This window comes from Thiomicrorhabdus sp. Milos-T2, assembly GCF_000702325.1.
In the GTDB taxonomy this organism is placed as follows: domain Bacteria; phylum Pseudomonadota; class Gammaproteobacteria; order Thiomicrospirales; family Thiomicrospiraceae; genus Thiomicrorhabdus.
The window spans coordinates 1,919,662-1,977,332 of record NZ_KL370891.1 but is presented as its reverse complement, the minus strand read 5'-3'; the positions used below and the strand labels follow the sequence as shown (position 1 = coordinate 1,977,332).

The 57,671-nt window shown below is 38.1% G+C and carries 52 protein-coding genes and 1 pseudogene (2 of these 53 only partly in view); 44 read left to right on the top strand and 9 right to left on the bottom strand.

Annotation, left to right across the window (positions count from 1 at the left end; genetic code table 11):
* Positions 1-647: the 5' portion of a GMP/IMP nucleotidase gene (gene yrfG / locus BS34_RS0108975; RefSeq protein WP_029408186.1), read on the bottom strand. It extends 31 nt beyond the left edge of the window; 647 of the gene's 678 nt are visible here — the first part of the coding sequence; it begins with the start codon at positions 645-647; its stop codon lies off the left edge, out of view.
* Between the two features lie 108 nt (positions 648-755).
* Between yrfG and nudE the strand changes: the two genes are divergently transcribed.
* The gene (gene nudE, locus BS34_RS0108970; protein WP_029408185.1) at positions 756-1,304 is read left to right on the top strand and encodes an ADP compounds hydrolase NudE; all 549 of its coding nucleotides are present in this window, start codon (positions 756-758) and stop codon (positions 1,302-1,304) included.
* Positions 1,305-1,340: 36 nt separating this feature from the next.
* Positions 1,341-2,300 carry a 3'(2'),5'-bisphosphate nucleotidase CysQ family protein gene (locus tag BS34_RS0108965; RefSeq protein WP_029408184.1) on the top strand — a complete coding sequence of 320 codons (960 nt, stop codon included), beginning with the start codon at positions 1,341-1,343 and terminating at the stop codon, positions 2,298-2,300.
* Between the two features lie 498 nt (positions 2,301-2,798).
* On the opposite strand, the gene nrdA is transcribed toward BS34_RS0108965, so the two are convergent.
* The 4 genes from nrdA to BS34_RS0108945 form a co-directional block, all read right to left on the bottom strand.
* A complete protein-coding gene (nrdA, locus tag BS34_RS0108960) occupies positions 2,799-5,066 on the bottom strand; it encodes a class 1a ribonucleoside-diphosphate reductase subunit alpha (protein WP_029408183.1) in 2,268 nt (755 codons plus the stop codon).
* A gap of 511 nt (positions 5,067-5,577) precedes the next feature.
* Positions 5,578-6,648: a CobW family GTP-binding protein gene (locus BS34_RS12645; RefSeq protein ID WP_051640768.1), complete on the bottom strand. Its 1,071-nt coding sequence runs from the start codon at positions 6,646-6,648 to the stop codon at positions 5,578-5,580.
* Between the two features lie 155 nt (positions 6,649-6,803).
* Positions 6,804-7,856, bottom strand: coding sequence for a GGDEF domain-containing protein (locus BS34_RS0108950; RefSeq protein ID WP_029408181.1), 1,053 nt, complete (start codon positions 7,854-7,856; stop codon positions 6,804-6,806).
* Between the two features lie 224 nt (positions 7,857-8,080).
* Positions 8,081-8,281, bottom strand: coding sequence for a YgaP family membrane protein (locus tag BS34_RS0108945; RefSeq protein WP_029408180.1), 201 nt, complete (start codon positions 8,279-8,281; stop codon positions 8,081-8,083).
* 285 nt (positions 8,282-8,566) lie between these two features.
* Here BS34_RS0108945 and BS34_RS0108940 point away from each other — a divergent pair, with 285 nt between their 5' ends.
* The 4 genes from BS34_RS0108940 to rpsI all read left to right on the top strand — a co-directional run bounded on the left by BS34_RS0108940 (position 8,567) and on the right by rpsI (position 10,951).
* Entirely contained in the window at positions 8,567-8,935 is a 369-nt protein-coding gene (locus BS34_RS0108940; protein ID WP_029408179.1) for a winged helix-turn-helix domain-containing protein, read from the top strand.
* Positions 8,936-9,107: 172 nt separating this feature from the next.
* On the top strand, positions 9,108-9,785 hold the full coding sequence (locus tag BS34_RS0108935; protein ID WP_029408178.1) for a TorF family putative porin: 678 nt from the start codon (positions 9,108-9,110) through the stop codon (positions 9,783-9,785).
* Positions 9,786-10,114: 329 nt separating this feature from the next.
* Entirely contained in the window at positions 10,115-10,543 is a 429-nt protein-coding gene (gene rplM, locus BS34_RS0108930; RefSeq protein ID WP_029408177.1) for a 50S ribosomal protein L13, read from the top strand.
* A gap of 15 nt (positions 10,544-10,558) precedes the next feature.
* A complete protein-coding gene (rpsI, locus tag BS34_RS0108925; protein ID WP_029408176.1) occupies positions 10,559-10,951 on the top strand; it encodes a 30S ribosomal protein S9 in 393 nt (130 codons plus the stop codon).
* A 382-nt stretch (positions 10,952-11,333) separates the two neighbouring features.
* Here rpsI and BS34_RS0108920 read toward each other — a convergent pair whose 3' ends face one another.
* Positions 11,334-12,488, bottom strand: a complete 1,155-nt coding sequence (locus tag BS34_RS0108920) for an IS4 family transposase (RefSeq protein ID WP_051640592.1) — start codon at positions 12,486-12,488, stop codon at positions 11,334-11,336.
* 206 nt (positions 12,489-12,694) lie between these two features.
* Positions 12,695-13,852 (bottom strand): IS4 family transposase, encoded by a 1,158-nt coding sequence (locus tag BS34_RS0108915; protein WP_029408175.1) that lies wholly within the window; start codon positions 13,850-13,852, stop codon positions 12,695-12,697.
* Positions 13,853-14,336: 484 nt separating this feature from the next.
* Between BS34_RS0108915 and BS34_RS0108910 the strand changes: the two genes are divergently transcribed.
* Both BS34_RS0108910 and BS34_RS0108905 read left to right on the top strand, forming a co-directional pair.
* Positions 14,337-15,413 carry a porin gene (locus BS34_RS0108910; RefSeq protein WP_051640767.1) on the top strand — a complete coding sequence of 359 codons (1,077 nt, stop codon included), beginning with the start codon at positions 14,337-14,339 and terminating at the stop codon, positions 15,411-15,413.
* Positions 15,414-15,605: 192 nt separating this feature from the next.
* Positions 15,606-16,289: a transposase gene (locus tag BS34_RS0108905; RefSeq protein ID WP_158660997.1), complete on the top strand. Its 684-nt coding sequence runs from the start codon at positions 15,606-15,608 to the stop codon at positions 16,287-16,289.
* A 195-nt stretch (positions 16,290-16,484) separates the two neighbouring features.
* On the opposite strand, the gene BS34_RS12320 is transcribed toward BS34_RS0108905, so the two are convergent.
* Positions 16,485-17,489 carry an IS4 family transposase gene (locus tag BS34_RS12320; RefSeq protein ID WP_051640615.1) on the bottom strand — a complete coding sequence of 335 codons (1,005 nt, stop codon included), beginning with the start codon at positions 17,487-17,489 and terminating at the stop codon, positions 16,485-16,487.
* A 125-nt stretch (positions 17,490-17,614) separates the two neighbouring features.
* Between BS34_RS12320 and BS34_RS0108895 the strand changes: the two genes are divergently transcribed.
* The 16 genes and pseudogenes from BS34_RS0108895 to lnt all read left to right on the top strand — a co-directional run bounded on the left by BS34_RS0108895 (position 17,615) and on the right by lnt (position 35,392).
* Positions 17,615-18,097, top strand: a complete 483-nt coding sequence (locus BS34_RS0108895; RefSeq protein ID WP_038126334.1) for a hypothetical protein — start codon at positions 17,615-17,617, stop codon at positions 18,095-18,097.
* 376 nt (positions 18,098-18,473) lie between these two features.
* Positions 18,474-19,445: a hypothetical protein gene (locus BS34_RS0108890; protein WP_029408171.1), complete on the top strand. Its 972-nt coding sequence runs from the start codon at positions 18,474-18,476 to the stop codon at positions 19,443-19,445.
* Between the two features lie 21 nt (positions 19,446-19,466).
* Positions 19,467-19,550 (top strand): annotated as a pseudogene (locus BS34_RS13230) (type II secretion system protein); the annotation flags it as partial.
* Between the two features lie 96 nt (positions 19,551-19,646).
* Positions 19,647-20,270: a hypothetical protein gene (locus BS34_RS0108885; RefSeq protein ID WP_233993179.1), complete on the top strand. Its 624-nt coding sequence runs from the start codon at positions 19,647-19,649 to the stop codon at positions 20,268-20,270.
* Positions 20,271-20,282: 12 nt separating this feature from the next.
* Positions 20,283-21,803, top strand: a complete 1,521-nt coding sequence (locus BS34_RS12315) for a type II secretion system protein (RefSeq protein WP_038126332.1) — start codon at positions 20,283-20,285, stop codon at positions 21,801-21,803.
* Positions 21,803-23,263 (top strand): type II secretion system protein, encoded by a 1,461-nt coding sequence (locus tag BS34_RS12310; RefSeq protein WP_038126330.1) that lies wholly within the window; start codon positions 21,803-21,805, stop codon positions 23,261-23,263. Before BS34_RS12315 ends, BS34_RS12310 begins: the two co-directional genes overlap by 1 nt.
* A gap of 20 nt (positions 23,264-23,283) precedes the next feature.
* Positions 23,284-23,892 carry a response regulator gene (locus tag BS34_RS0108870; protein WP_029408169.1) on the top strand — a complete coding sequence of 203 codons (609 nt, stop codon included), beginning with the start codon at positions 23,284-23,286 and terminating at the stop codon, positions 23,890-23,892.
* The gene (locus BS34_RS0108865) at positions 23,893-25,038 is read left to right on the top strand and encodes a sensor histidine kinase (RefSeq protein ID WP_029408168.1); all 1,146 of its coding nucleotides are present in this window, start codon (positions 23,893-23,895) and stop codon (positions 25,036-25,038) included. It begins immediately after the preceding gene.
* 894 nt (positions 25,039-25,932) lie between these two features.
* Positions 25,933-26,451, top strand: coding sequence for a prepilin-type N-terminal cleavage/methylation domain-containing protein (locus tag BS34_RS0108860; protein WP_051640766.1), 519 nt, complete (start codon positions 25,933-25,935; stop codon positions 26,449-26,451).
* A gap of 453 nt (positions 26,452-26,904) precedes the next feature.
* Complete coding sequence (locus tag BS34_RS0108855; protein ID WP_158660996.1) at positions 26,905-28,206, top strand: O-antigen ligase family protein; 1,302 nt, start codon at positions 26,905-26,907, stop codon at positions 28,204-28,206.
* Positions 28,190-28,756, top strand: coding sequence for a type II secretion system protein (locus tag BS34_RS12640; protein WP_029408165.1), 567 nt, complete (start codon positions 28,190-28,192; stop codon positions 28,754-28,756). Before BS34_RS0108855 ends, BS34_RS12640 begins: the two co-directional genes overlap by 17 nt.
* A gap of 485 nt (positions 28,757-29,241) precedes the next feature.
* Positions 29,242-30,657 carry a tRNA (N6-isopentenyl adenosine(37)-C2)-methylthiotransferase MiaB gene (gene miaB, locus BS34_RS0108845; RefSeq protein ID WP_029408164.1) on the top strand — a complete coding sequence of 472 codons (1,416 nt, stop codon included), beginning with the start codon at positions 29,242-29,244 and terminating at the stop codon, positions 30,655-30,657.
* 120 nt (positions 30,658-30,777) lie between these two features.
* The gene (locus BS34_RS0108840) at positions 30,778-31,767 is read left to right on the top strand and encodes a PhoH family protein (RefSeq protein ID WP_029408163.1); all 990 of its coding nucleotides are present in this window, start codon (positions 30,778-30,780) and stop codon (positions 31,765-31,767) included.
* A 21-nt stretch (positions 31,768-31,788) separates the two neighbouring features.
* Positions 31,789-32,262: an rRNA maturation RNase YbeY gene (gene ybeY / locus BS34_RS0108835; RefSeq protein WP_029408162.1), complete on the top strand. Its 474-nt coding sequence runs from the start codon at positions 31,789-31,791 to the stop codon at positions 32,260-32,262.
* Between the two features lie 563 nt (positions 32,263-32,825).
* Positions 32,826-33,716, top strand: a complete 891-nt coding sequence (locus BS34_RS0108830) for an HlyC/CorC family transporter (protein ID WP_051640765.1) — start codon at positions 32,826-32,828, stop codon at positions 33,714-33,716.
* Positions 33,717-33,862: 146 nt separating this feature from the next.
* Entirely contained in the window at positions 33,863-35,392 is a 1,530-nt protein-coding gene (gene lnt / locus BS34_RS0108825; protein WP_029408160.1) for an apolipoprotein N-acyltransferase, read from the top strand.
* A gap of 106 nt (positions 35,393-35,498) precedes the next feature.
* Here the strand turns inward: lnt and BS34_RS0108820 are convergent, their stop codons facing one another.
* Complete coding sequence (locus tag BS34_RS0108820) at positions 35,499-35,888, bottom strand: zinc ribbon-containing protein (RefSeq protein WP_029408159.1); 390 nt, start codon at positions 35,886-35,888, stop codon at positions 35,499-35,501.
* 113 nt (positions 35,889-36,001) lie between these two features.
* Between BS34_RS0108820 and leuS the strand changes: the two genes are divergently transcribed.
* The 20 genes from leuS to BS34_RS0108715 all read left to right on the top strand — a co-directional run.
* The gene (gene leuS / locus BS34_RS0108815; RefSeq protein ID WP_029408158.1) at positions 36,002-38,482 is read left to right on the top strand and encodes a leucine--tRNA ligase; all 2,481 of its coding nucleotides are present in this window, start codon (positions 36,002-36,004) and stop codon (positions 38,480-38,482) included.
* 16 nt (positions 38,483-38,498) lie between these two features.
* A complete protein-coding gene (gene lptE, locus BS34_RS0108810) occupies positions 38,499-39,047 on the top strand; it encodes an LPS-assembly lipoprotein LptE (RefSeq protein ID WP_029408157.1) in 549 nt (182 codons plus the stop codon).
* Positions 39,048-39,050: 3 nt separating this feature from the next.
* A complete protein-coding gene (gene holA / locus BS34_RS0108805) occupies positions 39,051-40,079 on the top strand; it encodes a DNA polymerase III subunit delta (RefSeq protein WP_029408156.1) in 1,029 nt (342 codons plus the stop codon).
* Between the two features lie 625 nt (positions 40,080-40,704).
* On the top strand, positions 40,705-41,958 hold the full coding sequence (locus BS34_RS0108800) for a glutamate-5-semialdehyde dehydrogenase (RefSeq protein WP_029408155.1): 1,254 nt from the start codon (positions 40,705-40,707) through the stop codon (positions 41,956-41,958).
* Positions 41,959-41,988: 30 nt separating this feature from the next.
* Complete coding sequence (gene nadD, locus BS34_RS0108795; RefSeq protein WP_199774084.1) at positions 41,989-42,615, top strand: nicotinate-nucleotide adenylyltransferase; 627 nt, start codon at positions 41,989-41,991, stop codon at positions 42,613-42,615.
* Positions 42,616-42,699: 84 nt separating this feature from the next.
* A complete protein-coding gene (gene rsfS, locus BS34_RS0108790; RefSeq protein ID WP_369699484.1) occupies positions 42,700-43,068 on the top strand; it encodes a ribosome silencing factor in 369 nt (122 codons plus the stop codon).
* Positions 43,069-43,073: 5 nt separating this feature from the next.
* Positions 43,074-43,544 carry a 23S rRNA (pseudouridine(1915)-N(3))-methyltransferase RlmH gene (gene rlmH, locus BS34_RS0108785; protein ID WP_029408152.1) on the top strand — a complete coding sequence of 157 codons (471 nt, stop codon included), beginning with the start codon at positions 43,074-43,076 and terminating at the stop codon, positions 43,542-43,544.
* Between the two features lie 809 nt (positions 43,545-44,353).
* Positions 44,354-45,496 carry an efflux RND transporter periplasmic adaptor subunit gene (locus BS34_RS0108780; RefSeq protein WP_029408151.1) on the top strand — a complete coding sequence of 381 codons (1,143 nt, stop codon included), beginning with the start codon at positions 44,354-44,356 and terminating at the stop codon, positions 45,494-45,496.
* Entirely contained in the window at positions 45,493-46,638 is a 1,146-nt protein-coding gene (locus BS34_RS0108775) for an ABC transporter permease (protein WP_029408150.1), read from the top strand. Before BS34_RS0108780 ends, BS34_RS0108775 begins: the two co-directional genes overlap by 4 nt.
* A gap of 2 nt (positions 46,639-46,640) precedes the next feature.
* Positions 46,641-47,342 (top strand): ABC transporter ATP-binding protein, encoded by a 702-nt coding sequence (locus BS34_RS0108770; RefSeq protein ID WP_029408149.1) that lies wholly within the window; start codon positions 46,641-46,643, stop codon positions 47,340-47,342.
* A 481-nt stretch (positions 47,343-47,823) separates the two neighbouring features.
* The gene (rpsT, locus tag BS34_RS0108765) at positions 47,824-48,087 is read left to right on the top strand and encodes a 30S ribosomal protein S20 (RefSeq protein WP_029408148.1); all 264 of its coding nucleotides are present in this window, start codon (positions 47,824-47,826) and stop codon (positions 48,085-48,087) included.
* A gap of 183 nt (positions 48,088-48,270) precedes the next feature.
* Positions 48,271-48,549, top strand: coding sequence for a DUF3817 domain-containing protein (locus BS34_RS0108760; RefSeq protein WP_029408147.1), 279 nt, complete (start codon positions 48,271-48,273; stop codon positions 48,547-48,549).
* An 80-nt stretch (positions 48,550-48,629) separates the two neighbouring features.
* A complete protein-coding gene (murJ, locus tag BS34_RS0108755) occupies positions 48,630-50,165 on the top strand; it encodes a murein biosynthesis integral membrane protein MurJ (RefSeq protein WP_038126327.1) in 1,536 nt (511 codons plus the stop codon).
* 393 nt (positions 50,166-50,558) lie between these two features.
* Positions 50,559-51,512: a bifunctional riboflavin kinase/FAD synthetase gene (gene ribF, locus BS34_RS0108745; RefSeq protein ID WP_029408145.1), complete on the top strand. Its 954-nt coding sequence runs from the start codon at positions 50,559-50,561 to the stop codon at positions 51,510-51,512.
* Between the two features lie 112 nt (positions 51,513-51,624).
* On the top strand, positions 51,625-54,453 hold the full coding sequence (gene ileS, locus BS34_RS0108740; RefSeq protein ID WP_029408144.1) for an isoleucine--tRNA ligase: 2,829 nt from the start codon (positions 51,625-51,627) through the stop codon (positions 54,451-54,453).
* Positions 54,454-54,563: 110 nt separating this feature from the next.
* Entirely contained in the window at positions 54,564-55,067 is a 504-nt protein-coding gene (gene lspA, locus BS34_RS0108735) for a signal peptidase II (protein WP_029408143.1), read from the top strand.
* Between the two features lie 433 nt (positions 55,068-55,500).
* Complete coding sequence (locus BS34_RS0108730) at positions 55,501-55,899, top strand: hypothetical protein (protein WP_029408142.1); 399 nt, start codon at positions 55,501-55,503, stop codon at positions 55,897-55,899.
* 120 nt (positions 55,900-56,019) lie between these two features.
* The gene (locus tag BS34_RS0108725) at positions 56,020-56,502 is read left to right on the top strand and encodes a hypothetical protein (protein WP_029408141.1); all 483 of its coding nucleotides are present in this window, start codon (positions 56,020-56,022) and stop codon (positions 56,500-56,502) included.
* A 190-nt stretch (positions 56,503-56,692) separates the two neighbouring features.
* Complete coding sequence (locus tag BS34_RS0108720) at positions 56,693-57,172, top strand: hypothetical protein (protein ID WP_029408140.1); 480 nt, start codon at positions 56,693-56,695, stop codon at positions 57,170-57,172.
* Between the two features lie 214 nt (positions 57,173-57,386).
* On the top strand, positions 57,387-57,671 hold the 5' portion of the coding sequence (locus tag BS34_RS0108715) for a YkvA family protein (protein ID WP_029408139.1). The gene runs 108 nt beyond the window's last position; only the first 285 of its 393 coding nucleotides appear in the window; the start codon lies at positions 57,387-57,389; the stop codon falls past the right edge of the window.

Genomic DNA, 57,671 nt, shown 5'->3' with positions numbered 1-57,671 from the left:
AAACTAGGGAAATCTTTAGGATCTATTCTGTCTAATTTAGGGCTAACGAAGGTTGCACAAAGTAAATGTTTAATGCCATATTTTTTTGCGGTTGTTAAGGCGTGAACATTATCATCAATTAGTAAGGTTTTTTGTGGATTGTAAGAAATAATATTTTGAATCTCTGACCAGATAGCAATATCTTCTTTAGGCATCCCAAAATCATGTGCGGAAACCATTTTGTCAAAATAGGGCTCTATTTCTGTCATTTCAAGTTTAATCACCAAGCTGTCTCTGTGAGCATTAGTTACCATGACTACGGTTTTGTTTTGTGCTTTTAGAAAAGCTAAAAAGGTCATGACTTGAGGGTGTACTTTTATTTGATTGCGAAGTTCATGCTTGAGTTCTGCAATTGGTAGGTTTAACGTTTCAGTCCAATAATCTAAGCAATACCAATTTAACGTACCCGTTTGAGAGTGAATTTTAGTATGTATCAGTGCTTTAGCATCTTCTAATGAGAGATTGTTTTTGTCTGCATAGGCTTGAGGAATGACGTGCATCCAAAAGTTCCAGTCAAAGTGCAAATCAAGCAAAGTCCCATCCATATCGAGTAATACGGTATCAATTTCAGACCAATTTATTAACGGATTTGTCACAGAGTGAGTCATTGGCAATTTTTATCCTGTAGCGTATGATGAGTTTAATAAAACTAAAAGACCTTGAGCAAGGGTCTCATTAATGTATAAACGCAAATAATCTAAAACGAGTAAGCTTATATGTCAAAAAAGATGCCCTCCATTTTAGCTGAAAATATTGCCGCTAAGTCGCGGATTTTTACTGTGCAATCACAAGAGATTGAATTCTCAAATGGCATGCAAGTCACGTATGAGCGGTTATTGGGCAGTGAAGCGGGTGCGGTGTTGATTATACCGCTGTTAGAGGACAATCATATTTTACTCATTCGTGAATATGGAGCCGGGGTAGGGCGGTATGAATTAGGGTTTCCAAAAGGTAAAATTGACCCTGGCGAAACTTGGAAAGAAGCCAGTATTCGGGAAAGCCAAGAAGAAATAAGTTTTTTGCCTGCTAACGTAAAACTGTTAGATTCAGTCAGTTTAGCGGCAGGTTATATGACACATCTTACTCATATTGTCTTAGCAACAGACTTAACGGTGCAAGAGGCCGAAGGGGATGAGCCTGAACCGCTTGAGGTGGTAAAATGGCATCTTTCAGATTGGCCTAAGTTGCTTGAAGACCCCGATTTTAGTGAAGGCAGAGCTTATGCGGCGTTAATGCTTTTATTAAAAGAACGTAATTACATCTAACTAGGTGTTATTCAGCTTAATACATGTAGGCATATCATGACAGACACGTCTTTAGAGTTAGAAGAGTGGTTACCCCAAGTTTGTGAGATTGCTTATAACGCTGGGTTACTCATTTCTAAATACTACCATCAAAATGTTGCGCTTGATATAGAACGAAAAGCCGACGGCACTCCTGTTACAGTGGCTGATAAAGTAGCCGATGATTTAATTTGTTTGGCCCTCAAAGAGCTCACTCCAGATATTCCCCTTATTACCGAAGAAAGTGTTGAACACGTGCCTTTTGAAAAACGCCAGGCCTGGTCAACCTATTGGTTAGTAGATCCTTTAGACGGCACCAAAGAATTTATTGCCAATACTGGAGAATATAGTGTAAATATTGCTCTAATTCATAATCATCGCCCCGTTTTAGGCGTAGTTTATGGAACTGAATTGGGGAATATGTATTTTGCTTATAAACACCAAAAGCATAAAAATCCAAAGTATAAACACCAAAAGCATAAAAACAAAGAAACTGCAGAAAACAGCCTTATAGATTCTGATAGAGCGGCAAAAATCAGCAATTTGCTGCCGATTAAGACTGAAGCAGAACTAGATTGGCAAAACTTAGTTGAACAAGCCGTAAATATTCAGGTAGCAACATTACCTGATGGTCAATCAAGCGAAGCATCTTATAAAGTGGCAGTAAGCCGAAGGCATGGAGGAGAGTTGCAACGCTTTATGGCGCAGCTGGGTTACTGTTCTAAAATTAAAATGGGGTCGGCTTTAAAAACCTGTTTAGTCGCAGAAGGTAAGGCCGATATTTACCCACGCTTTGGCCCCACCTCTTTATGGGATACGGCAGCAGCACAATGTATTTTAGAAGTCGCAGGTGGAGCGGTTTTAAATGCCGCCGGACATCCTCTTGAATACATTCAAACCGAATCACTGCTAAACCCGTTTTTTATTGCTGTAAGCCATAAAGACCATAATTGGCCAGCATTTGCGGAAGTGATGTGAGTTTATTGAGTTTTTAATTAGTTCTATTAATTAACTATATTAATTAGATATTTTAATTAACTATATTAACCAGCTCTGCACCAAACTCGTTATCAACCAACCCTATCGTCATTGCGAACGAAGTGAAGCAATCCAGGGTTATCGGCAAAATAAAGAATTAGAGGTTAGCCATAGATTGCTTCGCTCTGCTCGCAATGACTTATCTAATAGATGTGTGATGGGTCTTGTTGCTGGGTTCTTTATTGAGTGATTAAAATTACTTTTTACCAAGTTACCAGGCCTGGTAACTCCTGTGGGCAATATTGTAATAGTGGGCTTCGGATAGCCTTAAATTATCAATAAAAAAGCGATTGAATAACTAAATTCAATCGCTTTAATATTCAAAAAGTACATCTCTTTAAACAGAGTATTTTTGCCTAAAATCAAGGCGGATAATTGCGAAGTTTACATCTGTAAACGAGCGGTTATCCAACGCAGAGTTTGGGCAAAAAGACCTGTTTAAAGTTTGCAAGCCCCGCCAGCGCAGCCATCATCCTCTTGGTTGTCATCCGCCCCGTCACGCGTATTATGGTAATACAGCGTTTTAAGCCCCATTTTATAGGCGTAAAGCAAATCTTGAAGAACCAGTTTAATAGGAACTTTTTCTTCATTAAATCTGGCTGGGTCGTAGTTTGTATTGGATGAAATCGCTTGGTCAACAAACTTCTGCATAATACCGACAAGCTGTAAATAACCTTTATTATCGGGGATCTGCCATAGTAGTTCATAATCATCACGGTGTTCTTTAAAACCTGGAACAACTTGCTTTAATATGCCGTCTTTAGAAGCTTTAACAGAGACATAGCCTCGGGGTGGTTCAATACCATTGGTCGAGTTAGTAATCTGTGAAGAAGTTTCACAAGGCATTAATGCCGTTAAGGTTGAGTTACGTAAACCGTGTTCTTTGATATCAGAGCGTAATGTTTCCCAGTCAAGATGTAGCGGTTCACTGCAAACTTCATCAAGCTCTTTTTTGTAGGTATCAATCGGTAAAATACCTTGTGCATAATTTGTGTCTGCAAAATAGCTACAAGCCCCTTGTTCTTGAGCTAAATTATTAGAGGCTTTTAACAAGTTGTATTGAATGGCTTCAAAGGTACGGTGTATTAGGCCATTTGCGGAACCATCAGAATATTTAGTTTTATTTTTAGCTAAGTAGTAAGCCATATTGGTAACACCTACACCTAAAGTACGGCGTCCCATACTTGCTCGGCGTGCGGCTTCTACTGGGTAGTCTTGATAATCTAATAGGCTGTCTAAGGCTCGAACGACTAAATCTGAAAGTGATTCTAATTCTTCTAGGTTTTCTAGTGCACCCAAGTTGAATGCTGAAAGTGTGCATAATGCAATTTCACCATTTGGGTCTTCTACCGAATTCAGAGGGGCTGTAGGCAAGGCTATTTCTAAACACAAGTTAGATTGATGAACAGGCGCTTTACTTGGATCAAATGGGCTGTGAGTATTGCAGTGATCGACGTTTTGAATATAAATACGTCCGGTTTGAGCGCGCTCTTGAGCCATTTGAGTGAACAAGTCGATGGCTTTGACTTTTTTCTTACGAATATTTTCATCGGCTTCATAGATTTTATAAAGACGTTCAAACTCATCTTGGTCTTCAAAAAACGCATCATATAGACCCGGAGCATCCGATGGACTGAATAGGCTAATATCTCCACCTTCAATCATTCGGGTGTACATCATTTTATTGATTTGTACACCGTAATCTAAGTGACGTGCACGGTTCTCTTCAACACCACGGTTATTTTTAAGTACCAGTAAAGATTCTACTTCTAAATGCCAGATAGGATAGAAAAGCGTTGCTGCACCACCACGTACGCCACCTTGCGAACAAGATTTTACGGCTGTTTGAAAGTGCTTAATAAATGGAATCATTCCAGTGTGATACGCTTCGCCACCGCGAATTTCACTTCCTAATGCACGAATTCGCCCAACGTTGACTCCAATCCCCGCACGCTGTGAAACATACTTAACGATGGATGATGAAGTGGCGTTAATGGAGTCTAAAGAGTCACCACACTCAATTAATACACAAGAACTAAATTGACGCGTTGGGGTACGCACACCAGACATAATTGGCGTTGGTAATGACAATTTGAACTGTGAAGAGGCATCGTAAAAATCTTTAATATATTGTAAGCGAGTTTCTGCAGGGTAATGAGCAAATAAGCACATTGGAATCAGCATATAAATAAACTGCGGACTTTCGTAAATTTTACCCGTTACACGGTTTTGAACTAGATATTTACCCTCTAATTGTTTAACCGCGGCATAACTGAAGGTTAAATCACGCGCATGGTCAATGTAAGCATCAAGTTCATCAATATCCGCTTTAGAATAATCTTCTAATATCTGGCTGTCATAATGCCCACTACGAACCATTTTGTTGGTGTGTTCAAATAATGCAGGTGGCGTAAAACGATCAAATGCTTTTTTTCTTAGGTGAAAAATGGCTAAACGTGCTGATAAATGTTGGTAATCAGGTGCGTTTTCAGAAATTAAATCGGCAGCTGACTTAACAATAGTTTCGTGAATATCAGAGGTTGTAATTCCATCATAAAACTGAATATGAGAACGCAATTCTACTTCAGAAACAGAGACATTTTCGAGCCCTTCCGCAGCCCATGTAATTACTCTATGAATTTTTTCCAAATCGATGGATTCTTGTATTCCATTACGTTTGGTAACTTGAATATTTTTGTTAGTCATGGGTGCTTTTTTCAACCTGTGTATAAAAAAGATGAACTAAAAAATCATTTAAAAACGAATCCGTAGTAAATTCATCATCTTAGCGTAACATTAGAAAATCAATTGTAAATAAGGGTATTAATTGTGTTGTATATTTTTAACTCAATTACACAACATCTAGTTTTAGCGTAAAAACGATAACGCAAAATATAGTAGATTTTGCAAATGTGTGCAAGTGTTAAAAAAACCACAATATTGGCAAACTGTTGGATGAAAATCTGTGGAAAAAATGGCTAAAAGCCCAAAAAACTTGCCTATGAGCCTGTGGATAAGTCTGTGACTACCTGAAAAAAATTAGGTTAAAAAAAATCTATTAGGTTAAAAAAAACTCTATGGAAAAAAGAGCAGAAAATACTTGATTTTTTAAAAAAGTAGTTAATGTCAATTGTGCGTCATTTTACGAGTTTTCTATGCGTCAAAAAGGGGTGGGTTTCGCACTAAAATGTTTAAAGGGATATTAAGAAGCTAAAGCTTATTTCTGAGCTTTTTTAAGCATCTCTTCAAACTGGCTAAAGTCAAATTCTGTCGTATTGGGTAGAAGTAGTTCAATTCTTGAATCGCGACGGTAGGCAATAATCTCTCTAGACGTTTGGTTATTAACCCATTGAAACAACATCCAAGGTTTACCTACTTTAAAAATACCTTTAGCACGCAAAGGCTCTTGATTTTTAGGCAGAGTGCTTAAATGACTAAATTGCTCCTGAATTAATGTCCAGTCAAACTCAATGCTGTCATTAAAAATCCAACCAACCGAAAGGGTATCGAGTTGATTTTGAGTTTTACGGGCTACCAGGCCTGGTAATTCAACATGAGAGGGGATTGTAAAATCCTCAGTTTGGCTAAATTCGCTAGAGGATTGATGGTGTTTAGACGGCTGACTTTGGTTAATATTAGCGTTTAATTGACGGGTATTGGCTTGATGGCTTTGTTGACGGCCTAAATTTAAATAGTTGTGCTCGATTTTAGCGTGATTAGTGCTGATTACAGAGGTTTTAGCGGGGAAAAGGTTGTTTGCATAATTCTCAAGCTCTTGTACTTGCTCTGGTGAGGTTTGGTCTGTTTTGTTGAGAATGACGACATCAGCCATATTGAGTAAATTTTGGTAAATAGTGTATTGCTCAATCTCTTTTATGCCTGTGCTAAAGGCATCAAGAACGGCAAAAACCGTCTGTACATTAAAGCGTTCTTGAAAAAAGGGGCTTTGTAATAGGTCAACCAAGACATCAGGCTCACCTAAACCGGTCGGTTCAATTAATAATCGGTCTAAATTTTGGCTTTTAAGTAAGGTTTCAATAGCATCTTTAAGCTCACCTTGAGCACTACAACAAATGCAACCTCCCGGTATTTGTGCAATAGTGATATCTAAATTTTGTTCTAAAATGGCACCGTCTAAGCCAATGGCGCCAAACTCATTAACCAAAATAGCCCAGTTTTCATCTTTAGGTTTAAATTTAATTAAATTCTTTAAAAGTGTTGTTTTACCTGCGCCGAGTGAGCCAGTAATAAGGTTAACAGCCGTTTGTTTTTTAATGGATTGAAACATAAGAATGATGGGCAACTTTTTAGGGTGTTTTATTAGATTTAGATAGGTTTAGACAGGTTTAAAAATATGCGTGAATATGCGAAAATTTGCACGAGAAACGTTTATCTAGGTATGATTAATAAACGAAATGTCTCGATTAATTTTGCGCTAAAAATTTATTCCGCACCGCAGACTTTATTACGCCCACTGTTTTTGGCTTTATACAAGGCTTGATCGGCTCGATTCAACAACTCATCACTGGATTCGTTAAAATCATAGGTAGCTACCCCCGCTGAAACAGTTAGTTTTAACTTTGCATTTTGGTTTTTAACTTTTAGGCGATTATCTTCTATTTTTTGGCGTAAATTATTAGCGACATTAATCGCATTCTCATAGTTAGTATTAGGCAATAAAACCACAAACTCTTCACCACCAATCCTAGCAACCGCATCTTTCCCTTTTGTTTCTTCATTGAGTTGTTTGGCTAAATAGCGCAAAACACTATCCCCAATCAAATGACCAAATTCATCGTTAATAAATTTAAAGAAATCAATATCCAAAATAATAATTGAAAAAGGGGTGTTTTTTAAATCCGCTTCATTCATCATGCAAGCAATAATTTCATTAAAGCCACGTCGGTTTGGAATATTAGTTAATGCATCTGTCTTAGCCTCATTACGAGCATGTTGCAATTCATTTTTAAGTTGAGTAATTTCAAGAGAAGAGTCTTCAACTTGTTTTTTTAAGCTGTCATTGGCGTTAAAGAAATTCTGTAAAGTAGGTAAAATCTTGTTGTTAACTTGTTCAGCAACATGAGTTGGAAGCTTTTCTTGGCTAAGGAGTGTTATTTCCGAAGTCAAAATCTTTTCATTAATTTTGCTTTGATGAAGCCAAGAGGATATTTCTTCTAAAAGGGTGTTTAGAATGCTTTCAACTTCTTCTGGTGGTAGTCCGTTATAGATATATTGAGTTAAAAAACCAATAAAAAGTTCTTCAGCTTTGCTGTTGTTTAACGTGTTGGTATTGATGGCATCTTGAATTGAATTTGCCAGGTCAGGATCAATTTGACTCACCACTTCATACATTAGCGTGAAGTAAATAGGAGTGGCTGGGAGTGCTAGTTGCTTAATTTCCTTAAGCGCTTTTTCAGCCATTACTTTAGAGTCAAGTTTGCTCGAATTATTGGCTCGATATCTGTTAACTAGTTTTTTAAAAGCATCTGTTTGCATAATTACTAATCGATTAAGTGAAATACTTGTCCATTCTTTAATTTTTTACGTTTAATTGCAAGGCTTTTAAAGCCAGATGAGCTGTTTTGGTTAATTATGCACAAAAAAAGCCAAGTTAAACTAGTAGTAGAATAACTTGGCTTCTGAGTTTACTAACGTTGTATTTTATTAACAGTGAGATTCTTGAAACGTTCTCATATTAAAAAATGTAAGTTCTTAAAGGGTTAGTCACGTTTTACAGTTTCATGTAAAAGACAAGTCTGAACACCTAAAAGCGTGTAAAGAGGGCACCATTTTAAAAGTCCAGTAGCTAAGGGAATAACACCAATATAAGCCCACGCCCCAGTTGTACCAGTATAAGCAAGTGCAATTAAAGCTAATCCTAAAATAATACGAATAATTCTGTCTAATGTTCCTACGTTCATAATATGCTCCAGAGTTTTTAATATAGCTTTTGCTTCTTTTAAAGAGCGAAGCTGGTTGTTTTAATCATTTTTAATTATTTTTATTATAATGAATGAAATAGAATCTAGAAATAGTATCTATTCAGTCTCTATTTCAGACTGATGACCTAAAATATAAGTCTCACTTTAATATTATTGATAATAACAACGTTCATTGTCAATCATAGTTGCTTATCATGTTAGTCGGCTAAATAAAGTCATAGATGCAAGACTAACTCATATATATAAGACATAAAAGGTAAATACATGTCAGAAGACAAGAGTAAACTTCCTGGCGAGGCATATTCAGATAATATAAGAGCGCGTTTCTGGATTACCGGTAAACATGCTGGGTATATTGGAATAGGTCGAATTGAACTGCTGGAAAAAATTGAAAAGCATGGTTCTATGAGTCAAGCAGCAAAAAGTATGGGAATGTCATATAAAAAAGCCTGGAAGTTGATTGATGAATTAAATGCGATGTATGACGAACCCTTAATTGTAAAAGCACAAGGCGGAAAATCAGGCGGTGGGAGTGTGTTAACCCCAAAAGGAAAAGCGTTAATAAAGGAATTTAGGGTAGTAGAGCAACAGTTAGTGTTAGTTTTACAACAAATGAGTAAACTGTTTGATTAACTTTGGTGCTTTAAATTGAAAATTTTGGTGCAGAAAGAAGCTTTAAAAAAACGGTGCTAATTATTTTTTTTAATAAAGTGTTGAAAATTAAGTATTAATTCAATTATGGCATTTAACTGGTTAAGTAAAATGCGAAACTAAATTTACTTAAATCATTTCTTTGGAGAGAAAAATGAAAAAAACTTTAAAACTAAAAACTTTAGCGCTTTCATTGGCAATTGCTGGCGCAGCTTCAGTAGCGATGGTTCCAGCAGTAGCGCAAGCGGGTGTTTCGGCTAACGCTGGTTTGGTCTCAACATACGTGTTCCGCGGTGCATTGCAAACAACAACGGAGAAACCAACCGCTTCTGCAGGGCTTGATTATGAACATGATTCAGGTTTCTATATTGGTACATGGGGTTCTTCATTGGAAGATTCCTCTAGTCTTGAGTACGACCTTTATGGAGGTTGGGGTGGTGAATTTTCTGGAGTAAGCGTTGGTTTAGGTGCCACAGGTTATTACTATACTGATAGTAATGCTGATACTTATGAAGAGTTTAACGCTTCATTGGGTTATGGTCCTATCTCTATTGCGTATGATAATGGTACAACAGGTGTTAAGGGTGGATCAGATACTTGGTATACTCACAAAGCAATTTCTGGAACATATGCTGGTTTTACTGGAACTTATGGTGTTAACGAGGCTGAAGCTGATAAAAATATGCCTTATTTGCAATTAGATTATGGCTTTGAAGTCGCTAAAGGGTTTGATGGAACTGTCTCATATATTAAAGCAATGGATGATGATAGTACTGTAGATGATAAGGATTACTTGATTCTTGGCGTTACAAAATCTTTTGATATTATGTAATTTAGTAAATTACAAAAAAATTAGTTAAAGCCTTAAAAGCCAGTTGGTTATAAATCAACTGGCTTTTTTGCTTTTTTAGATTTAGTTTTAATGTGCGAAGGTACCAGGCCTGGTAATTAGTTAAATAATAAATAGAATTTATTTATAATTAGATTTGAAAGTAAGGTAAAAAACTAATATAATCACGCGTCTTGTTAATCCTTCCCCCTTATTGCCCGTTAAACAGTAAGTTGATTTGGTTTAACAAACTTAAAATTGTTAAACCAAATCTTGGATTTGGATTATTTAGAGGTTAATAAATTTGACCTCATGAAACTTAGGAACAAATTATGAAAACATTTGTTGCAAAACCAGCTGAAATTAAACGCGACTGGTATATTGTAGATGCAGAAAACAAGACTATGGGTCGTTTAGCTGCAGAAATCGCTCTACGTTTACGTGGAAAGCACAAGCCTGAATATACTCCGCATGCAGATTGTGGTGACTATATTGTTGTTATCAATGCTGAGAAAGTAGCGGTCACAGGTAAAAAGCGTACAGACAAAATGTATCACCACCATACGGGTTATATTGGTAGCTTAAAATCAACTAACTTTGAAAAGTTAAATGAAAAAGCTCCTGGTCGCCCATTAGAGTTTGCTGTTAAAGGAATGTTGCCAAAAGGACCATTAGGTCGTGCAATGTTTAAAAAGCTAAAAGTATATGCTGGAACTGATCATCCACATACTGCTCAGCAACCAACTACTCTAGACGTGTAATAAAGGAATATTAAAATGGCAACAGAACAATACTACGGAACAGGTCGTCGTAAAAGCTCAGTAGCTCGCGTATTCCTAAAAGCGGGTTCAGGTAAGATGACAGTAAACGGTCGTGATATTAACGAGTACTTTGCTCGTGAAACAGACTTAATGGTAATTAACCAGCCTCTAGAAGCAACGGCTAGCCTAGAACAGTTTGATGCAAACATCACTGTTGCAGGTGGTGGTACAACGGGTCAAGCTGGCGCAGTACGTCACGGACTTTCTCGTGCACTAGTTGCATATGAAGAGGGTAACCGTTCAGCACTTCGTGAACGTGGGTTACTAACTCGTGATGCTCGCCAAGTTGAGCGTAAAAAAGTTGGTCTACGCAAAGCACGTCGTCGTCCACAGTTCTCAAAACGTTAATATTTATATATTACAATTTGAAAACAAAAAAACCCGCACGAGAATTTCTTCTGCGGGTTTTTTTATAGCTTGAATTTTTGATTGACCATGAAGACACGAAGGCACGAAGATTTTCAAGCGATAAGGAATGAGGCCTTGCTGGATGTGGTTTTAGTTTGATTAGTCATAGCTCTATATGTCATTTAGTTAGAGCTTTTGTCTTTTATTTGTCATCTCGTATGTCTTCTGCAAAAAAAACACAGATTAAAACAGTCATTGCGAGCAAAGTGAAGCAATCCATGGTCAAAGTCTATTTACATAATTAAAAGGTATTAAGAATCTAATGATCAACAAAACACCAGGCCTGGCACTAGTGTCCGGAATAATATTTCAGTACCACAATTCATATACCAGCCTCCCATAGCGGAAGTTGGTATTTCTTAAACTCTTCCCGTTGTTGTTTTCGCCTAAAGTATTCACTCTGCTGAATAGGTCTTTCAAACAACCCATGAGCAAGCCGCCAAAACGTTACTCTCAACGGTTCTGCTGACTTATTTTTCATCTGTTCAAGCTTAATCAATAGATACACAATAAGGGCTGATAGCACTTGGATACGAACAGCATTACTGTTTTGGCCAATGAAGCTTTTGATTTTGAGGTGTTGTTTAATCCATTTAAAAAATAATTCAATTTGCCAGCGTTGCTTGTATAGATGGGCAATCTCTTGAGCTGAACGCTCGAAGTCATTGGTAATCAATACCAATTCACCTTTATTATCGTCACGTTTGACAACAACACGGCGCATCTGGAATTGACCAAGACGTTTTTTCTGGCTTGAACCACTAAACTCAATGCATTGGTCTTCAAGAATATGAGGGGCTTTTTCATCGAGTTCGTAGGATTGTATGACGGTAATTGCCGCTCTTTTTTTCAAACGACAGACCAGCTTGATTTTTTGGTCATTGAGCTTTTTCCACCAGAGGTAGTCTAAGTACCCTTTATCCATCACATAGGTTGAACCTGGTTCTAAATTCCACTCTCGTGCTTGAGTAATATCAGGAATATTGGCCTGTGTGATTTCAAAACAAACAGGGACTTGGTTGGATAGTTCTAGTTGCATATGCAGCTTAAAGCCTGTGACTCGAGAACCTTGTACTGCCCAGTCAAAACCTTTACCGAGCAGTTGAATTGGAGAAGAGTCTATTAGATAGGTAAAAGCGTGGAGTTCTTTTCGTAATTGTCGATTCACACCAGCCATGAGTTGTTGGCAAAGTGCTTGGTAGACATCAGCAGAGCGTTTACGGTTTGCTTCAGATAATGTGCTGCGTTTCAGCTCTTTTACGCCTAAGTGGTAGTGGTGAGAGGATTGGGCGTTAAACCCTTCAACCAACTGGCGTAATGATTTAGTGCCACTAAGTTGTGCGTACATCATCGCGACTAATTGATTCCAGCTACTAAACCCTTTGGCGTGTTTATCGGTTTGATATTGATGAACAAGTGATTGAAAAGTGGTACGAATGGGTTTTAAAAATTGGGCAAATCGGGTAGAGTTAAACATAGCCGTAATCTCATTGTTTTTGAAGTCTATTTCGTGGTGGAAATACTTCTATCCTAGGAGTTACGGCTTTTTTGTCAAGGCTTTTAATATTTATTCCGGACACTAGTGCCAGGCCTGGTAATAATTAAAACCTACTTTGCTTTGTATGTTTATAAGTAAATACGCTGAATTAAGACTAAAAGGGTACCGACCCACTGCTGTCCCACTTAATTTCTCACCAAGCCTAAACTCATTTGGGGCCTCAAGTTTTCTACATTAGGTGGTGGCTTCAAAAGTTCTATTAACGGCCTTCTAATAAATAGATTCATTTGTAGTAATCTTAAAATCTGCTGAAAACTCTTTTTCGATCCTGATTGAAACTTAAGAAAAGCGATAATCAAATAAACACATAATGCGGCCATGATTTGAGTCATTACCGCATTTTTAGAGTTACCTAAAAAAGCTTTGATTTTTAGATTTTGTTTGATCCATTTAAAGAAGAGTTCTACCTGCCAACGCTCTTTATATATATCTGCAATTGTCTGAGCTGACCAGTTCATTTGATTGGTAATAAACTGATAATCTTTTTGCGTGACGGGGTCGTAATAATTCACTAAGCGAATAGCGGGTAAGTTTTCTCTAAGGGATTTCTGTCCAGTGTATTCAATGATCTGATCAGAAATAATGTTTAAGTTTTTTGTCGTCGGTAACGTTTTTACAACTTTATACTTTGCATTGCCTCGGATTCTTGTTACCCATACCAACCCTTTTGAACTCAAGGCTTTGTGCCAGCTGAAGTTGTTATAACCTTTGTCAAAAACGAGTACACTTCCCTTTGGAAACTTCCATAAATCAACTTGTTTCATTTCAGACTCTTTGGCTCCTGTTAAGGATGCAAAAGCTGGGATAAGGCCATCATGATCAAGTCCAATATGCAGTTTCATGGCTGATTTTTTCTTATTGTAATCCGCCCATGGAAAAAGCTTCATGGAAAGATCAATAAGAGAACCATCCAACGAGAATAGCTTTGATTTGAATCTGAAATTATGTTTTGGTGAGTGCTGAGAGCATTGTTTGTAAAGCTTAGAAAACAAGTCAGAATAGAACTGATAATCTAGCTTTTCATTGGCTCGACTGAATGTCGTGCGTTTTATTTTTTGGCTGCCTAAATGATATTGCTGTTGGGGTTGTGACTCTATTGTGGCTTCAATATCTCGAAGGCTATGGCGTGCACCTATCTGGCCAATCGCCAAGGCTGCAAATTGAGACCAGCGACTTAAAGCGTCACTTCGTCTTTTCCCATCATGAATGCTTGAAAGCTTTTCAAATTCAAGTCTCGGAAACATTTTTAAGACTTGTGATAATACTGTATTATGAAAGCTCATAGTCTGAATCCTCTGTTATTACATATGTTTGGTGGTACTTACATTGTAACAATCTGTATGGATTCAGGCTTTTTCATTTTAGCTAAGTGGGACAGCAGTGGTACCGACCCCTTTAAGCTATATTTTAAGTGTTGCACTTTGGAATTGAATTCACCACGTCATTCCCTGGCTTGACCAGGGAATCTTATGCAGCAAATCAAGATTGTCGAGTCAAGTCTAGCAATAAAGAATAAACAAGAGGCGAGCCTGGTAACTTAAAAACTTCGTGCCTTCGTGCCTTCGTGTCTTCGTGCCTTCGTGCCTTCGTGCCTTCGTGTCTTCGTGGTTAATCAGTTTTTAAAGCTATGAATGTTGCAAAAAAACAACACAGTAAATCTTTGTGGTTTTTTTTATAACTTGGGGTTGCGCATAAAACTTTTATTCCATATAGTGCATCTCAAGCCTGCAAAGCGTAGGCAGTTTTAACTAATTTAAGGATTTTCAAATGAAAAAGAATATTATCGCTCTAGCAGTTGCTTCTGCTATCGCTGCTCCAGTTGCTATGGCTGACGCTCCAGTTGTTTACGGTCAAATTAACGTTGCTATTGACTCACTTTCTGGTGATCAGACAGTTGTAGATACTTCTGCAAATAAACTACAGCCAGAAGGTATGAAAACTACTGATCGTGATTCACGTTTTGGTATTAAAGGTTCTGAAGACCTAGGTAACGGACTGAAAGCTGTTTATAAAATGGAATTCGGTGTAAAAGTTGGTGATTCTTTAGGTAAAGGTTCTGATTCAACTTTCTCTGGTCGTAACGCTTATGTTGGTTTAGCTGGTGGTTTTGGTACAGTTTTAGTAGGTCGTCATGATTCTCCATTTAAAATGTCTAAGCCAAAAGATTTATTTGGTGATTCAACTTATGCGGATATCGCTAAAACAACAATGACTGGTAAGCTAGGTGCTAAGGGTAAAGCTGGTGAAAACCGTTTTGACGATGTTGTTGCTTATGTCTCTCCTTCTTTTGCAGGTATTAAATTAGTTGTTGCTGGTGTTGGTGCAGAAGACGGTACTTCTGACTCAAATTTGTCTAACGCTTACTCAGCTGCTGCAATGTATGGTTCAAAGAAAAAAGGTCTATACTTAGCGGCTGCAGTTGATCACGCTGATAATACTTACATGGGAAGTGCTACACAGGAATGGGATCATACTCGTCTTTCTGCGCAATATGCTACTGGTGGTTTAATTGCTACGGGTATTTGGCAAGATTTCAATGCTAAAACTGCTGACGGTAAAGAAGGTACTAATATTCAAGTCGGTCTTGGCTACAAAATGGGTAAATTCATGCCTAAAGTTAAGTACTCTACAACTGACTTCAAAACATCTTCATATCAAGATGGTTCAGCTTATGCTCTAGGTCTTAACTATGCATTAGGTAAGAAAACTACTGCATACGTAGAATATGCAAACTCTGATAAAGATATGCAAACAGCTGCTTTTACAAATAGCAAAGGTGATACTACTGGCGGAACTCCGGATTCAGTTAGTGCATTATCTGTTGGTATGGTTCACAAGTTCTAATCAACCGCTGTCGTAAGACAGTTTGATTAAACTTTGTATCAAAACCCCGTCTATTTAAATAAATAGGCGGGGTTTTTTTATATCCCCTTAAAGGGGTCAGTACCCTTTAATTGTTTAAATATCCTAATGGGGTATAATGAAAGAGTTAATAAAGTTAAGGTTGTGATTGTGCCCAGAAAGCCAAGGTTTTTTTTGCCTGATATTCCTATCCACGCGATTGTTAGAGGGAATGACAGAAAAGCTATATTTGTTGATGATGCAGATAAGTCCGCTTATTTAGAAATCGCTAAAGAAGCCTCACAGTCTTTGCAGGTTTTAATACATGCTTATGTTCTAATGGATAATCATGTTCATTGGTTAATTAGTAGTGCTGTCCCTGAAAATTTATCTAAATTTATGCAGTATTTAGGTAGAAAATATGTGCCTTATTTCAATCATAAATACGACAAGACGGGTACTCTTTGGGAGGGACGCTTTAAATCGAGTTTAATTAATACAGATAAATATTTATTGCGTTGTTATCAGTATATAGAAATCAATCCAGTTAGGGCAGACATGGTGACTCATCCTGAGGATTATGAATGGTCAAGTTATCGAACCAACGCATTGGCTGAGCCTAGTTCTATAATAACTTTGCATCCCGTTATAACAGAATTAGGTGAAACAAGACAGCAGCAGGCTGATGTCTATAGTGAAGGGTTTAAGGAAAATATAGAAAGTCAGCTAGTTGATGAAATTCGTAATGCTGTGCAAACTGGAACTCCATTAGGAGGTAAAGGTTTTAGGGAACAAGTTGAGGTTTTGTTAGGTGTTAAGGTTGGGTATGCAAGTCGTGGGCGACCTAAAGTTACAAAAGATGTAATTGATGATAATTGATTGTTAAAGGCAATAAGGGTACTGACCCACTGCTGTCCCACTTAATTTCTCACCAAGCCTAAACTCATTTGGGGCCTCAAGTTTTCTACATTAGGTGGTGGCTTCAAAAGTTCTATTAACGGCCTTCTAATAAATAGATTCATTTGTAGTAATCTTAAAATCTGCTGAAAACTCTTTTTCGATCCTGATTGAAACTTAAGAAAAGCGATAATCAAATAAACACATAATGCGGCCATGAATTTGAGTCATTACCGCATTTTTAGAGTTACCTAAAAAAGCTTTGATTTTTAGATTTTGTTTGATCCATTTAAAGAAGAGTTCTACCTGCCAACGCTCTTTATATATATCTGCAATTGTCTGAGCTGACCAGTTCATTTGATTGGTAATAAACTGATAATCTTTTTGCGTGACGGGGTCGTAATAATTCACTAAGCGAATAGCGGGTAAGTTTTCTCTAAGGGATTTCTGTCCAGTGTATTCAATGATCTGATCAGAAATAATGTTTAAGTTTTTTGTCGTCGGTAACGTTTTTACAACTTTATACTTTGCATTGCCTCGGATTCTTGTTACCCATACCAACCCTTTTGAACTCAAGGCTTTGTGCCAGCTGAAGTTGTTATAACCTTTGTCAAAAACGAGTACACTTCCCTTTGGAAACTTCCATAAATCAACTTGTTTCATTTCAGACTCTTTGGCTCCTGTTAAGGATGCAAAAGCTGGGATAAGGCCATCATGATCAAGTCCAATATGCAGTTTCATGGCTGATTTTTTCTTATTGTAATCCGCCCATGGAAAAAGCTTCATGGAAAGATCAATAAGAGAACCATCCAACGAGAATAGCTTTGATTTGAATCTGAAATTATGTTTTGGTGAGTGCTGAGAGCATTGTTTGTAAAGCTTAGAAAACAAGTCAGAATAGAACTGATAATCTAGCTTTTCATTGGCTCGACTGAATGTCGTGCGTTTTATTTTTTGGCTGCCTAAATGATATTGCTGTTGGGGTTGTGACTCTATTGTGGCTTCAATATCTCGAAGGCTATGGCGTGCACCTATCTGGCCAATCGCCAAGGCTGCAAATTGAGACCAGCGACTTAAAGCGTCACTTCGTCTTTTCCCATCATGAATGCTTGAAAGCTTTTCAAATTCAAGTCTCGGAAACATTTTTAAGACTTGTGATAATACTGTATTATGAAAGCTCATAGTCTGAATCCTCTGTTATTACATATGTTTGGTGGTACTTACATTGTAACAATCTGTATGGATTCAGGCTTTTTCATTTTAGCTAAGTGGGACAGCAGTGGTACTGACCCCTTTTAGGGAGAATGATGAAAAAGAGAGAATGCCAGCCTTGTACGGCTTGTTGTGATGGTTGGGTGCAAATAAAGGTTAAGGGTTGTGAAGCATACCCTGGTAAGCCTTGCCCTCATAGTACAGGTTCGGGTTGTGATGATTATTTGAACAGGCCTGTTAATCCTTGTCAAACCTTTGAGTGTGCTTGGGTTAAAGAGGGTTCAAAACTGCCGGGTAATTTTAGGCCTGATAAGTCGGGTGCTTTGGTGATTGATTCTGCTTTTTTTTGGCAGGGTTTGCCTGTTGATGTGGCGGTGCCAGTTGGGCGAGAGATACCGCAAAAAACTTTAAAATGGTTAATGAATTACGCTGAGAAAAATATGCGACCACTGGTGTATCAACAACAAGATCCAGACTCTAAAGAAATACAGAAAAATCCTTTAACCTTAGCGTATGGTCCGCCTGCATTTCAGGATTGGGTGTTAGAGCAAAATGAATTAGGTAACTTGTTGTGGTAAAACACATTTTTATGAAGCCATTAAATATAAATTTCATGTATTAAGTGAATTTCTTTTATAATTAAAGATATAAATGAAATTTTGTTTGAGATGGTTGTACGAATAAATTTAGTTAACACTGTCTGATTGTTTTTTAAAACTTGTTGATGGCTAGTTGTTATCATTGTTTGCTGCTTGAATAAGGCAATTTTCACCACAATTTTGTTCTGTAATCGACTTGTGTAAATGTGTCATAAAATAAGTTTGGATATATAGGGTTAATTGGTATTAATGTTAATTTAGTTTTTTGTATTTTACTTTTGACTTTATTTATTATCTTCTGGCTTGTACATAACCCTCTCAAAATAAGTATTAGATTAAATTAGGCTGTTAAACAATGCATACAGGTAAAGAAAAACAACAAGGCTTTATTATCCTAATGGGTATGCTCGCGCTTGTGCTTGGAGCGGCGGTTTGGTTTGGTACTTTGGGTAATTTACGTTCGAATACGATGTCAATTTCGCATGAGGATAAAAATATTGCGGAATTAAATAGAATTAAAGACAGAATGTTAGCTTACGCTGTTTTGCATCCGGAAATATATTCTGATGCAACCAATATTCCTGGGCCAGGTTATTTTCCGTGTCCTGACGTTGATGGCGATGGGAATTCTGATACAAGTTGTGATGTGGATGGAGCGGGGATAAATCGATTATTTGTTTTAGGTAAAGTACCTTATAAGATTGGAACTAGGTACTTTACTTTTTTAGATTCAAAGTTGGATAATAGTAAGTTTTGGTATGCTGTAGATTCTAGATTTGTTAATTCTAGTGCTCGTTTTGCAACATCAATATCTCAAAGATATTCGACTTTAAATATAAATATTGCAAATGTAATGAAAGATGCAGGTTCTAGTGATGTCTTTCCAATGACCTTAGATGGCAAGGAAGATATCGTTATGGTGCTTTTTTATTCAGGTGAACCCCTAAGCGGACAAACAAGACCAAGTAATGTTTATTCAAATTATTTGGAACAACCAACAGTGTCTGAAGGTTATACTATTGATTTTAGGTCTGTGGGTGCAGGCAGTTCTGTTTTTAATGATTATGTGATTGCGATTACTCGTTCTGAATGGCAAAGTGCTATTCTTTCTAGAGTTACTATCGATAAAGCCCCAGAGGATGGTATTCCAGACTTATGTGTTGACTTGGCGGACACTGACATCAGTTGGTTTAACGAGTGCAAATATACAGGGGCAAATATTCCGCCTTTTACTGACAGTCCATTTCCTGCAACTTGTCCAAACACTACTGTAATAGCTGAAGAGAATATTACTGGTCAAAATTGGCGATCAATAATATGCCCATAGAATTGTAGGACGAAAAAGTTTATGAAGTTTAATAAACATTATAAAGTTTATAAAGGTTTTACTCTCTTAGAGGTCTCTATTGCGCTTGCCATTGTTGCCTTCCTGTCTTACACCATTACTTTAGGTGTTAAGGCGACACATGATTTTGATAGGTATGCCGAGAATAAACAACTTTTAGACAATGTAAGAACGTCTTTACTGATGTTTGCCCAGTCAAATGGTTACTTACCTTGTCCGGATTCAGATGCTACTCCTGATGGCGTTGAAAACAGAACTGGGAACGTATGCAATGATAAAAATGGTTTCTTGCCTTATCAGATGCTAGGTGTTGATTCCAATGATGCTTGGGATCAACCATTGCATTATACGATTAATGAAAGAGCAGATGTCTCTGGTGTTCAGCAGATAGATTTACCAGCAGAATCTGCATCCTTTTTTAATAATACCGCCGCTCCGGTTTTTAACACTCTAACTAAACCAGTTGGTTTAACAAGTGGAGCTGGTAATATTTCAGTATGTGGAGAAGACGTTATAACTTCTTGTACTTCTTCCACTGCAGATGCTGATGTTATCGAATTGAAAGCCATCGCTATTGTAGTCAGTTTTGGTAAAAATGGGACAGATACGTGGGCTAAAGTAGCATCAGGGTCTACGGCTGTTGCTTTGTTAGACGCGGCTGAAGAAGAAAACGCTGATGACGATAATTATTTTTGGCAGGCTAGTGGCAGTAATGTTAGCGGTCAAGAGTTTGATGATCAAATGGTATGGATAACAGGCTATGATGTTAAGTATGCCTTGTTAAGATCTGATCGCGGACTTAAGTAAAAGGAGGTTCCCATGCCTGGTAAGTGTCGAAAAAACAAAAAATATATTACTTCACAATCAAACAATAAAGTAAAAGGCTTTTCTTTATTAGAGTTAACGATTGTTTTAGGAATCGTGGGGGTGCTTGGTGCAGGTTCTGTATTGGTTTATTCTGAACAGGCAACTCATGCAAAATGGCAAGAGAGTCAGCAGAAGCTAAAAGTGGCTAAAAAAGCAATTTTAAAGTTTGCAGAAGTTAATAAGTATATGCCTTGTCCTGATACCAATGGAACGGGAGCTGACTTTAGAACGACGGCTAAGGGAAAGATACCAGCCATACCTGCCACACCGGCTACACCAGCGGTTCCAAAAACAACGACGGCACCAACTATTCCCGCTATTCCATCCACGGGGGCTCAACCGGCGATTCCTAATATTGATGTTTCTACTTGTACAGCTAATAGCGGTACGGTTCCTTATGATGCGATTGGCTTAAGTAAATCTGATGTACAAGATAGCTGGGGTAATTTATTTGTTTACGCTGTAGATCAAGGCGTGACGGTTGCAGACGAAATGTTGCGTTGCCCAGCAGCAACCGCTTGCTTTTTTAATGGAGATTCTAAGCCAGTTTTGCCCGCAGGAAAAATTTTTCCTGGTTCCGTTTTACCTGCCTTTGATTTAACTACAGAGCCTTTAAAAGGTGCGTTGGGAGCAAATAACCTAAGAATATGTGCAGATTCAGCATGTTCAACGGTGGAGTCGGAAGGGTTAGTTGCTGTGTTGCTAGCGCTAAATGAAAATGGACAAGTTACCTCGGGTTTAGATGCCTCTGAAGCAGAGAACCAAGATGGTGATAAGGATTTTGTTAATGACAGTTACTCAGAAGCTCCGTATTACGATGATTTAATTTTAGGGATATCGGCTAATGAAATTAAAACTCGACATGAGGATGAGGCTGTTGAAGTTGCTAGTGGAGGTAGTTCGAGCGGTCCCACAATAAAAACGGGTCAAAATATAATTAATGCAGGTGATGGAACTGCAATCGGCGCAGTAGGTGATAATAATTCTAGAAGTACCAATGTAACAACGGATGTTTATACACAAAACTTTGATTTTGGCTCAAGCCACGCTGGTAAAAAGGTTGTACTTGAATTAGATACCCTATCAAGAGGAACGTGGGATCAGCCAAACAATGCTTCGGATACAACCTATGCAGATAATGCTGGAATATACGCTAATGGTGATAAGCTTGAAACGATTAAGTATGATTCGGCTGATGCGACTAGTATAGATGGAACAAATTTGTTTTATGATCCTGCTGACAGTGGTAGTTATAAGAACATGGTTTATTGGGAAGATTCGTGGGATTACGTTGTTGACTTAGACTCTAATGGAGAGGTTTCTGTAGATTTTACAGTTTCTACAACTGGTACGGATGAAGTGGTTGATTTTTCTAATATCCAATTAACTTTGTATGACACTCCACCTGAAATCCCCAGCTTTCCAAGTGTTTCACCCATCGCAGGTGTGACAGAGTCTGAGGGATTAGAGTGATGGTGTTAGTTAGAAAACAGCAAGGCTTTTCTTTAATTGAATTGGTCATTGTTCTTGGGATTCTAGGTCTAGTTTTTACCGGGGGGCTAACGGGTATTAGTTCTTTTCAACATTCATCCAATACTAAAGAGAGCCAAAATAATTTAGCATTTATTAAAAAGCAAACGCTTAACTTTGGTGTCATTAACAAGTTTTTACCGTGTCCAGATACGGATGGTGATGGTTTTGAAAATAGAACTACGCAAACAGGTACGTTAGGTTCTGTTGAACGATGTACAGCAAATTTAGGTGGCGTGCCTTATCTTGATTTAGGTTTACAAGAATCTGATGCAAATGATGGTTGGAGCAATGCAATTCGTTATGCGGTAAACACTGACACCACTAATGCAAACCTCATTTGTGATAAGACAAGTGCGGCAAGTATGTTTTGTAATTCGGGTTCGTCAATGGGGATATTTTGGTTTACGGCAACAGATACCCCTCCATTTGCTGCAGATAGAGGGACAGGGAATTATTACATCTGTAATGATAGTGCAACTTCTTGTTCTGGTACGCCATCCGATTCTAATCTAGAAAGTGACTCAGCAGCGGTGGTACTGGTTGCTTATAACGAAGATGGTGCAACCACCTTAGCATCTTGTGGTTCTGCTACGGGTGCTAATGCTGAAAATTGTGATACCGATGCTTATTATCACCAAAAAACTTTGTCAGTAGCAGAGGGTGCTTTTTTTGATGATGTCATTACCAGTATTAGTGGTTATGAGGTTAAATCTAAATTGCTATCAGGTGTTATTGCTTGGAATAGTTATACTTCGTCAAGCTCAACAAGTGGGTTGACTCCAACGGTGGAAATATTTGATGTTACACAGGCTGAAATTGATGCCGGTAATGTCCCTACGTCAAATAGTAATAGTCCAGACGTGATTTTGGTTAATCGTGATGTTTCTGCAGATTTAGATCTTCAAAATGGAGATGATTATATTGCGATAGGTAATAATTTAAATTCTGGCGCAACCTTAGATGCGGGTAATGGGGATGATGCTGTTTATATTGTTGGTTCTGCATTAGGTACAGTTTCATTAGGAAGTGGTGATGATCAATTTGTTTTGGGTACAGATTTAACTAATGTTCTTGATGCTGGTAGTGGTAACGATAAAATTTGGATACAAGGTAATATTAATTCCGGTTCAACTCTTAATTTGGGGTCTGATAACGATGTTTTATGGGTGGGTAATACAGCGGATTCTACATCAGGAAATATTAAAGAAATAATCGATGGTGGTTCAGGAACCGATATCTTAGTGTTAGAAAATTTTGCCAGTGCAACAGCATGGACAACTTCATCTTCTTATTTATCCACAAACATTACAAACATTGAGTACGTTATTTTTGCTGATGATAGCTATGGGAATAGACAATATTGTCAGTGGGGTGGAAGTGGTACAGATGCTTGCCCATAATTTGATTACAGTTGACTTTTATGTCTGATATCCATCACAAAATTTTACTTATTGACGACGACCCAGCATTACGCAGTATGCTGGGTTTTTCTTTGGAATTGGCTGGTTATAAGGTTGTAGAGGCGGGTTCTAGAGTTGAGGCAATAAAAGCCTTATCGAGTGCAGAGTATCAAGTGGTTGTGCTTGATATGGGTATGCCGCCTCATGAATTTTCGCCTCAAGAAGGTTTAGCGGTTTTAGACTGGTTAAAGTCTAGACAATCTTTAGCTAAGGTATTGGTTTTAACTGGGCAAGATGCACAAGCAACCTCTTATTTAGCTTTAAAAAATGGTGCGTTTGATTTTTTAGAAAAACCCATTTCATCGGAGCTGCTTTTAAGTGCCGTTAAGCGAGCTTGTTTGTTTTATGAGCAAGCGTCTAAGCTTAAACAAGACGAGGGCGTTCAGCAGCTACAAGTAGAGGTTACCTTGGGCGATGGTGTTAAAGCCATTCGCAATCAGGCTGAAGAAAAATTGATCAGGCAGGTATTAGCTGACACGCAATTTAATGTTCATGAAGCGGCCAGAAGGTTAGGTCTAAAGCGTGAAAATGTTTACTACTTAATTAAAAAATACGGTTTACAGCGCTAAGTGGATTTTATTACCTTAAAAGAGAGTCTTGATTTAACCGAGTTTGTATCGGAAGACATTAAATTAGTACTTCTGCATTGGGGTTGGCTAATATTAGTAATCCTTGGTATTTTAATGATTGGCTTTGTTTATTATTTAAGATATAAATCTAAGCGTCTTGGTTACGCACTTTCTCAATTATATTCCCTTAATCAAGAAGTTGAACAAGATGCTTTGAGTTTTTTCAACCAGGCCTGGTCAATTTTGGAATGCGCGGGGTGCTTGCAGTTACAAGCTAATGTGGAATGGTTTGGAGAGGTTCGCCAGGTTTTACGAGGTGGGCAAAATGCCAAAAAGGGGCGAAAGGTTAGTTTTGACGTTTCACGTGACGATATGAGTTTTCAAGGCGACCTGTTTTTAAGCCGAAGAGCGGCTGAGCCAGAAAGTCTGTCTAATTTAGTAATTAAAACCTTTTTAAATATCTTAGAGCAAGATTTAGTGCTTAAAGAGGCCGAGATATTAACCTCTCAAAAACGATTAGAACGTTATCAAATGTTTGTGCAACATGAAATAAAAAATATTGCGCAGTTTATTCAATTATTTAGTGAGCAGGTTAAGCAAGCGACTCAACCGCAATCCAAAATAATGTTAATCGATCGATTGTCTGAGAGCTTGCCAATTATGGCTAAAAGAGCTCGTAAAACCATTCAACATATGCAACAGCCACTTTCTGAAAAAAATGAACGCAGTTATATAAACCTGCGAATCTTAATGCAAGAAGTGGTCGCAATGTATGGTTTAAATGCAGAGATTCACGGTGCTTCTAATGTCAAATTATCTAGGACACTGTTAATAGAAGTGTTTAAAAATATATTAGGTAACTTTAGTGACCATCCCTCATCAAAAGAACCTGTAAAGATATTGATTGGCAATCCAAATGTGGATGGGAAGGTACAAATAAAAATAATTGGTCAGCTTTACGGGCTAGAAAACGAAATGGTATCAGAACGACTATTTGAACCCTTTTGGACAACCAGTGAGAGCGGTATGGGCTTAGGGTTGTTTTTAGCCAGAGAGCTACTCAAGCAGATTAATGGGCAAATTAACTTTGAACAATCCAATAAAGAATTCAGTTTTTTGGTTCAACTACCTGGGCAAAATGCCTAGTAACCAAAATGCTATTGCTCATGCTTAATAGACAAGCTGCTAAAAATGCCCACGTTATTATCCAGTTTAAAAGGCTAGCGACTCAAAACCCTCCTCATTATTCAATTTAAAAGGCTAGTAACTAAAAACTATCGTCATTATCCAATTCAAAAGGCTAGTGACTCAAAATCAACGTCATTATCCAGCTTGACTGGATAATCTCTGTTTGCCATATCAGATTCCCTGGTCAAGCCAGGGAATGACGTGGTGAGATTGTTTCTTGTTTACCTGGCCTGGTTGTTTGCTTTAGAAAAATGAATTTGGTTATTTTACTGATTGAGGCCTGTGACAAAAAACATCGTCGTTATCCAGTTTAAAAGGCTAGTGACTCAAAAACCATTGTCATTATCCAGCTTGACTGGATAATCTTTTATGGCCATATAAGATTCCCTGGTCAAGCCAGGGAGTGCCGGTTGAGATGTTTTAATGATTGCCATACCCCGAAAGGGATAGTAAAGGACTAGTTGTTAGCTTTAGAAAAATGAATGTGGTTATTATTCTGATTGAGGCCTGTGACAAAAAACATCGTCGTTATCCAGCTTAAAAGGCTAGTAACTCAAAATCAACGTCATTATTCAACTTGACTGGATAATCTCTGTTTGCCATATTAAGATTCCCAGGTCAAGCTAGGGAATGACGAGGTTTGGTGTTTTATGATTCAAAAACCCTAAAAGAGGGGATAATGGCATGGTTGGTTTTTATTTAGGGGGTTTGCAAGCAAAACAATTAAATTGCATGTATTTATAGTTAAAAGAGGGGGAGTAAAAAACTTTTACTCTTTTTTTTATTTTTAGGCTCTGTATTATGGAACCTACACAGAACGTGTAACGTTTATTTTAAAAAAGGAAGATACTTATGCAAGTTAACACTTTAGAACAACAAAAAGGTTTCACATTAGTTGAAATCGCAATCGTATTAGTTATTATCGGTTTACTTTTAGGTGGTGTACTTAAGGGTCAGGAATTAATTACTAACTCAAAAATTAAATCCGTAACCCAAGATTTTGATGGTATTCAAGCGGCATACTATGCTTATCAAGATCGTCTTGGCTCAGTTCCTGGTGATGGTGATGGTGATGGTAAAATTGATTCAGGTGCGACAGGTGAGCAACTTTTTTGGGATCAATTAAGAACCCAAGGTTTTGTTAAAGGCGCTTCTGCTTCAACACACCCAACGCATGCATTAGATGGTACTTTCTCTGTTGATTTCAGTAGTACATTTAACAAGAATGAAGTATGTGCTACGAATATTGACGGTGCCGTAGCTCAAGGAATGGATACTAAAATGGATGATGGTGTATATAATAAAGGTATTTTTAGAACCACTTCTGCTTATGCAGCTGGTACTCCAATAACAGTATGTAGAGAGCTTTAATTCTTTATTAAAGTTATCTTGGTGATAAAGCCCGCTTTTTAGCGGGCTTTTTTATTGGTTATAATTATGAATATGCTATCTGCCTTTAAAAAAAAACGTTATCATTATTTTATAGGGTTATTTTTATTTAGCTACCTATATTCTCAACCCAATATGGGTGGGGTAGGTTGGCTTGTACCTTCAAATATTGCCCTTTGGTTTTCTTCTACTATAGTGGTGGTATTGGCCGCATTTAAAGTATGGCAAACCCAAAAAATAAATTATTCTTTGTTTAATACCTTACTTGGTTTATTGTTATTAGGTATTTACGGTTTTGGTATTATTAGAAGCCATTTAGATTATCAAGAGCTGTTGTTTTACTTTTTACTTTTACTCAATGTCTGGTTGTTTTTTTTGGCCTTATTTCAGTTTTTATTAACCGTTAAAATCTTTAATAAATTGCTTTTTTTTATTGTGGTTTTAGGCGTTTTACAAGCTGCAATTGGATTAATTCAGTATTTTGACCATCAACAGATTTTTTATATTCTTTTTGGCTATGAGCCCTTTGCCATAAATGGTCGGCCTACAGGCTCTTTTCAACAAGTTAATATGATGTCTTCCTTCTTGGCGGTTTCATTATTGGCTGTCTTATATTTAATAACCATTAAATCTAAAGTTTTGGTTACGTCTAAAACCCGATTTTTTCTATTATTTTTGTCAATGTTTATATTTACAGTCTTTTTCTTAACGGAGTCAAGGGCTGGTTTGGTTGCATTAATAGGCGGTTTGGTCACTTTTTTAATAGTAAACTTTAGAGTGATAAAACCCAGGTTTGGCTATTTTCTTGTTTGGTTATTAATTGCTGGTTTAACGGCATTGTTAACCTCTCTTATTTTGCAATATACAGTAGTAGATTCAACTGCCGTAAGTTCAACCGTTTTAAGCAAATTTGAAAGAGTGGCTGCGGGCAATGATGTGCGTATGGATTTGTATATCTCAGCTATTAAGCTCTTTATGCAGTCACCTTTTTTAGGTTACGGTATCGGTAATTATGATCCAGTGATGGTGCAATTTTATAGTCATTTAACTCCATCACCTGAATTGAAAGCTATTTTAGGTAATATAACTCACCCGCATAATGAACTGCTGTTTTGGATGCTGCAATCAGGTGTAATCACATTAATTTTAGTAATTGCTTTTATCTACTTTTATATTAAAGGCTTGTTCAATAATAAGCGTAAAATTATTGCATTATTTTTACTAATACCTATTGTGATTCATTCCCAATTGTCTTTTCCGTTTATTTTATCAAGCTTACATTTATTTCTATTTCTCATTCTTTTGGCTTTTGGAAGCACGAGAGTTAAAAGCTATTCATTCCACGTTGATAAATCAAAAGTGATAAAAATTAGCTTATTGCCAATTATTATTGGGTATTTTTCACTTACAAGTCTATTAGCTTATTCTATGTTTAACTCAATTGAAGAGATTTATTATTATCAGAAAAGACTTTTCTTACATAAGCAGTCTGAGTATGCTGGAAAAGAGTCAAATGGTTATTTTTACTTTGCTTCTAAAAATCCTTTAACTCGACCTTTTATACGTCAAGAAATGAACCGAATGTTTGATAAAGCGATTGAACAAGGTAATAAATATGATATAAACCAATATGTTTTATGGTCTGAGAAAAATGCTTATTCAGAAGATGTAGATAAAGAAAGATTATTAAAAGCACTAACGTTAGGAAAGTTAAATAACAATGCTGCAAACAAGTAATATTTTGAATGTAAAAAGAAGTAAAGGCTTTACATTAGTAGAATTATCAATAGTTTTATTGATTATTTCATTATTAGTTGGGGGTGCTTTTAAAGCCGTAGCAATGGTTGAAAATGCCAAAGTAAACCGTTTAATAAATGATTTACAATCATTTCAAACCGCATATTATGGCTATTATAGTCGGCTTGGTGATTATCCCGGCAATGGTACTGCGTTTGATCAGTTTATTGATTATGATGCTGTTGGTGTGGATGATGGTACTTTTTTTCAGGATTTGTTTGATCAAGGTTTTATAAAAAACCCTAAACCTGTTTCATCATTAGTGGATTCTGGAATTTATTTTGCAACGTTTTTACCAACCAGTGGTTCAGTTGGGTTGTTGACAGGTACTATTTTGGGTAAAAACCAAGTATGTATTACATTGTTAAAAAAAGATAACGCTAGACAGTTTGATATTTCTCTTGACGATGGTGCATGGAATACGGGTACTATCCGTTCTGATTCTGACTTTGATACTGCCCAAACTCATACTATGTGTTTACAAATTTAATTTTTATTTGATTTTTAACCATCTTTATAAAAAGTACATTTTGTAACAAGTCCTCTATTGGTGGCTAGTAAGATTCCCTGGACAAGCCAGGGAATGACGAGAGGGGGGGGTAATGATTGCCACAGCCCGCAAGGGGTATAAAGGCATGGCTGTTTAATTGAAAAAATGAATGTTGTGATTCTGTTGATTAAGGCTAAGAGCTCAAAAACAAACGTCATTATCCAGCTTGACTGGTTAATCTCTCATTGCCATATAAGGTTCTCTGCTCAGACATGGGAATGATGATTTAAGATGTTTTAATGATTACAGCACCCTGCAAAGGGATTAAAGGCCTGGTAATTCTATTTTAACCACAAGTTTTCTTTTTATTCTTTCTCTATGTTAGAATACGCGCCCTTGATTGTTTCTATTAAAATTTCTGTATATTCAGTGACATAGATTCAATTTTACTGTTTTATTTACCCTTTTATTGTTATGGAATTTCTATGCCTCAAACTACTCCTTTTACCGGCGGTCTTTATGTGATTACTTATGGTTGTCAGATGAACGAGTATGATTCTGACAAGATGGCGAGTCTGTTGGAAAAAACGTATGGCTTGAAGCTGGTCACAGAACCAGAGGAAGCGGATGTGGTTTTGATGAATACCTGTTCGGTTCGTGAGAAAGCTCAGGAGAAGGTGTTTTCTGAATTGGGTCGCTGGACAAAATGGAAAGCGAAAAAGCCAAACCGTGTGATTGGTGTAGGCGGTTGTGTAGCCTCTCAAGAGGGTAAAGTGATTCGTCAGCGTGCGCCCAGTGTGGATGTGATTTTTGGCCCGCAAACTTTGCACCGCTTGCCAACGATGATTGATGAAGCATTGCGTGTTCGTGGTGATGACTCTATCAAAAAGAAAAAAGCTGTTATTGATATCTCTTTCCCTGAAATTGAGAAGTTTGATAATTTGCCTGAGCCAGAGGTAAATGGTGTCTCGGCGATGGTGTCAATCATGGAAGGTTGTTCTAAATATTGCACTTTCTGCGTGGTGCCTTATACCCGTGGTGAAGAGGTAAGCCGTCCATTTGAGGATGTGATGCACGAAATTCGCACTTTGGCTGAACAAGGTGTGCGTGAGGTGAATTTGTTGGGTCAAAATGTGAATGCGTATCGCGGCTTAATGGCGGATGGAGAAATTGCCGATTTAGCAATTTTAATGCATGCTGTACGCACCATTCCAGGGATTGATCGTATTCGTTTTACCACTTCTCATCCTAATGAAATGACACAAAGTATTATTGATTGTTATGGTGAAATTCCTGAGCTAGTTTCTCATTTACACCTGCCGGTTCAGTCTGGTTCAGATAAAGTATTGGCAATGATGAAGCGTAATCATATGGTTTTAGAATATAAGTCTACCATTCGTAAAGTACGTGCATTACGTCCAAACTTATGTTTATCGGGTGACTTCATTATTGGTTTTCCAGGGGAAACTTGCGATGACTTTAAAGAGACTTTAGCGTTGGTGGAAGAGTTAGGTTATGACCGCTCGTTTAGCTTTATTTACAGCGAACGCCCAGGTACACCTGCGGCAGGGTTCCCGGATGATGAGCCGATGGAAAAGAAAAAACGTCGCTTGTTTATGTTGCAAGAAGTCTTGAATAAGCAAACTCTAGCTATTAGTGAGGGCATGATTGGTACCCTTCAACGTGTGTTGGTTGAGCGTTTATCACGTAACTCATTTAGTGAAGTAGCTGGGCGAACTGAAAATAACCGTGTCGTGAACTTTGAAGGTTCGCCTGAGTTAATTGGCCAGTTTGTAGACGTTGAAATTACTGAGGCCTTAACAAATTCTTTACGCGGTAAGCTCGTGGCAACGCCAGAAGCAGATAGGCATGTCGCGCCGCAGTATCATTCTCTTAATTAGAATTCATTATCTCAAATTAATAAAAAATTAATTAAACCAACATCTTGTTGGTTTTTTTATTATGATTTAATTGTTTATTGATATACACAAATATATTTCATCTTGACCTAGAGGCTCAATTTGCCAGCATTACATACTATTCAATTTTCACTGTACCCTGAAGATAACGAGCGTTTACAAAATTTATGTGGTTGGCGCAATGAGCATTTTGATCAAGTCGAGCTGCGTTTAGGGGTTGAAATTAATTCTCGTGGTTTTCAGGTTTCAGTAACCGGTATAGAAAACCGTACCGTGCAAGCTGAGCAGTTAATTAGAGACCTCTATGAAGAGACTAATCATGAAACATTATCGCCAGATAAGGTGCATTTGTTTTTACATGAGTTTGGTTTAGATCAAGAAAAAACGCTGGATAGCGAACAGATTTTGGTCAAAACACGTCGCAAGACCATTAAAACCCGTAACCCTAACCAAGCTAATTATATTGAGGCAATTCAGTCTTACGATGTAAACTTTGGTATTGGCCCAGCGGGAACCGGTAAAACTTATTTGGCCGTCGCTTGTGCGGTTGAAGCTTTAGAAAATGAAAAAGTTCGCAGAATTATTCTTACTCGCCCAGCGGTAGAAGCCGGTGAAAAATTAGGCTTTTTACCGGGTGATTTAAGCCAAAAGGTAGACCCTTATTTACGTCCGCTATTTGATGCTTTGTTTGAAATGATGGGCTTTGAAACGGTTGAGCGTTTAATGGAAAAAAACGTGATTGAAGTTGCCCCTTTAGCGTTTATGCGCGGTAGAACCTTAAATGATTCGTTTATTATTTTGGATGAAGCGCAAAATACCACTGTTGAACAGATGAAAATGTTTTTAACTCGTATTGGTTTTGGATCAACTGCGGTGATTACCGGCGATATCACGCAGTGTGATTTACCTAAACATCAAAAATCGGGCTTGCGTCATGTTATTGAAGTGCTTGATGGCGTTGATGGAATTGGTTTTACGTTTTATCAAGCTCATGATGTTGTTCGCCACTCTTTGGTGCAAAAAATAGTTAGGGCTTACGATAAATATGATCGTAAGCTAGAGCGTCATAAAGATAACCTGTCTTCTAATTAACAACCAACGGGGTGCACTAAGATGATTGATATTGATTTGCAGTGGGGAATAGATGAGCAGTCTATTCCAACTATTGAACAATGCCAAAAGTGGGTACATGCAAGTGTTTTAGAACCACGTTCTTTTGAACCCGTTGAGATGACAATTAGAATTGTAGATAAACAAGAAAGCCAACAGCTTAATGCGGATTATCGTAATAAAGATAAGCCAACCAATGTTTTGTCTTTTGAATTTGAACAACCACCAGGCCTGGTAGATATTGGTGAAGAACTTCCGTATTTAGGCGATTTAGTCATTTGTGCAGAGGTCGTTGCTGAAGAAGCTAAAGTCCAAAATAAATCCTTAGAAGAGCATTGGGCACATATGATTGTGCACGGTACCTTGCATTTACAAGGCTATGACCATATAGATGAGTATGATGCTGAAGAGATGGAAGGCCTTGAAATAGAAATTATGCAATCTTTAGGGTATGAAAACCCTTATCAAGAAAGTTAAGTGGAAGATTCAGTAGAAGACTCAGTAGAAGATTAAACACTATCACATAACGTCATTCCCGTGCTTGACACGGGAATCTGTTTGGATTGATTAAAGATTATCCAGTCAAGCTGGATAATGACGGTTGCTTTGGATAGTGACGTTTGCTTTGGTTAATGCCTTTTGCTTTGGCTAGTGCCCATTGCCCATTGCTTTGGGTGTGACAGTGGAGTTTGGGTATAACAGTTTGTATGGACGTTTGTATGGATGTACCTGCAAGGCTTGGAGTTACCAGGCCTGGTTGTTTTTCAATGTGGTTGTATAAAACTAGACTTATTTAAAATAATAAATTTAATGCTTCGTGACTTTGTGTCTTCGTGGTAAAAACCAGATATGTGAGACCTTTGCACGAGATAGGTGCGAAATAAAAATGAGGGAAAATTTACCTGATTGCGGCGGAAAACGTAGGGAATAGCTAGCTATTCGCAAGTTTTTCAACAAAAATCGGGTGAATTTTAACCATTTTTACTCGTACATACTCTCGTGCAAAGGTCTCTATGTAAAAAAAGGATGAAAAAAAAGAAATGAGTGACAGTAGTAGCGGCTCTTCGTGGTTAGAGCGTCTTGGAAAAGTATTTTCAGATGAACCGGAGAGTCGAGAAGAGCTTGTAACCGTTTTAAAAGAGTCACAATCACAAGGTGTGATTGATGCGGATGCTTTATTGATGATTGAGGGGGTCTTGGATGTCTCTGAATCTCGTGTTCGTGACATTATGATTCCTCGTTTGCAGATTGAACTTATTGATGAGACAGAAACTTTAGAGTCTATTTTAGAAACTATGCTTGAGAGTTCACACTCTCGTTACCCTGTTATTCAGGGAAAAGAAATTGTGGGTATTTTACTTGCCAAAGATGTGCTGCGTGCTGTAGTTAAAGGCGAGTTAAATAGCAAAGAAGATTTACAAAAAATTTATCGCAAACCTATTTTTATTCCAGAAAGTAAGCGCTTAAATGTGCTGCTTCGTGAAATTAAAACTAGCCGTAACCACTTAGCTTTAGTGGTTGATGAGTATGCAGAGTTAGCAGGCCTGGTCACTATTGAAGATGTTCTGGAACAAATTGTTGGCGATATTGAAGATGAACACGATATTGAAGAAGATGCCAATATTCAAAAACGCGCTGGCGAGTCCTTTTCAGTGCAGGCATTGGCGACCTTAGAAGAGTTTAACCATTTCTTTAAAGTTAACCTGGAAACCGAAAGTACTGAGACAGTAGGTGGTTTTGTTGGTACAGAATTGGGTCATGTTCCTCGAGTTGGCGAAACGTTAGAAACTCATGGTTTGTGTTTTAAAGTACTAAAAGCTACCGATAGACGTGCAGAAGTTTTTGAGGTTAAACCGATTGAAGATTCAATGATTGAAGTGAACAAAGAGCAATCACAAGACATTATTGAAAATCATCCCAATTCGCTTTAAAACTGATAGAGACCTTTCTAGCAAACGGGATTAGCGCTTAGTGATTTATTATTTATGATCATTAAGACCGTTTGCAGATTTAATAAAACTAAATCAAACCTAATTAAACCCAATCTAGTCAAAATTACCCAGCAAAGGAAACGGTTTTGAAACCAGTTGCCCAATTCTTAAAAAATATATTCCTCCCACAAAAAACACATTTGATTGCACTTTTATTAGGTGCAATGAGTGTGTTTGCGTTTGCGCCTTTTGAAATTCCTCCAATTATGTTGGCTTCAATAGCTGGTTTATTTATGCTGTGGTTGGATGCTGAATCGCGATTTGATGGTGCAAAAATTGGTTTATGGTTTGGTCTTGGGCAATTTGGTTTAGGGGTTAGTTGGCTGCTTTCAAGTATGTATCTCTATTCAGGCGTTGTGTTGCCCGTTGCTGTTTTGCTTACCGCTGGATTTGTATTGTTTTTATCGCTCTCGGTTGCGTTAGGCGGTTGGGTTGCACAGCATTTTAAAAACTCGAAACAACCAGGCCTGGTATTAACCCTTTTATTTCCTGCTGTTTGGGTGTTATTAGAATTGTTTCGATCGACTATTTTTGGCGGTTTTCCATTTTTAATTAGTGGAACCACGCATTTACACACTTGGCTGGATGGCTATGCCCCAGTATTTGGTGTTTGGGGAATGTCATGGGCGGTGGCGATATCGGCGGGGCTGCTGTTGTGGTTGTTTAAGCAAAAGAACTGGGTGGTTGCGAGTATCTCATTATGTTTAGTTTGGTCGATTGGCGGTCTTTTACAAAATGTGGAATGGGTTAAGCCTATTGATAAGCCATTAGAAGTTGCGTTAATTCAGGGGAATATCCCGCAAGATAAAAAATGGTTACCTGATGAATTTTATCCAACCTTAAAAACCTATATTGGATTAACCAAACGCAATATGGATGCAGATGTAGTAGTTTGGCCGGAAACCGCCATTCCAGCTTACTTTGATGTAGTTGAAAAAGGCGCTTTAAAAGGTTTTATAAAAGATGCAGAATTGCTAAATACGGATATTTTGGTGGGAGTGATTGCTGGTGGCGTTCATTCAGATAATTATTACAATGCCTTAATTAATATGCACAATACAAAACAACGTTATTACAAACAGCATTTAGTGCCGTTTAGTGAGTACTTTCCGTTTACTAGCGCATTTGCTTTTGTGAGCGGCTTGTTTGATATACCATTTGCGACGTTTTCTCATGGCGATATTAATCAAAAACCACTTATGTTGGGTGGACAACCTGCGGGGTTAAGTATTTGTTATGAGATGGCGTTTGGTGATGAATTGGCTAGGCAACTGCCCGAAGCGAAATACCTTATTACGGTTAGTAACGATGCTTGGTTTGCCAATACTTTTGAGCCAGCTCAGCAATTGCAAGAAGTGCAAATGCGTGCTTTAGAGTTGGGGCGTGAAATAGCGAGAAGTACTAATACTGGGTACACGGCTATTGTGGATATTAAGGGAAACATTAAGCAACAAATACCCGCTTATGAAGAGGGTGTTTTACGTGGAAAAGTGCAACCCTATGAAGGCCTAACGTTTTATGCCGAATGGAAAACGATGCCGATTCTATTCTTATTGTTTACGTATTTTGGATTTTTATTGGCTAAACGCTATTTGCAACGCGGTAAATTTAACTAATTGTATGTTCTTGATTAACCCTGAAGTCACAAAGGCATGAAATTTTTAAAATTAAGCTTGTTGCCTTAGTGACTTCGTCGTTACATTAAACCTTAATGAGGAAAACTTAATGAGGTTTAGAAAAAACAGGGTGGTTCTCATCCATTGCCGCGGCTAGGCGATAGCGTAGCAGGGTAATCTCTGTTGGGTCAGCCAAACTTAAGGCTTTATCGGCTAAATATTGCTCAAGGACGGGTAAATCCATGTCGATAAACTCTTCAATACCTTGGTCTACGTCGGCTAAATATTGGGCAGTTTGTTTAATATCTGCCTGCAAATCATCTTGTACTTGTTTAAATTCTTGTGCGCTTAATTCGCCTAGTTCAGAATCGGCTTGCTCAGCTTTTTGTATGCTTTCTTCTAAAGTATCCCAGCTTTTATTTTCTGCTTTAATCACAAATTCTTTGGCATTATTTAAAAGCGCACGATACGCTTTAAGCATTTTATTTTCACTCATCTTTTTTTCCTGTTTTAGACTTACTTAAACTATAATAATGAACTTATTTAATTTATTTAGCAAGTTGCAATTTTGACTCGCTATCACTGTTTGAGAAGTAGAAGAAATACATCATGTCAGAAGTACAGTATAACCCGCAACAACTTGAAGCCGATATCCAAAAATCTTGGGACGAAAACCAGACCTTTGTGGTAAACGAAGATGAGAGTAAAGAGAAGTATTACTGCTTATCTATGTTTCCGTATCCAAGTGGAAGACTGCATATGGGGCATGTTCGTAACTACACGATTGGTGATGTTATTTCTCGTTTTCAGCGTATGCAAGGTAAAAACGTATTACAACCTATGGGGTGGGATGCGTTTGGTCTGCCTGCTGAAAATGCGGCAATGCAACATAAAGTAGCGCCGGCAAAATGGACTTACGAAAATATTGATTATATGCGTAACCAGTTAAAGTCTTTAGGTTTAGGTTACGACTGGTCTCGTGAAGTAGCAACTTGTCATCCTGAATATTATCGTTGGGAGCAGTGGTTATTTACGCGTTTAATGGAAGAAGGCTTGGTTTATCGAAAGCTCTCAGTGGTTAACTGGGATCCGGTTGATATGACGGTTTTAGCCAATGAGCAAGTCATTGATGGTAAAGGTTGGCGTTCTGGTGCTTTGGTTGAGCGTAAAGAGATTGCCCAGTGGTTCTTGCGTATTACCGATTACGCTGAAGAGTTGTTAGAAGGTTTAGATAAACTGGATGGTTGGCCAGAACAGGTTAAAACCATGCAGAAAAATTGGATTGGTAAATCGACAGGCCTGCAAATTTCGTTCCCTATTGAAGGGCAAGAAAATCAAACCTTAGACGTTTATACCACTCGCTCAGATACCTTAATGGGCGTGACTTATGTCGCGGTGGCTGCGGATCACCCTTTATCCCAAAAAGCGGCGGTTAATAACGAACCTTTAGAACGCTTTATTGAAGAGTGTTCACATGTTTCTACAGCTGAGGCTGATATGGAAACCATGGAGAAAAAAGGGGTAGATACTGGGATTCGTGTTCAACATCCTATTACCGGTGAAGTGGTGCCCGTTTGGGCGGCTAACTTTGTCTTAATGGGTTATGGAACGGGTGCGGTAATGTCTGTTCCTGCGCATGACCAGCGTGATTACGAATTTGCCAAAAAATATGATTTAGAGATTAAAGCGGTTATTGCTCCAAGTGCAGATGAGATGGCGGATGTTTCTGAAGCGGCTTTTACAGAGAAAGGCATTTTAGTTAATTCAGGCCTATTTGATGGTTTAAAGTCAAAACAAGCTTTACATGAAATGGCTAAGGTTTTAGGTGACAAGAAAATCGGTGATAAGCCGCTAGGCGAAAAACAGACCAACTATCGTCTTCGTGATTGGGGTATTTCTCGTCAGCGTTATTGGGGTTGCCCAATTCCGGTTATTTACTGCCCTGCGTGTGGTGCATTGCCTGTTCCAGAAGACCAACTTCCGGTGCGTTTACCTGAAGAGGTTGTACCCGATGGTTCTGGTTCACCATTAGCTAAAATGGATAGCTTCAAAAACTGCGACTGCCCGCAATGCGGTGGCCCAGCTAAGCGTGAAACCGATACCTTTGATACGTTCTTTGAGTCTTCTTGGTATCACGCACGTTACACATCAAAAGATAACGATAAAGCGATGTTAGATGAACGTGCTGACTACTGGGCACCGGTTGACCAGTATATTGGTGGTATTGAGCATGCTATTTTGCATTTGCTCTACGCTCGTTTCTTCCATAAGTTAATGCGTGATCAAGGTTTGGTTAAGTCTGATGAACCTTTTAAAAACCTATTGACGCAAGGAATGGTTTTGCTAGACGGCACAAAAATGTCTAAGTCAAAAGGTAATACGGTAGACCCACAAGGTTTAATCGAAAAGTTTGGTGCCGATACCGTAAGACTCTTTATTATGTTTGCCGCACCTCCAGAACAGAGTTTAGAGTGGTCAGATAAAGGGGTGGAAGGCGCATATCGTTTCTTAAACCGTGTTTGGAGACAAGTGCATACTCATATTGAAGCAGGCCTGGTAAAAGCAGCGACTTCTTCAGATGGCTTGAGTAAAGAAGCCAAAGCCTTACGTTTAAAAGTGCATGCGACTTTACAGAAAGTTACCGATGATATGGGACGTCGTCAAACTTTTAATACGGCAATTGCAGCGTGTATGGAGTTGATGAATGAGGTTTCTAAATTTACTGAAGATTCTGATGCGGCTCGTGGTGTTATGCAAGAAGCATTAGAAATTGTTGTGTTAATGCTTTCGCCAATGGCTCCACATATGTCACAGAGTTTATGGAATACGCTAGGACATGATGCATCCATCGTTGATATTCAATGGCCTGAAGTAGATGAATCCGCTTTAGTTAAGTCTGAAATTGAATTAATGGTTCAGGTCAATGGTAAGTTACGTGGCAAAATTGAGGTTGCGGTAGATGCCGATAAAGACTCAATTTTGGCGGCTGCAAAAGCCGATGATGCGGTGTTAAAGTTTATTGATGGTAAAGACATCGTGAAAGAAATTGTGGTGCCAGGGCGTTTGGTTAACCTAGTGGTAAAAGGTTAAGTTGTCTAGGATGCTTATGATTGGTAACACAAGTTTGATTTTTAAGTCGACGTTTAAAAAGCTAGCGACATTTAGTGGGTTAGGGTTGTTAATATTGCAACTCTCCGGCTGTGGTTTTCATTTGCGTGGTCTAGAGTCAACAGGTGCATTGCCTTTTAAATCTGTGCAAATTCAGGCTTCAAACAATGTGCGTGATGACTTGGTTACGGCGCTAAAAAGACAATTAAAAAATTCACAAGTTGCCGTCTTAGAAGATCAAACGGCTGAAGTGCAAATTCAACTTAACCCAACAGGTTATAAAGCCACCACTACCTCAACGAGTTCTGGTGATACCACTTCTCAATTGTTAAAAATGTCGCAGTCGTTTCAAGTCATTGACTTGCAATCAGGAGAGAAGATGCTTTCCGCAACAAGTGAAGTCTATCGTGATAGAACCATTATTATTAATGCCGTTCTAGCTTCAGACAGTGAGTTGCGAAGTATTCAAAAGTCAATGAGTAGTGAATTAGCGCGCCAAGTATTAAATAGAATTAGAATCGCTGTAAAAGTTGAAAAAGGCGAGTAATTTGTGATTTTAGCCAGTGCGTTTTTAAACCAAGTAAATAGCGGTATTTTAGAGGTTAAACCCATCTATTTACTTTATGGTGAAGAACCACTGTTTTTACGTGATAGCTTAGATGGTTTAAAAAAACAGTTGAACGCCCAAGGTTATATGACTAATGAAAGCTATGATGTTGATGCAAATTTTGATTGGCAAAGTTTGCAAATGGATACTCAAGCTGGCTCGCTGTTTTCTGAATCCCGCATGATTTTGATTAATATGCCAAAAGGCTCTCCTGGACGAGATGGCGGCAAGTTTTTTCAAGATTGGTGCGCTTATGTGCAAGCCTTACCTCCTGAAATTGTTCTTGTGGTTTTGTGTGAACGTTTAGACAATCGTCAAATTAAATCTAAATGGGTAACTTCAATAGAATCAGCAGGCCTGGTTGTTCAAGCTAAACCCGTACCCAGTAATGCATTGCCTGGTTGGTGTCAAAAACAAGCACAAAAGCAAGGTTTAACTTTAGAAGCCGAAGCCGCTAATTTATTAGCGGATAGGGTAGAAGGTAATTTACTAGCCGCTGACCAAGAAATAACTAAACTCTCTTTAAGTTTACCGGCAGGTTCGGTCATTACGGCACAAGATGTTTTGGAACATGTTGTTGACCAGGCACATTATCAATTGTTTGCTTTAGCGACGGCCATGTTAAACGGTAATACAGCATATAGTGTGCAAATGTTATCTAGGCTACAACAAGAAGGTATTGAAGCACCTGTTGTCCTTTGGTTATTATCAAAAGAGTTAAGACAGTTAATTGAATTAGCACAATTAACTCAGCAAATATCATTAAATCAAGCCTTTCAAAAATGTCGTATTTGGCAGTCTCGTCAGGGTGAATACAACAAGGCCATGCAACGTCATGATTTACAGCAATGGCAAAGTCTATTAAAGCAAGCCTTGCAGATAGATATGATGATTAAAGGGATTAAACCAACCTTAAACGATAGAGAAATCTGGTTTGGTTTGTCAGATTTAGTAGCAAAAATTGCACGTTAAGTTTGAAGAGAATTAACCACGAAGGCACGAAGACACGAAGAATATTTTTTGTTATTGCGAGTCACAAAGTGACGTGGCAATTTTTAGACCGTTAATACGTTAAAAATAGATTGCCGCGCCTGCGGCTCGCAATGACAGGTTGGTTAGTATTTAAATTATTTAATTTATTTTTTATTCTATGTTCACAAAGTTGAGTTGTCTAAAGAACATACCACACCCCGCTAGGGGGGTATAAAGGCCTGGTAAAAGTATTTTGATTTAAAAAAACTCGTGCCTTCGTGACTTCGTGGTGAAAATTGCACGCTAGGTTTAAAACACATTAACCACGAAGACACGAAGAATATTTTTGTCATTGCGAGTCACAAAGTGACGTGGCAATCTTTAGACCGTTAATACGGTAAACAAATAGATTGACAGGCCTGCGGCTAGCCATGACAGGTTGGTTAGTATTTAAATTATTTAATTTATTTTTTATCCTAGGTTCTCATAGTGGAGTTGTCCCCAGAACATAACACACCCCGCTAGGGGGTATAAAGGCCTGGTAAAAGTATTTTGATTTTAAAACTTCGTGTCTTCGTGATTTCGTGGTGAAAAAATTAGGTAAAAATAAAAAGAGAGTGAGTTGATGAACGTAAAAGAGTATATGACAAAGTTGGGTCAAGAAGCGCGTAAAGCGTCACGTGCTTTGGTTCGTGCCACGACAAAGCAAAAAAATGCCGCTTTGTTAGCGATGGCTGAGGCCATTGAATCTTCAGCTGAAACATTAAAATCTGAAAATGCTAAAGACTTAGCTAATGGTAAAGCAAACGGTTTAGATGCGGCTATGTTAGATCGTTTGGCAATTACCGATTCCGGTATTGCTGGGATGGCTGAAGGCTTGCGTCAGATTGCTTCATTGCAAGATCCGATTGGCGAAATAAGTGATATGAGCTATCGTCCATCTGGAGTTCAAATTGGTAAAATGCGTGTTCCTTTAGGGGTGGTGGGGATTATCTATGAATCTCGTCCAAACGTAACCATTGATGCGGCGGCCTTATGTTTAAAGTCTGGTAATGCGGCTATTTTACGTGGTGGTTCAGAAGCGAAATTTTCAAATCAGGCTTTAGCTAGTTGTATTCAAACTGGGCTTAAAGCGGCGGGTTTGCCAGAGACGTCTGTACAAGTGGTTGAAACGACTGATCGTGCTGCGGTGGGTGAGTTGATTGCCATGCCAGAATTTGTGGATGTTATTATTCCTCGTGGCGGTAAAGGCTTAATTGAACGTATTAGTGAAGGCGCAAGAGTACCGGTTATTAAGCATTTAGATGGGATTTGTCACGTTTATATTGATGACGATGCTAATCAAGACAAAGCCATTAAGGTGGCATTTAATGCTAAAACCCATCGTTACGGTGTGTGTAATGCCATGGAAACTTTACTGGTTGCAGAATCTCAAGCACAAGCAGTTTTACCTGAATTGGCAAAACTTTACACCGAAAAAGGGGTTGAACTTCGTGGATGTGCAAAAACCTGTGCGGTTATTTCTGCAAAACCTGCGACAGATGAAGATTGGGCTACTGAGTATTTAGCGCCTATTTTATCTATTAAGGTGGTTGCAGACGTGGACGAGGCTATGGACCATATTGCTGAGTTTAGCTCAGGGCATACGGAATCGATTATTACTGAAAACTTTAGCACGTCACGCCGTTTTTTAGCTGAGGTAGATTCAAGTTCTGTTATGGTTAATGCTTCTACACGTTTTGCAGATGGTTTTGAATACGGTCTAGGCGCAGAAATTGGGATTAGTACTGATAAATTCCATGCTCGTGGTCCAGTTGGTTTAGAAGGCTTAACTTCACAAAAATATATCGTATTAGGTGATGGTTCAATTCGTGATTAAAGCACAAAACCTTTATCAAGGTAAAAACGCGTGAAGTTGATTGGAATTAATGGTGGTACATTTGACCCTGTTCATTACGGCCATTTAAGACCGGCTTTAGAAGTGATGCAAAAATTAGGTTTGGAGCAAGTACGTTTTGTACCGTGTTATCAACCTGTGCATAAAAATCAACCTCAAGTTTCGGCCGAGCAACGTAGTGACATGATTCGCCTGGCGATACAGAATCAACCTCAATTCGTTTTAGATACCATTGAAATGGATAAAGGCGGGCCATCTTATATGGTTGAAACGCTTGCGTTATTAAAAGAGCAATATCCAGATAACGGACTAGTCTTAATGATGGGTACGGATGCGTTTGCTAAGTTTGATAGCTGGTATGAATGGCAGAATATTCTGGAATTGGCCAATATCTTGGTAATGCACAGGCCTGGTGATTCTGTTCCTCAGAAGGGCAATGGAGGCGAAATTTATCGACAGTATTTTGTTGATGAATTTTCAGAAATGTTTGGGCAAATAAGAGACATGTCGGTTACACAGCTGGATATTAGCTCGACGTTGGTTAGAGAAAGCTTACAAGCAGGAATGTCTGCAGAGTATTTATTGCCACCTTGTGTTATGCAATATATTAATAAACACGGGCTATATCAGCCTAACTAAAAAGCGTTTTGCACAAGTTCTAATTGTTCAAAACGTCTCTTTAAATGCAAAATTCGCAAAGCGAATAGGGAGCAACAAAGTTCAATGAGTATGGATATTAAACAAATTGAAACGCTAATTGTTAATACATTAGAAGATTCAAAAGCGCGCGACATTCAAGTCATGGATGTAAAGGGAATTAGCTCCTTTGCCGATTTAATGGTTGTGGCCACAGGGACTTCAACAACCCATGTTAAGGCATTAGGTTCTCATGTTGAACTTGCCTTTAAAGAAGCTGGTGAACCACCTCTTGGTGTTGAAGCCGGTCCTCAGCCTGATTGGGTTTTAGTTGATTTAGGTAATGCCATCGTACATGTTATGACTGAAGGTGCCAGAGCACACTACGCTTTAGAGAAGCTTTGGGATATTAAAAATCAGCAAGCGGCAGAATCGACTGAGCAAGTTGCAGACTAAAAAATATGGTTATTCACTTTATTACCGTTGGGCAAAAAATGCCCAAATGGGTTCAGGAAGGGTATGCCGAATACGCTAAACGCCTTCCTAAATCGTGCTCAATTAAATTGGTAGAATTGCCAATGGCGCAACGCGGTAAAACCGGTTCTGCCGATAAATATAAAGCAGAAGAAGCCAAAAAAATTCTTGCAGCAATACCCAAAGGCTCTCAATTAATTGTTCTGGATGAACATGGTCAACAAGTCTCCACGAAAGGGTTAGCCGAGAAGTTAGAGGATTGGTTAGCCAGTGGACAAGATATTGCCCTTGTTGTGGGTGGGCCAGATGGATTAGAGCAAAGTCTTATTCAGCAAGCTAAATGGAAGTGGGGCTTATCAAAACTCACTATGCCTCATCCGATGGTAAGAATTTTGGTAGCGGAGCAGATTTATCGAGCTTACTCGGTTATAAACAACCATCCATACCATCGCGAATAACCAGAGAGGCCTTTTTATCCAGCCTCTGCGTTAAATCCTAACTCGTTTACTAGAGTAAACTTCGCTAGAATTTGCCTTGACTCTGAATAAAAATGCTCTCTCTGGGCTTGTTTGTCCTTACCTTGAGAAAACCCCCTCGCTTTTATATTTGCATGGTTTGTATAACCAACGATTTTTTAATCTTTATGTTAAATCCTAACTCGTTTACTAGAGTAAACTTCGCTAGAATTTGCCTTGACTCTGAATAAAAATGCTCTCTCTGGGCTTGTTTGTCCTTACCTTGAGAAAACCCCCTCGCTTTTATATTTGCATGGTTTGTATAACCAACGATTTTTTAATCTTTACGTTAAATCCTAACTCGTTTACTAGAGTAAACTTCGCTAGAATTTGCCTTGACTCTGAATAAAAATGCTCTCTCTGGGCTTGTTAGTCCTTAGCTTGAGAAAACCCCCACGCTTTTATATTTGCATGGTTTGTATAACCAACGATTTTTTAATCTTTGAGTTAAATCCTACTCGATTAATATAAATGAACCTCTCGTTAATACTTGTTTTGAGTTTTAATAACAATCTTTTATAACTTTTTTATTTAGCACTCTCTTTCCCTCGTGCAAAGTTATCACTAGTCGTGAAAATGTTCTAAATTAACTAAGTTAATTAAAATTAATCTAAGATATGCACAATATTAGGAGTAAAGTAATTACACAGGTTGTAGTTATTTATCAATTTTAGCCTTTTTTCTTGTTTATGCTCTTGGGTGTAATGGTCTTTATTCATACATGTTTGTGAGTGGTTTAGGAAGCTTTTTAGATGAAACGAATTATTAAATATATTATTGTTGTGGCAATTATAGGTGCAACAGCCATTGTTTTTTATAACAAAATTTATATTCCTAAAAGTACCTTCAAAGTTGTTCATCCTGTTGTTGGAGATATGAATGTTAGTGTCAAAGGCATTGGAAATGTAAGCGCTAAAAACATCTATACTATTTCAGCCCAAACTGGGGGTAAAATTTTATCCCTACATACCGATGAAGGGCAATGGGTTAAAAAAGGCCAACTTCTTGTTGTGATGGATGGTGTTGATTTACCTGAACAATTGTCTGTGTTAAATGCCAGCTTAGAAAAGTCTAAATTTGAGATTAAAGCCGCCATAGAAGATTTAAAGGCACAGCAAGCTAAAAAAGAACTTATACAATTAACTTATAAACGAATGACTGAATTACGTAACAAACAACTTGTTTCTCAAGTGGATTTGGATCAATCTAAAGCTGATTTAAATAATATTAATGCTTTGATTAGTGCGGCTTCAGCTCACATTGCTTCGGCAAAAGCTGCAAAAAAAGTTATTCAAAAAGAACAAGATGCCTTAAATATAAAACTTAATAGATTGCGTGTTTATGCGCCAATCGATGGCTATGTCATCAGTAAAGGAGCGGAGGTTGCGCAAAATGTACTTCCTGCTAATCCTATCTTTAAAATTGTTGATACCCAAAATCTCTGGGTTCAAACCAAAGTTGATGAACGAATCAGTTCTGTTATTAAAGTTGGTCAAAAAGCGAAAATTACTTTACGTTCTCAACCAAATCATATTTTTAACGGTACGGTTAAAAAAATAAATGCCATGAGCGATGCGGTGACTTTAGAACGCGAAGTTGATGTTAGGTTTAATCAGCTACCGAAACCTTTCTATATTAATGAACAAGCAGAGGTCGTTATTGCGGTAAAGCAGTATCAAAATATTGTAAAGGTACCTGTCAATACGGTAGTACAGCATTCTGGAAAACCTGGTGTTTGGGTGGTTAAAGACTCACGTGCTTATTTTCAGGAGATTGAGATAATAAACCAAAATAACAAAGAGGTCGGTGTTAAAAATTTAACGTCAAAGGATCAGATTTTGGTACCGTCTTTAACTAAAAAATCTTTGTCTGATGGTATGAAAGTCTGGTTATGATTTATTTAGCTAAAGAAGATATAAAACATACACTCGGTAAGTTTATTGTTACAGCAATGGGTGTGGGAATGTTGCTTGGTATTGTATTAATCATGATGGGTGTGTACCGCGGGATGATTGCCAATGCAAATGTCGTTTTAAATGACTTAAATGTTGATTTATGGGTTGTTCAAGAAAATACTTTAGGCCCATTTGCGGAGGCATCAAGAATACCCGAAGACTTAAAATACACTATAAAAAGTAAAGAAGGTATTGATAAATCTGAAGCCATTACTTTCCAAAATCTTCAGCTCCCTATCGCGGGAAGCCATTTGGGGGTTATGGCGATAGGCTACGATGTTTATGGTGACATTAATCCTATAAACCCGAATAGATTAATTGCTGGCAGAATATTAAATAATAACCACTATGAAATTGTGGTAAGTGATAAAACGCAATATAAACTTAATGATAAAATTAAATTAGGTCGTAATTTTTATACCGTTGTTGGTATTACCCATGGCACGGTCACTTCGGGTGGGGACCCATTAGTCTATATAAGTTTGCAAGATGCAAAGGAATTGCAGTTTACCTATAGCAATAAGCGTATTCAAACTGATAGAGCGCGTGGTATTGTGAATAAGGATTCTCATTTGGTTAATGCGGTGATTGCCACACTTAAACCAGGTTATGATGCAGATAAAGTAGCGGCAGACATCCGACATTGGCAACATAAAAGTGTCTACACTAAAGCGCAACAAGAATATGTATTAACCAAGTTTGTGGTTGAAAAAGCATCAAAACAAATAGGTCTTTTTACCGTAATTTTAGTTGGGGTTTCTACCATCATTATTGCCTTAATTATCTATACGATGACTTTGGAGAAAATGAAAGAAATTTCAATCATGAAGTTAATTGGTTTACCTAATTCAATCATTATTAGAATGATTATTGAAGAAACATTATTACTTGGATTTTTAGCTTTTGTATTTGGTAATATTTTTTCTCATCTGATTTACAGTAAATTCCCTAAAAATGTATTGCTTGAGATTCAAGATGCATGGCTTCTTTTTGGTATTGTTATATTGATGTCTACAATTGCTTCATTTATTGGTGTCAAAAAGGTTATTAATGCAGATCCTTCAGCCGCGGTAGGAGGGTAAAAATGAAACAAGAAATAGCAATTAAAGTAGTATCTTTAAACAAACATTTCGGTGCAGACGATACTTTAGTAGATGTTATTCATGATGCAAATTTTGAAGTTTATAAGGGTGAGCTTGTTGCCCTTATTGCACCTAGTGGTGCAGGTAAAACTACGTTGTTAATGATGCTAGGGTGTGTTGATGCTCCAAGTGCAGGAAAGATTTGGTTAGGTGAACAAAAGGTCTACGATAATAAGTGGATTACGAAAGAGACGCGTAAAATTCGTCGTGAAAAGATAGGCTTTATTTTTCAGGCACATTATTTAATCCCTTTTTTGAATATCATGGATAACCTAATTCTCCTTCCTCAAACTAATAAAGTGAATGAAACTGAAGCAAAGCAAAAAGCACGAGAGTTGTTGCAATACTTCGATATTGCAGAAAAAGAAGAAGCAATGCCCTCACAGCTTAGCGGTGGGCAAAATCAACGTGTTGCAATTGCAAGAGCATTAATGAATAACCCAGAAATAATCTTGGCAGATGAACCAACAGCAGCCCTGGATATGAGTCGTTCAACTGATGTCGTTATGATGTTAAAAAAAATTGCCAAAGAGCAGAATGTGGCGATTATTATGGTTACGCATGATGATCGTATGTTGCAATATTGCAATAGAGTAATGAAAATTCAAGATAAAAAGGTCGTGTTTGAAACTTCCAATCAATAATATCTCACTATCAGACATATCTCTTGACCAAAATCTTTAGAATGAGCCATCGTTTACTAAATATTAGTGATTATGAAATCTACTAAGAATGATATGCCTTATGGAAAACTATACATTATCGATATCGGGTAAGTTATTATTTTTAAAATAAAATAATTGATTTACTTGACCGTAAGTTAATAAATGTGGATAATCTTCGCTCTTATTACATCGTAGTCATTGTTTCTGTGTACGCATAGAGCAATGTTGTGTTAATTGAGACTGTTATAAGAGTCAATTGGTTGGCTAAAAATGGTTAAAATTTTACTGCTTTTTGTTAAAAAAATTGAGAATAGCTAGCTATTCCCTGCATTTTTTGCCTCAACCAGTAAAAATTTTTCCACATTTTTATACCAACCCTGACTCATATAATAGTCTCAAATGTTAATGATAGGTCTACGGATCGTTAACACGTAAAAATAATATTTCGGGAGAAATAAAAATGGCTAATTCAGCACAAGCAGCAAAGCGCGCACGTCAAGCAGAGAAGAGTCGTATCAAGAACGTTGCACAACGTTCAGACATGCGTACAGCAGTTAAAAAAGTTCTAGCAGCAATTGAAGCTGGTGATAAAGAAGCAGCAAACGTTGCTTTCCGTTCAGCTCAGTCAAAATTAGATGGTATGGCTCGTAAAGGCATTATTGCTAAGAACAAAGCAGCTCGTTCAAAAAGCAGAATCAATGCTCGCATCAAAGCGATGGCTTAATTTATAGGTCTTTTTGCTCCTGAAGCACGACTGTTCGGCGTTACAAATTGTTCACTTACATTTGTAAGCTCACAATTTAAGCCATGAACAGCCGCACTTTAGAAACAAAAATCCGCTATAAATTGATTGATTAGAAAACCGGGTTTTGCCCGGTTTTTTATTGTCTAGGAAAAGGTAAGGTTTATGAAGTTTTTGAAATTTATGGCATTATTGGAAGGGACTTCTTTATTGCTGCTGTTATTTGTGGCGATGCCGCTTAAGTATCACTATGGAATGCCAGAAGCGGTGAGTCTAGTAGGGCGTGCGCATGGTGGTTTGTTTATCGCTTTTAATCTTATTTTGTTCTATCATGTAGGCAAAGGGCATCTTTCTGAAGTTAAAGGTTTTCTTGGTTTTTTTGCTTCTTTAGTGCCATTTGGTACCTTTGTATACAAGAGTAAAGTGCTTAAACCTTTATCGTAAGGCTCTCCTTAAACTTTACATCTCCGACTCTTGCAAAGGTCTCTTTTACTCTAACCTTGATTCAATAACGGAAATAGCTTTTGAAACGTATTATTAAAGCCACGGCAACCGTAGGTGGAATGACCATGATTTCACGCGTTTTAGGGTTTGTGCGTGATGTCATTATTGCTCGTTATTTTGGTGCCAGCATGGGGGCGGATGCCTTTTTTGTTGCCTTTAAAATCCCCAATTTTTTTAGAAGACTATTTGCAGAAGGCGCGTTTTCACAAGCTTTTGTTCCGGTTTTAGCTGAAGCAAAAGAGAAGCGTGGTCATGCAGCCGTTAAGCATTTAGTCAATGCCATTAGTTTTAGGTTAGGCGGGGTATTATTGCTATTGACGGCTTTTGGGGTATTCGGTTCCTCTTTATGGATGATGGTCTTTGCCCCTGGGTTTATGAATGAGCCTGAAAAATTTGCCTTAGCCTCCGATATGTTATCGATTACCTTTCCTTATTTATTGTTGATTTCATTGGTAGCATTTTCATCTGCCATTATGAATACTTATAACCAATTTGCAGTACCTGCGTTTACCCCCGTATTTTTAAACTTAGTGTTAATTAGCTTTGCAATATGGGTTGCGCCTTTATTGGATGTACCGGTAATGGCATTGGCTTGGGGGGTGTTAGTTGCTGGTGTTGTGCAGTTACTCTTTCACCTACCATTTTTATACAAGTTAGATTTACTACCGCATCCAACACGTCAAAAAGATGCGGGGGTTGATGATGTTAAACGTTTAATGTTACCAGCTTTATTTGGGGTTTCTGTTGCACAAATCAATTTATTAATCGATACTGTTTTGGCTTCATTTTTAGTGACCGGTTCTGTTTCGTGGTTGTATTATTCTGATCGTTTAATGGAGTTTCCCTTAGGGGTTTTTGGTGTGGCTTTAGCCACGGTAGTGTTACCAGGCCTGTCTAAAAAAGCGGCTAATCAAAATTGGCAAGGTTTTCAAGAAGATATAGATAGTGCATTACGTCTAGTGTTAGTTATTGGCTTACCGGCTACCTTAGGGTTATTGATTTTGGCAGAACCTTTGATTACGACACTGTTTTATTATGGCGCGTTTACTGCCCAGGATGCGACCATGTCGAGTATGAGTTTAATGGCTTACTCATTTGGTTTATTAGGTTTTATTTTGGTTAAAATTTTAGCCCCGGCTTTTTACGCGCGTAAAGACATGAAAACCCCTGTAAAAGTCGCTGTGGTGGCTTTAGTAACAAATACCATTTTAAATTTAATTCTAATAGGCCCTTTTGCACATGTTGGATTAGCGGCGGCAACAACGGTTTCTGCCTTTGTGAATTCTGGACTGCTTTATTGGTATTTAACCAAACAACAGGTATTTAAACCTATGGCTGGTTGGCGCAAATTAAGTCTTCAAGTTGGCTTAGCTAATGTGGTGTTAATTGCCTTTTTGGTAGTGCTTTCTCCATCTGTTGAGCTATGGCATAGTTTTGACGTGTGGTTAAGATTAGCTTGGTTATTTGGCTTAGTAATCGGTTCAATTGTGCTTTATGCGGTGGTGTTAATGGCAGTTGGGCTTAATCCTAGAAAGCTGGTGAATAAAACAAATTAATAAAACCCGTTAATATTGATTATTTATATTGATGGTAATGCCGCCATTCATCGTTCAGTGATGCAAATTCAAGAAGTTTAAAACGACCAGGCCTGGTAACTTAAAAACCAAAAGGTCTCATAAAGAGACCTTTGCAAGAGAGTATGCACGAATAAAAATGGTAAAAATTCACCTAATTTTTGTTAAAAAACTTGTGAATAGCTAGCTATTCCCAGCATTTTTTGCCTCAATTAGGAAAATTTTTCCTCATTTTTCTTTCGCACCTATCTCGTGCAAAGGTCTCATTAAATTAATTTAAGCGTGAAAAAACGGGTTTTTTAAAAGATTTACAAAAAGTTAGCGTCTTCAATAGGCTATAATTTACGGTTTGATTTTAAACAGAATACGGAACGCATGCAGTTAATTCGCGGCTTACACAATTTACCTGGTTTTCAAAGCCAACTTGCACAAGGCTGTGTATTAACTATCGGTAATTTTGATGGCGTGCACTTAGGGCATCAGCAGGTATTAAAAGCGGTAAATCAAAAGGCAAAAATGCTAGGTTTACCTAGTGTGGTTATGATATTTGAACCATTGCCCATTGAGTTTTTTGCCCCCGAAAAAGCCCCTGTTAGATTAATGAATTTGCGTGAAAAAATGCATGCATTTCAACAAACCGATATCGACTATGTTTTGTGTGTGCGTTTTAACGCCAAATTTGCAGGGTTAACGGCTGAGCAATTTGTTAAACAAATATTAATTGATGGTCTTAAAATTAAGCACCTTGTTGTGGGTGATGATTTTAAGTTTGGTAAGCAACGCCAAGGTGACTTTAGCTTTTTACAGCAAGCGGGTAATGCACATGGTTTTAGTGTTAATGATATGCCAACCTTTGGGGTGCAGGCCGAACGGGTTAGTAGCACACGTATTCGTCAAGCCTTAAGCGAAACTCCACAACCTAACTTGGTAGAGGCTAAGGCATTACTTGGCGGTAACTTTAGTTTTAATGGACGCGTGATTCATGGCCAAAAACTTGGTCGAACCATTGGTTTTAGAACATTAAATCTTAACCCTAAAAGAACCCAAATGCCGGTGCAAGGTGTATTTTCGGTAAGTGTTGACGGTATTGCAGATAAAGCCTGGCCAGGGGTGGCTAATTTGGGGTTGCGCCCAACTGTTGATGGCCTACGACCTTCAATTGAAGTACACCTTTTTAACTGGGATAAAGACCTCTATGGCTCCCATGTGCAAGTAAACTTAGAGCAATTTATTCGTCCAGAAATGAAGTTTGACGGCTTAGATGCCTTAAAAAAACAGATTGCTCAAGACGCTAACAAAGCAAAAGAATACTTTAATCTAATAGATTAAAACTAATTAAGACCTTTGCAAAGATCTTTAATAGATAAAACAGATTTAAATAAATTTTAAAATTTTAATTTAGGGCAATCAAACCTGCCCTCTTAACATGTGAAGTTAGATAATGACAGACTATAAACCGACTTTGAACCTTCCTGAAACAGACTTTCCAATGAAGGGAAGTTTGCCTAACCGTGAGCCTAAACAAGTAGAGGCTTGGTTATCAGATTCGTTATACCAAACTGTGCGTAAACACATGGAAGGGCGACCTAAGTTTATTTTGCATGATGGGCCTCCGTACGCAAATGGTGATATTCATATTGGCCATGCGGTAAATAAAGTTTTAAAAGATATGATTGTTAAGTCTAAAGGTTTAAGTGGTTTTGATGCTCCTTTAGTTCCCGGTTGGGATTGTCATGGTTTACCCATTGAGCTAAACGTAGAAAAGAAAAAAGGTAAAGTTGGCCAAAAAATTGGGGCGACTGAATTCCGTGAAGAGTGTCGTATTTATGCTCAAAAACAAGTTGAAGGCCAAATGGCTGACTTTCAACGTTTAGGAGTGATGGCCGACTGGGAAAACCCATATCTAACTAAAGATTTTAAATTCGAAGCCAATGAAATTCGTGCTCTAGCTAAAATTATTGAAAACGGACACCTTGTTAAAGGAACTAAACCGGTTTATTGGTCAGTAGGCGGCCGTTCTGCTTTAGCTGAAGCAGAAGTGGAATATGAAAACAAACGCTCTAAATCGATTGATGTTCGTTTTCCAGTGATTGATGAAGAAGCCTTTTTTAAACGTTGTCATCATGTAGAAGATCACACTGGTGAAGGTCCTTTATCTGTAGTGATTTGGACAACAACGCCTTGGACATTACCTGCCAACCAAGCCGTTTCAATTAACCCAGAGTTAGAATATTCTGTGGTACAAGTAAATGGCGAAAATGGTCCAGAACGTCTATTCCTTGCCGAGGCTATGATCAAAGACAGCATGGATAAATGGGGCTTTGATAAATATAACGTTATTGCCTATGGTCGCGGAGATCAGTTTGATTTAATTCGTTTACAACACCCATTTTATGACCGTATTGTGCCACTAATCTTAGGCGAGCATGTCACTACTGAAGCTGGTACAGGTTGTGTACATACCGCTCCAGGTCACGGGGTAGAAGATTTTCAGGTTGGTCTCAAATATGACCTAGAAGTGGATTGCCCGGTAGATGGTAACGGTAACTATGTTGCGGGTACGCCACTGTTTGAAGGTGAGAATGTACTTAAAGTCGATGACCATGTTCTTGAAGTTTTAAAAGAACATAAAGCGTTAGTGCACATTGAAGTGATTGAACACAGTTACCCACATTGCTGGCGTACAAAAACGCCATTAATTTTCCGTGCCACACCACAGTGGTTTATTTCTATGACAGAGGGTGGTTTACGTGATAAAGCATTAGCAGCCATTCCAAAAGTAGAATGGGTTCCTGAGTGGGGTCAAAACCGTATTGAAGGGATGATTGATGGTCGTCCAGACTGGTGTATCTCTCGTCAACGTTTCTGGGGTGTTCCCATTGCTATTTTTGTGCATAAAGTAACGGGTGAGATGCATCCACGTACGACTGAGTTGATGGAACAAATTGCTAAAATGGTCGAAGAAAAATCCATTGACGCTTGGTATGACTTAGATGTGGCATCCTTATTAGGTGCCGAAGCAGATGACTATGAACAAGTCACCGATATCTTAGATGTTTGGTTTGATTCTGGTATCTCTCACTTTACCGTTTTAGGGCAACGTGATGAGCTACAAGCTCCGGCAGATTTATATTTAGAAGGTTCTGACCAACATCGTGGCTGGTTCCAGTCTTCACTATTAACGGCTTTAGCAACAGATGGTCAAGCACCTTATAAACAAGTTTTAACCCATGGTTTTACCGTAGATAAAGACGGTAAAAAAATGTCTAAATCTAAAGGTAACGTCGTTGCCCCTCAGCAAATTGCTAATAAGTTAGGGGCAGATATTCTACGTCTTTGGATTTCGGCCGCAGATTACCGTTATGAAATGACCGTTTCAGATGAAATCATTAGCCGTACCGCAGATTCATACCGTCGTATTCGTAATACGGCACGTTTCTTAATGGCTAACATCAATGGCTTTAACCCAGAAACAGATATGGTCGCTTACGATGATTTATTGCCATTAGATAAGTGGGCAATTGGTCACGCGGCTAAACTTCAGCAAGAAATTACTGAAGCTTATGATAGCTACAACTTCCACAATATCTATCAAGCTATGACACAATTCTGTTCAATTGAACTAGGTTCATTCTATTTAGATGTCATTAAAGACCGTCAATACACGTGTAAAGCAGATGGACTGCCTCGTCGTTCTGCCCAAACGGCCCTATATCATATTGTAGAAGCCCTAACTCGTTGGATGGCTCCAATCTTAAGCTTCACCGCTGAAGAGATTTGGAAGCACTTACCAGGTGAACGTACCGAGACGGTTTTTGTAGCGACTTGGTACCAAGGGCTAACCGCATTAGATGAAAATACGGAAATGAATTCAGCCTATTGGGAAGAGATGATTTCAGTTCGCTCAGCGGTATCTAAACAGCTAGAACAGTTACGTAAAGACAAAGTCATTAAAGGTTCTTTAACGGCTGAAGTAACGCTGTATTGTGATGATGCACTGTTTGAAAAATTAAGCAAACTAGAAGAAGAGCTACGTTTTGTCTTAATTACATCTGAAGCAACCCTTAAACCGTTAGCAGATAAAACAGATTCTTCAATTGAATCTGACCTACCTGGTCTTTGGATTGACGCGGGAGCAACTGAACATCAAAAATGTGCACGTTGCTGGCACCACCGTGAAGAAGTTGGCAAAATTGCTGAGCATCCAGAACTATGTCAGCGTTGTGTAGATAACGTAGAGGGCAACGGAGAAGTTCGTCACTTTGCATAATAAAATGTGAACCACGAAGACACGAAGGCACGAAGTTTTTTTGAAATATAAAACTTTGACCTTCGTGTTTTTATATCGACTATTGAGTTTTATATTAAATTGGAAACAAAATGTCAGAAAATAACTTGAGTTCAAGTGCTCTAAAAACGGTTTGGTTTGCAGTTGTCGTCATTGTTTTAGACCAAATGACAAAATACATTGCTGTGAGCAATTTAACCTTTGGAGAGCCTGTTGCGGTTATGCCAAACCTAAACTGGACGTTGGCTTATAACTACGGTGCCGCCTTTAGCTTTTTGGCGGATATGGGCGGTTGGCAACGATGGTTTTTTGCAGGCCTGGCTTTAGTTGTTAGTGCAATTTTAATGTTTTGGTTATCAAAACTACCCAATAAAATCACCGCAGAAGTTTGGGGTATTAACCTTGTGTTAGGTGGGGCTGTGGGTAATGTTATAGACCGTTTTATTGCAGGGCGAGTCACTGATTTTGTCGATTTTTATATAGGCAGCTGGCACTATGCCACCTTTAATGTCGCCGATATTGCCATTACCATTGGAGCAGGCCTGTTAATTCTTTCAGAATTCATTCTAAAACCAAGAGAAAAGAAGCTAGCATAGCTTATAAATCATAGTGAATTAGAGTGAATCATAAATTAATCATTCACCAATAAAGTTACATCAAAACGACCAACGTCTTACCAGGCCTGGTTGTTTTTTGTTTTAAGGTTAAGTGTAATTTGGTTAAACTGAGACTCAGTATTTAACCTGTTGAAGTTATTGATAAATTCAAGATGATTTAACTCTAGCCCTAATTACTTGAATAGATTTATTACGATGCCTATAAGTAAAAAATCTATATTTATGGTTTTTTTAAGGTAAATTACATTGAAAGTTGTTTTTACTAGGCCTTAAAATGTATGTAATACAAGATAACCTGTAAAAACTACAGGTTTTTATTAATACTAAGGCATATAGTCCTGAAAACGTTTTCAATATGAAATACTCGGGCGAATGTGCCTTATAATAAATGTTATATGCACGAGAGATCGCAATGAAATTCGAGAAAATTGTGTATTCAGAGTTAAACTCAAAAGCTAAGGAAATGTACAACTTTCAAAAGGTTTCAGCCAAATTGGCAGATTATGGCTTTACTACAATGTGGCTCAACAACGATTGGCAAGGTGCTGATTTCATCGGAGTCCATGCTGATGGTGTTACTGATATAAAAGTTCAGCTGAAAGGTCGTCTCTCATTCAGCAAGAAGTACGTCGGTAAAAATATCTATATGTGTTTTATTTCAGACGGCGACGTATATCTATATCCACACGATGAAGTGTTAAATCAACTGGAGCATCGTATATCAGACAAAACGTATATTAAAACTGGCTCATGGAGTACTCCCAAACTCACAAAGCAAAACAAACAATTATTAGAGCCATATTTATTGTAGAGGGGCGTAAAATGAATATAACAAGTTGCTCAACCATCGCTACGCCTTCGGCTCCGCTGGACAGTCAAAGCTGCGCTTTGCCTGCCGGTTAGCAAGGCGTTAGAGCCAAAAGGAGAATTCGTGCTTCCACAATCAATCTCAAAAGTTTTGTTCATTTTGCTTATTTCACTTTTTATAACTTCATGCGGTGTAAATAAGGTAAAAATTGCTAGCAAAGCTACAGGCCCAAAAGAGCTTTATGTAAATTTATCCCAAGATCCTTTGCTTATTACCATTGAGCTTAAAATGATTCTTGAGTCAATCGGTTATAAGGTTGCTCTAAGCACCGAAGAGGCTAACAAAGCTATAAAAATTCATAATGATTCTCAGACAGAAACTATATATAGCAATGTAAGTGAGTCTACTAACAGATATGAACTAATACTTGGTTATCAGCCTATACAAGATAGAATTAGGTTAATTGCTGCATCGGTTAGAGATCGGAAAGAAAATAAAATTCTAGGTACGTGGCGTTGGTCATGGGATCAAATGTTACCGGCACCGACAATTGAAGACGCTATATATCTAATAGATGAAAATTTGTTGAGTAAAGTCTTCGAATGAAAAATGTCTTAACAAACAGCTACACCGGACTCCGTAATGTTTGCACCTTTCCTGCAAAAACACGCAGTAAAGTCGCCAACATTACTACGCGCGGTGAGCTGGGCGTTATGAGCGACCGCAAGCGGTCACTCATAACGGGGGGCTAATAGATTGCATTGCCAACCCGTTATGCACCTATAAGGAATATATCTTGGTCGAGATAGTACAAGAGTACGCCGCAGAATTCATAGCAGCTTTGGCCGTTATCTTGTCGGCTGCCGCGAATTGGCGCGCCGCGCGCGCGGAACGAGCGGCAGAAAAAGTAGAAAAAGCAATGCGCCGTATGGATATACTTGTGGAGATAGAGAGGAAGAATGCGGTAGTAGGGAAGCTTGCGCTTGTGACGGCGCAAAAAATAATGCTGCTCCAACAATACCCTCAGCTTGTAGACTCTTCTGAAAAAGAAATATATAGATTACGCAATAATCTTTTACTGCTACAGAATTATAAGGAAACTGAGGAAGAGCAACGAAGAATTGCAGAAGCCGTGGGTGGTGGCGCAAGTATTGAGCTTCATAGCGAAGCGCAAACTGATATCCATAGGTTGAGGGTTCGTATGGAGGCAGACGTTGAAAAAGAAACTAGAGTGTATACAGAATTGCTCGATAAATCGCAAAGTATCGGCGCATAACAAGGCGCGCAACCCAGACGGCTTCGCTTGGTCGTTAGCTTCCATAGTAATAGATAAAGAACATAAAGGGGTCAGTACTCTTTAGTTTCAAGAAAGATTATATCTTATTGAATTTATTGAATAATGATTATAAATTTTCTTTAATATATGTTTTAAGGGTATTGACTCCTTTTCTCACTGACCCCTTTTCTCAACGTTATGTGAAATTAGGTAGATGGCAATTGTGACATTTGAAGTTGTGAAACAAAAAGCTAAGGAGCTAAAAAAGCAGACACTTACAGTATATTTTGCATCTCGTGATCCTAATCTTCCAATGTATATTAGAATAATTGCTATTCTTGTCGCTGCTTATGCATTAAGTCCAATTGATTTAATTCCCGACTTCATACCTATAGTGGGTTTGCTTGATGACATTATTATTGTGCCTCTTGGTTTAGCGCTCATAATACATTTAACACCACCTGAAATAATTGAGGCGGCCAAAATAAAAGCTCTGCAA

Bases quoted from the DNA above. Each gene is read 5' to 3' on its own strand.
- BS34_RS0108885 (WP_233993179.1), top strand. From the start codon at position 19,647: ATGTTTGCCCAGTCAAATGGTTACTTACCTTGTCCGGATTCAGATGCT.
- BS34_RS0108800 (WP_029408155.1), top strand. From the start codon at position 40,705: ATGAACGTAAAAGAGTATATGACAAAGTTGGGTCAAGAAGCGCGTAAA.
- rpsI (WP_029408176.1), top strand. From the start codon at position 10,559: ATGGCAACAGAACAATACTACGGAACAGGTCGTCGTAAAAGCTCAGTA.
- BS34_RS0108915 (WP_029408175.1), bottom strand. From the start codon at position 13,852: ATGAGCTTTCATAATACAGTATTATCACAAGTCTTAAAAATGTTTCCG.
- BS34_RS0108890 (WP_029408171.1), top strand. From the start codon at position 18,474: ATGCATACAGGTAAAGAAAAACAACAAGGCTTTATTATCCTAATGGGT.
- nudE (WP_029408185.1), top strand. From the start codon at position 756: ATGTCAAAAAAGATGCCCTCCATTTTAGCTGAAAATATTGCCGCTAAG.
- BS34_RS12640 (WP_029408165.1), top strand. From the start codon at position 28,190: ATGCTGCAAACAAGTAATATTTTGAATGTAAAAAGAAGTAAAGGCTTT.
- BS34_RS0108820 (WP_029408159.1), bottom strand. From the start codon at position 35,888: ATGAGTGAAAATAAAATGCTTAAAGCGTATCGTGCGCTTTTAAATAAT.
- BS34_RS0108940 (WP_029408179.1), top strand. From the start codon at position 8,567: ATGTCAGAAGACAAGAGTAAACTTCCTGGCGAGGCATATTCAGATAAT.
- BS34_RS0108760 (WP_029408147.1), top strand. From the start codon at position 48,271: ATGAAGTTTTTGAAATTTATGGCATTATTGGAAGGGACTTCTTTATTG.
- rlmH (WP_029408152.1), top strand. From the start codon at position 43,074: ATGGTTATTCACTTTATTACCGTTGGGCAAAAAATGCCCAAATGGGTT.
- BS34_RS0108935 (WP_029408178.1), top strand. From the start codon at position 9,108: ATGAAAAAAACTTTAAAACTAAAAACTTTAGCGCTTTCATTGGCAATT.
- BS34_RS12315 (WP_038126332.1), top strand. From the start codon at position 20,283: ATGCCTGGTAAGTGTCGAAAAAACAAAAAATATATTACTTCACAATCA.
- BS34_RS0108950 (WP_029408181.1), bottom strand. From the start codon at position 7,856: ATGCAAACAGATGCTTTTAAAAAACTAGTTAACAGATATCGAGCCAAT.
- BS34_RS0108895 (WP_038126334.1), top strand. From the start codon at position 17,615: ATGAAAAAGAGAGAATGCCAGCCTTGTACGGCTTGTTGTGATGGTTGG.
- ribF (WP_029408145.1), top strand. From the start codon at position 50,559: ATGCAGTTAATTCGCGGCTTACACAATTTACCTGGTTTTCAAAGCCAA.
- BS34_RS12320 (WP_051640615.1), bottom strand. From the start codon at position 17,489: ATGAGCTTTCATAATACAGTATTATCACAAGTCTTAAAAATGTTTCCG.
- lspA (WP_029408143.1), top strand. From the start codon at position 54,564: ATGTCAGAAAATAACTTGAGTTCAAGTGCTCTAAAAACGGTTTGGTTT.
- BS34_RS0108730 (WP_029408142.1), top strand. From the start codon at position 55,501: ATGAAATTCGAGAAAATTGTGTATTCAGAGTTAAACTCAAAAGCTAAG.
- BS34_RS0108770 (WP_029408149.1), top strand. From the start codon at position 46,641: ATGAAACAAGAAATAGCAATTAAAGTAGTATCTTTAAACAAACATTTC.
- miaB (WP_029408164.1), top strand. From the start codon at position 29,242: ATGCCTCAAACTACTCCTTTTACCGGCGGTCTTTATGTGATTACTTAT.
- BS34_RS0108780 (WP_029408151.1), top strand. From the start codon at position 44,354: ATGAAACGAATTATTAAATATATTATTGTTGTGGCAATTATAGGTGCA.
- BS34_RS0108775 (WP_029408150.1), top strand. From the start codon at position 45,493: ATGATTTATTTAGCTAAAGAAGATATAAAACATACACTCGGTAAGTTT.
- BS34_RS0108965 (WP_029408184.1), top strand. From the start codon at position 1,341: ATGACAGACACGTCTTTAGAGTTAGAAGAGTGGTTACCCCAAGTTTGT.
- nrdA (WP_029408183.1), bottom strand. From the start codon at position 5,066: ATGACTAACAAAAATATTCAAGTTACCAAACGTAATGGAATACAAGAA.
- BS34_RS0108830 (WP_051640765.1), top strand. From the start codon at position 32,826: ATGAGTGACAGTAGTAGCGGCTCTTCGTGGTTAGAGCGTCTTGGAAAA.
- ybeY (WP_029408162.1), top strand. From the start codon at position 31,789: ATGATTGATATTGATTTGCAGTGGGGAATAGATGAGCAGTCTATTCCA.
- lptE (WP_029408157.1), top strand. From the start codon at position 38,499: ATGATTGGTAACACAAGTTTGATTTTTAAGTCGACGTTTAAAAAGCTA.
- BS34_RS0108920 (WP_051640592.1), bottom strand. From the start codon at position 12,488: ATGTTTAACTCTACCCGATTTGCCCAATTTTTAAAACCCATTCGTACC.
- rsfS (WP_369699484.1), top strand. From the start codon at position 42,700: ATGAGTATGGATATTAAACAAATTGAAACGCTAATTGTTAATACATTA.
- BS34_RS0108860 (WP_051640766.1), top strand. From the start codon at position 25,933: ATGCAAGTTAACACTTTAGAACAACAAAAAGGTTTCACATTAGTTGAA.
- rpsT (WP_029408148.1), top strand. From the start codon at position 47,824: ATGGCTAATTCAGCACAAGCAGCAAAGCGCGCACGTCAAGCAGAGAAG.
- BS34_RS0108945 (WP_029408180.1), bottom strand. From the start codon at position 8,281: ATGAACGTAGGAACATTAGACAGAATTATTCGTATTATTTTAGGATTA.
- BS34_RS12310 (WP_038126330.1), top strand. From the start codon at position 21,803: ATGGTGTTAGTTAGAAAACAGCAAGGCTTTTCTTTAATTGAATTGGTC.
- leuS (WP_029408158.1), top strand. From the start codon at position 36,002: ATGTCAGAAGTACAGTATAACCCGCAACAACTTGAAGCCGATATCCAA.
- ileS (WP_029408144.1), top strand. From the start codon at position 51,625: ATGACAGACTATAAACCGACTTTGAACCTTCCTGAAACAGACTTTCCA.
- BS34_RS0108910 (WP_051640767.1), top strand. From the start codon at position 14,337: ATGAAAAAGAATATTATCGCTCTAGCAGTTGCTTCTGCTATCGCTGCT.
- BS34_RS12645 (WP_051640768.1), bottom strand. From the start codon at position 6,648: ATGTTTCAATCCATTAAAAAACAAACGGCTGTTAACCTTATTACTGGC.
- BS34_RS0108870 (WP_029408169.1), top strand. From the start codon at position 23,284: ATGTCTGATATCCATCACAAAATTTTACTTATTGACGACGACCCAGCA.
- rplM (WP_029408177.1), top strand. From the start codon at position 10,115: ATGAAAACATTTGTTGCAAAACCAGCTGAAATTAAACGCGACTGGTAT.